Origin of the sequence: Streptococcus sp. HMSC078D09, from assembly GCF_001813675.1 — a bacterium.
In the GTDB taxonomy this organism is placed as follows: Bacteria; Bacillota; Bacilli; order Lactobacillales; family Streptococcaceae; genus Streptococcus.
This window is the reverse complement of the sequence record NZ_KV813657.1, coordinates 48,482-89,375: the sequence shown is the minus strand read 5'-3', so window position 1 is coordinate 89,375 and position 40,894 is coordinate 48,482. Positions and strand designations below refer to the sequence as shown.

Below are 40,894 nucleotides of genomic sequence, written 5' to 3'. Positions count from 1 at the left end.
TAGTATATCATGACCTCACCTTACTGTCAATACTTTTTTCCAAAAAATTTTATTTTTTTGAAAGTTTTTTATTTATATAAAAAATCAGGAGCACAAATGCTCCTGATTCTTCTATAATTTATTTGATGTTTTCAATCTCTTTTTTTGATCTCTATTCTTTTACTTCCAATAGACCGATGTCTCCATCTTCTCTACGGTAGATCACATTTGTTGTATTGTCTTCTGCATCACGATAAATGAAGAAGTCGTGTGCTAATAGATCCATTTGAAGGATTGCTTCATCTAAATCCATTGGTTCTAGATCAATTGTTTTTGAGCGAACAACTTTTTCTGTGGTTGCTGCTTCTTCTACAACTGCATCGGTAAACAATTTACCTGCACCAGATTTAACACGATTTTTCTTTTCGATTTTTGTTTTATTCTTACGAATTTGACGTTCAATTTTATCTACAACTAGATCAATTGAACCGTACATATCTTGAGAGACATCTTCTGCACGCAGTGTAATAGATCCAAGCGGAATGGTTACTTCTACTTTTGCGGTCTTTTCACGGTAAACTTTTAAGTTTACTCGAGCGTCTAGCTCTTGATCTGCCTGAAAATATTTTTCAATCTTTTCGAGTTTAGAAACGACATAGTCGCGAATGGCTTCTGTTACTTCTAGGTTTTCACCACGGATACTATATTTAATCATATTAGTACCTACTTTCTAAACATTATGTTTTTATTTATATGTATATTATAACGCTTTCATAAAGTTTTTGCAAATCTTTTTTTACCTTGCGATTGAAAATGTCTTTATTTCTTTCACACCTTTTTCAATTAGTAGGCGCTTCATTAATTCGATTGTTTTGCCCGTTGTGTAGATATCATCAAAGATAAGATATTTCTGCTTTTTTGAAACCTCTTCTTTTAATTGAAAGTGTTGAGAGGTTTTTAATCTTTCTTCTCTTGTTTTTTTTGATTGGGCTAAGCTGTCTTCTTTTTGGAAGAGACTGCTGTACTTTATTTCTGCAAAATCTAATATAGTCGATACTTGATTGAATCCTCTTTCCTGCTTTTTTTCATGGCTGATTGGAGTCGGTATTATCGTATAGCTTTTATACTTTTTCAAGGCTTTTTTGATGTCACATGCAAATACCATTCCTAATAAACGATCTCCTTCAAATTTATATCGCTTGAAATAGTCCTTCATTGCTGCATTATATCTATATAATGCTTCATGTTCGACCATATTCCCCTTTTGTATCCAGTATTCGCAATCTTTACATACTTTCTCCTCCTTATCTTTATAACATCTAGGACAATGGATTTCGCCAATTTGTTCGAAGTCTTCTTTGCATTCTTTACAAATCCATTCTTCTTGTTGATTCATAATTATAAGATCTATGAAATGTTCACCAGTTTTCAACTCTTTAGTACAAAGCAAACATTCTTTCAAAATCCAGCCTCCTGATTCATTTCCTTTATTTCTTTAATCGCTTTTTTCATTTCTCGTGTTATACCATCTGATAGAAAAAGTAGTTCACCTGTTGGTCTTTCTTTACTTCGACCGACCCTTCCTGAAATTTGTACGAGGGCACTTTTAGTAAATAATTTGTGATTACTTTCTAAAACAAAGACATCTACAAATGGAAAAGTCACTCCTCTTTCTAAAATTGTTGTCGAGACTAGCATGGTTATGGCTCTGTTTCTAAACTCTTCTACCATTCGTAGGCGGTCTGTTGTCTGTGAGGATACAAAACCTACTGTTTCTTTGGGAAAGTATTTTTTTAAGTTCTCAGTGAATTGTTGTCCTAATTCTATTTCAGATACAAAGATTAACAATGGGTAGTGAGTCTGTCTTTGTTTCTTGATCAGTTGCAATAGTTGGTAAGGGATTCTTCCTTTTTCTATTTTTTCTCTCATTTTCGATACCCATTTTATTTCAGGGACCACTAGTGGGTTCCCATGAAATCTTCTTGGAAGACTATAACGAATGATTTCTTTTTTCTTGACCTTTTTATCTAACTCATCTGTAGAGGTTGCTGTTAAATATAGGGTATTCCCCTCTTTTTTTATTGCATTCTGAGCTGCTTTATATAAGATTGGATTGTCTACATAGGGAAAAGCATCTACTTCATCTATAATAAGGAGATCAAAGGCCTGATAAAACTTTAGCAATTGGTGGGTTGTAGCGATCACCAAGGGTGTTCTAAAATAGGGTTCCGATTCTCCATGAAGTAAAGAGATGGGGCAGGAAAAATCTTCCTTCATCCTTCCGTACAGTTCGATACAGACATCGATTCTTGGGGTAGCAATACAGACTGCTTTTCCTGCCTTGATCGCTGTTGCTACAACCTGATACATCATTTCCGTTTTCCCAGCTCCTGTCACAGCATGTACCAAGGCATGTTTCCCTGCTTTAACTGCTTGGATAAGTCCTTCAGATACCTCTTGTTGATAAGAAGTCAAGGCTCCTTTCCATTTTAGCACCTCTTGACCTTCAAAGTCTTGCTGTCCAATAGCATAAAGTTTTTGATCACTCCGGATCCTCCCCAATTGGATACAGGCTCTACAATACAGTACCTCTTCACTCAACTTCCACAGTTTTTGATCAATCAAACTGCCACATCGAAAGCATTGGTACCTTCCATTCTGTTTTTCTATAGCTGGAAGTTCTTGGGCAATTTCTTTTAGATCATTCGTCATTTGACTCTCCGTCAAGAGTCTTCCATAAGAATCTTCTATCTTCATACTTATTAATTCGCAAAAGTTGGAGAAAATCATTCTTTTTTTGTAAAATAAGAATATGGAATATGTTACATTTAAAGAGAACGGCACTGTTCAAGAAGAAATCAAAAAATCAAAATTCATTTGTCATGTCAAGCGAGTCTCCTCTGAAGAGGAAGCTAGAGATTTTATCAATGCCATCAAAAAGGAACACTATAAGGCTACACATAACTGCTCTGCTTTCATCATTGGGGAACAAAGTGACATCAAACGGACCAGTGACGATGGAGAGCCTAGTGGAACCGCTGGGGTACCGATGTTAGGAGTTTTGGAGAATCATCGCATCACTAATAGTTGTGTCGTGGTTACCCGCTATTTTGGAGGTATTAAATTAGGTGCTGGCGGTCTGATTCGTGCTTATGCTGGAAGTGTTGCACAAGCAGTTCGAGAGATTGGACTGGTAGAAATCAAAGAGCAAGTGGTACTTGGGATCACACTTTCTTATTCCCAATACCAAGAATTTGCTAATTTCTTAAAAGACCATCAATTGGCGGAACAAGATCCGATGTTCACAGATCAGGTGATGACAACTATTTTTGTGGATAAAGAAAACACAAGTTCTATCACAGCAGCTTTAGTCGAATTTTATAATGGTAAAGTCATTATTGAGGATCAAGGAATTCGTGAGGTTGAAGTACCCCTATTTTCTGTAGAAAAATAATTAAAATACTATCGGCAACGATAGTTTTTTTTTATCACACCCATAAAATTTCTATATTTTACATTCTTCCCGCAAGGGACTATACTTGTTAGTATCAAGAAAACCTAGAACTGAGGTATATTATGGCTATTTATGAAAATATTACAGAACTGATTGGGAACACTCCGATTGTCAAATTGAACCGTCTTGTTCCTGAAGGAGCTGCAGATGTCTATGTCAAACTCGAAGCTTTCAATCCTGGATCATCTGTTAAAGACCGGATTGCTTTGAGCATGATTGAAAAAGCTGAAGCGGATGGGTTGATCAAACAAGGTGATACCATTGTCGAAGCAACTAGTGGGAACACAGGGATTGGTTTGTCATGGGTTGGCGCAGCTAAAGGCTACAAAGTTGTGATTGTCATGCCTGAAACCATGAGTGTGGAACGTCGTAAAATCATCCAAGCCTATGGAGCTGAACTCGTTTTGACTCCTGGAAGTGAAGGAATGAAAGGCGCTATCGCTAAAGCTGAAGCAATCGCTGCAGAAAGAAATGGCTTCCTTCCTCTTCAATTTGAAAACCCTGCTAACCCAGAGGTACATGAAAGAACAACAGGACAAGAAATTGTTGATGCCTTTGGAAAAGATGGTTTAGATGCTTTTGTCGCAGGTGTTGGTACTGGTGGTACTGTTTCTGGTATTTCTCATACTTTGAAAAAGAATAATCCTGCTGTCAAAGTCTATGCCGTTGAGGCCAATGAATCTGCAGTCCTTTCTGGTGAAAAACCTGGACCACATAAAATCCAAGGGATTTCAGCAGGCTTTATCCCAAATACTTTAGACACTAATGCATATGATGGTGTTCGTCGCGTATCTTCAGAAGAAGCTTTCGAACTTGCACGCGCTATCGGTGGAGCTGAAGGATTCTTAGTCGGTATCTCAAGCGCAGCTGCTATCTATGCTGCTATTGAAGTCGCAAAAGAATTGGGAAGCGGTAAAAAAGTTCTTGCTCTTGCACCAGATAATGGAGAACGTTACCTTTCTACTACCCTTTACGAATTTGAATAATTCTCTATATCAAAAAAACTTCGATAGGTTTCATCAACCTATCGAAGTTTTTATTTTTTTTCTTGTTTGCTAAAGAATACCTTTCCTTCTTTGACCCAGGTCGGCATCTGTTGAGCTAAGGGCGCAAAACCACTCTTGTGGCGGTCATTTGAAAAACGATGGTGTCGAATACTTCGTTGTGGTGTTTCTTCTAGTGTTCTCAAAGAGAGGCTAGCTTTCTTAGAATATTCATCAACATCGATGACTTGGACAAAGACTTTTTCTCCAATTGAAAGAATATCATGAATATTACTTACATAACCACTTCTAATCTCTGAGATATGAATCAAGCCCGTGACACCCGACTCTAGTTCGACAAAGGCACCATAAGGTTGAATGCCTGTAATGGTCCCTTCTAACTTATCTCCAATTTTCATATTAGTCCTCAATCTCGATGGTTTCAATCACGACATCTTCTACTGGCTTATCCATCATCCCGGTCTCAACAGCCGCGATCTCATCCAACACAGCAAAAGAAGCTTCATCCATCAATTGTCCAAATACGGTATGGCGTTGATCTAGGTGAGGAGTTCCCCCTTCTGTCGTATAGATTTCAGCAATTTCTTCAGGCCAGCCACCGCGGACCAATTCCTTTTTCGAATATGGGAGATGTTGATTTTGTACAATAAAGAATTGGCTGCCATTTGTGTTTGGTCCAGCATTTGCCATTGAAAGGGCTCCGCGAATATTGTACAATTCTTTTGAAAATTCGTCTTCGAAGCTCTCCCCATAGATGGATTCACCACCCATACCTGTGCCTGTTGGATCTCCCCCTTGGATCATAAAATCTTTAATAATCCGATGGAAAATGACACCATCATAATAGCCAGACTTAGCAAGAGCTACAAAGTTTGCAACTGTTTTTGGCGCTTGATCCGGGAACAATTGAATGTTCATCTCACCGTGATTGGTTTTGATCACAGCGACAGGACCGTCAACCGTAGCAAGTTCTAACTGTGGTAATGTCAATTCTTTTTCAACCATATTTAACTCCTCTAAGGCATAGAATATGCCATCTTCTTCTAAATTCTTAGTGATATAATCAGCTTTTTCTTGTAACTCTGGGGCAGATTTTCCCATTGCGATACTAATTCCAGCGTAATCAAACAGTTCTAGATCATTTAATCCATCCCCAAATACTAAAACATTCTCTGGCTTCAAGCCCAAATGATTTACAAGATGAGAAACTCCTGAAGCTTTTGAAGCTGCAAAGCGAACAACATCTGATGAATGGGGATGCCACGAAACTAGGCGCAAGTTCTCTTGCAAAGAAGGGGGCAACTCTAGCTCACTATCCTTTTCATCAAAGGTCCACATTTGGAAAATAGGTTCTTTCAAATGCAGATCTGGATCTACTGGTAAGTTGGGATAAATGATGTCAATAGCATCACTGATCAAGGGTGTCCGATTGGACAGAGCAGCTTGATGACTAGCCACTAACCCATAATCAATCTCGGATTCTTTGGCCCAATCCACAAAAGAAGAAACGATTGCTTCATTGATCGGTGATTGGTAGATCACAGTTCCTTTTGTATCTTCTATATAGGCACCGTTTAAGGTTACCAGAAAATCCGGCTTTAAGTCCATGATTTCAGGAACAACCCCAAAAATCCCTCTGCCCGTTGCAATCCCTGTTCGGATTCCTTTTTCTTTCAACTGATGAAAGACATCTTTGACAGATTCTGGAATCAATCCAGTTTCTTTTGCACGTAATGTATCATCAATATCAAAAAAGACGATTTTAACTTTTTTGGCTTTATAACGTAATTTTGCGTCCACTTGTCTCCCCCTTATGATCATGCTCTATTATAGCATGTTTCCTTTTAAAAATCTTCTTGATTCACCAGATGGTGTCGGAAGGCATAGACGACTGCTTGCGTCCGATCACTGACTTCTAATTTTGATAAGATGTTGGAGACATGGGTCTTCACTGTTTTCAGAGAAATAAAGAGTTCATCTGCTATTCGTTGATTTTCATATCCTTTTGTTAATAGAGCTAGAATATCTCGTTCTCTAGCTGTCAAATCATCATGCAATTCAGCATGGTTCTTTCGTGACTCAACTTTTTGACTAACTTCTGTCTCAATCGCAAATTCTCCCTTTGCAACCTTTCGGACAGCCTGTAAGATCTCAGTTGCTGACGAGGTCTTTAAAATATACCCTTTTGCACCGGCATCTAAGACAGGGTAAATCTTTTCGTTATCTAAATAAGACGTCAAAATGACAATTTTAGCTTCCGGCCACTCTTTTAGGATGGCTAGAGTCGCATCGATTCCATTTAGCTCTGGCATCACAATATCCATGATGATGACGTCTGGTCTTTCTTTCAACGCCAAGTCCACCCCTTCTTGCCCATTTTGTGCCTCTAAGACTTGCTCAATATCGGTTTGCATGGACAAAAAGCTTTTCAATCCCAATCGGACCATTTCATGGTCGTCTACTAATAATACTTTCATACAGTTTCCTTTTCATTTTTATCTTTTACAAGAAGGGGAACGCGAATATCCACAGCCACTCCCTTTTGAGGACTCGTTCTTATTTTAATGGTTCCCGCCATGTCTTCTACACGTTCTTGAATATTTTTCAACCCATAACTCAATCGTTCCAATTTTTCCTGCTCAAATCCGATTCCATCATCTACCATCCGTAAATGAAGTTGTTTTCCTTCCTGTTGCAAAAAGACATCCATTTGTTGAGCTCTAGCGTGTTTCAAGGTATTGCTGACAATTTCTTGGACGATCCGAAATAGATGTTCTTCCATTTCTTTTGGAATGCTCACGTCATTATGATGGAAGACAACTGCTAGGTTACTCTTTTCCTTCAATTCTCTAAAAATCATCTCCATACCTTCTACCAAACTTTTTCCTTCCAATTCTGTAGGACGAAGATGTAGGAGCAAGACGCGTAAATCATTTTGGGCTGTACCTAGAATATCTGACACACCATTTAGTTGCTGCTGGATCTGATTTTTCTCTAACTCAAGGGCCTGTGTTGCCACTCCAGATAAAATCATATTGGCTGCAAACAATTCTTGACTAACCGTGTCATGTAGATCACGCGCAATTCTCTTACGCTCGATTTCCACAATTTCTTCCTCATTTCGCATCACACGATTTTCACTTTTTTGTAAATTTTCTTCTAGTCGAAGCAATTTGCTGTCCAATAAATCTAACTGTTGATTCAATTCTTTGGGGGCAATTTCTTTTCGCTGTGAAGCAGTCAGGATAGATTCTACATTTTGTTGTACTGCATGAACCGTTACAAATTGAGTGATTTTAATAATTAAGACAACCAAAGCCGTCAATGCAAGCGTCAGACTAAAAACCAAAAATAGGAATGACTGAAGCAAGGAAAGATCTGAAAGAAGTTTGCCCCACTGAAAACCAACAAAATGGAAAATGGTATGACAAATGACCGCAACCACCATTAGGGAATAGAAATACAATAGGAGATAGTCTAATTTCTTCATGCGCGAATCACCTCAACATCCCCAACAATACCAACTAACACAATTTTTATAGAACGGTGCGATCTCCGATAATGTGCCGTTTCAATGTCTATGGTTTCATTCCTCATTTTACGGACAGGAAGATCCAAAAACTTCAGATCTCCATACAGGGTGTTAATTTGTAAATGCAATTCCAAATCAATCGGTAAGATAATTTTTGTATTTCCAAACCCTTTCCGAATGATCACTACATTGTCCCAATTGCAAATGGCTACCTCCTCTAAATGGAGGGTGTCATTCCCAAAAACTCGGATCACATTCAGATCTCGATACCCTCGACTTTGCTTTGAAAAATGTTGTAAATCACCAATCCATCGAGTTTTTTCCTGACGAATTTTCGTATCCTCTTCAACATCAAACACAACGGCTTCATTTTCCTTATACATATAAGGGTAGGCAATCAATAAACCATAAACCACCGCAAATAAAATGGCTGCAATCACAAAAGGATTCAGCATCACGATAAAAAATAAGAGCACACTCAGCGCGATTAATAGAAAATTCGCTTTTTGTTTGCCAAAATAGTAATACAAAAGGAGCAAAAAGAGAACCATCAAGACAACAAATCTGGAAAAATCGATTGATAAAATGGTGATCGCTGCTAATGTTAACAAAACGGCTTCAACGAAAATAAAAATTTGTATTTTCCACATAGTTTACCTCATCTTTTCCTATTTTATCAAATTTTTCCTCATTTGACTTCCGTCTGTGGTTGGATAATAGCAGACAATCAAAAAGACCCAGAAATCCATCTGAGTCTTAGACTGATTTATTAATCTCCACTAGTTGCACTACTGCTAGAACTTTCTGTATCTGATCGTTCAGCAGAGGACGAACTTGATGTATCTGAACTGGATGAGGCTTTCGTACTTGAAGAAGCTGTCACTTTAGGCTCATATACAGTCAAAACAATTCGTGTTCGGTTAATATCCACCGTACTCGAAACTTCTGGAGTTTGACTGACAATTTGACCGGCAGAAACAACTACCCCATCAGGGAGATGTTCTGTTTTTCTTAATTCGATATTGGCTTCTTTAATACCATAGATCTCAATCAAATTACTTCTAGCAAAATCGTAAGTTGATCCAACATAGTTTGGCATTTCAATTGAAGTCGTTTCTTTCGCTACTTTCAAAACAATCTTGTTTTTTGAATTCAGAGAATATTGCTCTCCTGGAGCTGGGGTTTGTTCAAGAACTGTCCCTGCAGCATAATCGAAGGTATCAACTTCTTCAATCGTGATCATTTTGCTTGATACTTTATAAGTATTTTTCAGATCTACTTCTGCTGCTGCCCGTGTTTCACCCACGTAATTTGGCATTTCAAAGCTGTTTGGTCCTTTTGAAACAATCAAATCAATTCGACTTTGTTCTTTCTTTTGAGCCCCTGCATTTGGATTGGTTCGAATGACATAACCTTCTGCAACCGAATCACTGTACTCTTCCTTCTCTTCACCGACTTGAAGGTCTTGTCCCTCAATAACCGCTCTAGCTTCGGCAATGGTTTTGCCGGAAACATCTGGAACTGTTTTATTGGCTGGGCTCATATACAACAAGAAAGTAAAGGCTGCAAGAACTAGTGCAATGGCAACAAACAAGACCTTGTAGCGCGCCCGCAAGCGTCTTCTTGGCTTTTTACTTGGTGCCATTGTCTGCTGGTCAGATAATGGTCGATTAGGATCTACCGAACTGATTTCACTGCGTACCTCAGAGATTGGAACAGGAGCCGTCTTTGGAGTTGGACTCACTTTTGGAAGAGTCTTTGTATCAGCTTTCGCTTGGTCTTCAAAAACCAGTTTTTTCTCATTTCTTCTCTCATAGGACAAGCAACTTGAAAGATCCACATACATCTCTGCCACTGATTTATAGCGATCCGTCAGTTTTTTAGCTGTCGCTTTGATCACTACATTTTCTAAAGCTTGTGGAACATTCTTATTTTCTTCACGAATAGATGGGAGTGGCTTTTGAAAATGCTGCAAAGCAATTGTGACTGCACTATCTCCATCATAAGGAATGTGTCCTGTCAACATCTCATAGAAAATGATTCCCATAGCGTAGATGTCACTTTGCACCGTAGCTTTTGAACCACGCGCCTGCTCAGGGGACAAATAATGAACCGACCCCAACATCGAGTTGGTCTGGGTCAAACTAGTCTCTGCAAAGGCCACTGCAATCCCAAAGTCTGAAACTTTTGCTGTTCCATCTGGTGTCAAGAGGACATTCTGTGGTTTTAAATCTCTATGGATAATGCCACGCGTATGGGCAAGACGCATAGCTAGAAGGATCTGCCCCATCAAACGAACAGCTTCTTCATTTGATAAAGGAGCATTTTCTTTGATATAGCGTTTCAAGTCTAAACCTGCAACATATTCCATTGCAAGGTATTGTTGTCCTTCTTCTTCGCCAATGTCTGTAATCCGAACGATATTTGGATGGTCCAGCTCTGCCATCGCCTTTGCTTCACGCTGAAAACGCGCAACTGCAATGGGATCCGTCTGGTAATTCGTACGCAGTACCTTGACTGCAACTTCTTCCCCATCTAAAATCAAATCACGCGCAAGATAAACATCTGCCATCCCGCCGCGTCCAATTTGTTGGATGATTTTATATCGCCCGGCAAAAATTTTGCCGATTTGAATCATGCTGCATCCTCCTCAGTAAAGTGGAGCAGTACAACAGTAATATTATCCAAGCCTCCAGCATTATTGGCAAAACGAATCAAGGTTTGAGCTTTTTCTTCCAGTGAAACATCACTCAAGATAATATCTCTGATCTCATCAGGGCCAATCATATTGGTTAAACCATCACTATTGATCAAAATATAATCATCTGCTTCAACCGTCACCAAACCATAATCCGGCTCTAACTCATCTTTTTGGCCAATGGACTGAGTGATGATGTTCCGCTGAGGATGATGGGCTGCTTCTTCCTCTGTAATTTGACCAGCTCGCAAAAGAGCATTTACAAGAGAATGGTCACTGGTCAACTGCTGGTATTCGCCCTGACGAATGAGGCCAATCCGTGAATCCCCAACGTGGGCATAAATCACTTGTCCTTCTACAAAAGCCAAGGCTTCTAATGTCGTTCCCATTCCTTTGTGCTCATCATCTTGCCCAGCCAAATGAATCCGTCGGTTCACAGCTTCTAAATGTTCTGCAAACCATTCCCGTACTTGATTAACCGTCTCGATCTCAGAAGAAACCCAAGCCGCACCTAGGTCTGTGACTGCCATTTCACTAGCAATATTTCCGGCACGGTGTCCTCCCATACCATCAGCAAGAAAAACCATAGATTTTCCAGCCTTGTTTTTATATTGATTTGCATAGTCTTGGTTATTTGTCCGTCTTTGACCTACATCGGTTAAGATCGTAATATCCATACTGTCAGTTTCCTCCTGATATTATGACATTCTCTTAAAACGACTGATAAAGAAGCCGTCACTTCCATATAATTCGGGTGTAATAAGGATACAATCATTTTTAAGAATATCTTTTCTTTCGTGATCCAATGGGACTTGTTCGAAATTTGGATGGTTTTTCAAAAATTGATCTACCACTTCAAAATTTTCTTTCCCCATAATTGTACACGTACTGTACACTATTATACCACCTTTACGCACACTTTGACAAACACTATCCAGAATTGCCAATTGAATAGCTTGTAAAGATACAAAATCTGCACTCTCTTTATTGTACTTGATATCAGGCTTTCTCCGTATCAAACCAATCCCTGAACAAGGCGCATCCACCAAAATTTTATCGAAAGCATCTGGTCCAAATGTTTCAAAGACTTTTGTCGCATCTAACTTCTTTGTCAAAATTTTGTCCGCAACATGGAGCCGATTAGCATTTTCTTGAATCAATTTGAGCTTATGGTCATAGAGATCCAGGGCTGTGACTTTCCCAGTTGTAAGATAAGAAGCCAGGTGAGTCGTCTTTCCACCTGGCGCCGCACAGGCATCTAAAACCCATTCATCTCCTTGCAAATCTAAAGCTGGTGCCACCAATTGACTGGACTCATCTTGAATAGTAATGCGCCCTTCTTTAAACAAGGAATGCGCCGCAAAATGTCCCTGATCTTTCACGAGGGCAGACGGGGCAAGTAGAGAGGAGGTTGCTTCGAGTAGCTGAGCCAACTCTTCTTTTTCGTCCAGATCAATCACACGAATACTGGATTTATTACGCTGATAGAGACTCTTAAAAATAGCACAAGCACGTTCTTCACCGTATTCATCGATCAATGCTTTGATCAACCATACAGGTAGGGAATACTCTACCGAATAACGTTTGTTCTTTCGCTTAATCGTATCAATAGCTGGTAGTCCCTCGCGGAGGAGCTTTCTAAGAATAGCATTGACAAACTTCTCACTGCCTGCTTTACGACGTTTTGCTATCCGGACAGCTTCATTGACGATGGCATGATCAGGAATGCGGTCTAAATAGACAAGTTGATACAAACTCATCATCAAAAGATAATAGAGCCAAGGATCTAATTTCGTCCGGTCTTCAATCACGTGGGCGAGATACCACTCGAGTGTTATCTTTCGTGCTACAGTACCGTAAACAACTTCCGTAACAAAGCTTCTATCTTTATCTGAAAGTTGAGAGTGTTCTAACGCTTGATTTAGGGCAATATTAGAATAAGCTCCCTGCTCAAAAACCTCTTCTAGCACTCGAACAATCTGTTCACGCGCATTCATTTGTTTAACTTCCAAAGTGATCTCCTACTTTCAATTGACGACCCGCGCCATTCAAAAAGTCTGTGGTGGACATTTTTGGTTTTCCTGCCGGCTGCACAACTTTGAGGGACAGCGCGCCTTCTCCTGCAGCGACCACCAACTCTTTTTTGGTCAAAGCAATCACTTCTCCTGGATTTCCATTTCCTTCGCATAGCTCTGCTTCATAAACTTTAAAGCGCTGACCATTTAATAACGTATGAGCAACTGGCCAAGGATTCATCCCTCGGATCTGGTTAAAGACTTGGCGATTGGTTTTGGTCCAGTCCAAAACCTCTTCTTCCGGTAAAATATTCGGTGAAAATGTGACCAAACTTGGATCTTGTGGACTTGGCTTGATCTCCCCTGCCAGGTAAGCTGGCAAAGTATCTAGGAGTAGATCCCGTCCAAGAACAGCCAATTTTTCAAACAAAGTTCCCACATTGTCCTCATCTAAAATTGGGAGAGAACGAGCTGCAATCATGTCTCCGGCATCCATTTCCTTGACCATTTCCATAATTGTAACTCCAGCTTCTTCATCACCATTGATCAGGGCATAGTGAATGGGAGCTCCACCTCTATATTTAGGCAATAAAGACGCGTGGACATTCACCGCAAATTGGAAGTTCTCCAACAATTTTGTCGGTAAAAATTGTCCAAAAGCAGCGGTCACAATTCCATCTGCATCTAGGGATAAGAGAGTTTCCATTTCTGGACTACCCGATAATTTCTCCGGCTGAAGAACTGGTAGTTGATGGTCTAAAGCTACCTGCTTCACCGGGGTCATTCGAATCTCTTTTTTGCGACCTACTTTGCGGTCTGGTTGCGTCACAACTGCCAAAATTTCATAGCGCGAATCTGCTAACAATCCCTTTAAAACCGTCGCTGAAAAATCAGGCGTTCCCATAAAAATTAATTTTGTCATTTCTTTCTTCCTTACATAAAACTTTGAGGTTCATTATCAATACTGACACGTAGATCTTGGTTGCCTCTTTCTTGTGTAAATTCTAAGATTTGATTCAAGACCTGAGTCATGCCTTCTTCGAAACGATATTTCACAATGATTTGATAATGATACAAATTATGTGTGCGTGCAATTGGTTTAGGTGTTGGTCCTAAGATTTGGACCTGATCAGATAAGCCAGATCGGAGAATTTCCATGACCTGATGTGACTTCTCCTTCACCATTTCCTCACTCTTATGAGATAGGGTTAGCCCAACTGTGAAGTAATAAGGCGTATAGCCTAACTGCCGGCGAATCTGCATTTCATAGGCAAAAAAACCTTCATAATCTTGGTCTTTGGCAAATCGAATCGCATAATGATTGGGGTTGTAGCTTTGAATGATAACCTCTCCTTCTTTCTCTGCTCGTCCGGCCCTTCCTGCCACCTGAGTCAAGAGTTGAAAGGTTCTCTCAGAGGATCGATAATCCGGTAAATTTAAAGAAGTATCCGCATTCAAGACACCCACTAACGTCACATTTGGAAAATCCAATCCCTTCGCAATCATTTGCGTCCCTAACAAAATATCCGCTTCTCCATTCCCAAAAGCATCTAATATCGCTGCGTGGCTCCCCTTTTTTCGAGTGGTATCCACATCCATTCGCAGAATTTTAGCTTCAGGAAAGATCTCTTGTAATTCATCATAAGCTTTTTGTGTTCCTGTCCCGTAATAACGAATGGAAGGACTTTGGCAATTTGGACAGTGTCGAGGAATCGCTTTGCTATAGCCACAATAATGACAGTTCATGGTTTTAGTATCCATGTGGAGGGTCAGTGAGATATCACAATTGGGACAAGTATCTACAGTTCCACACTCGCGACACATGACAAAACTGGAATAACCACGGCGGTTCAACATCAAGACAACCTGCTCTTTTTTATGCAAGCGATCAGCAATAGCTTCCACTAGAACCGGAGTAAAGTTACCAGCTTCATTTTGGCCAATATAATCACGAAAATCAACGACTTTAACTTCTGGAATTTTGGCTGCCGGATTGGCCCGCTGGGTCAGACGAATTAATTCATAAACCCCTTTTGTTGCACGAGCCCGTGATTCTAAACTTGGTGTAGCAGATCCAAGAAGCAAGACTGCTTGATTGTACTGAGCCCTTAGGACTGCAACATCCCTTGCGTGGTAGCGTGGATTACTATCTTGTTTGTAGGAAGCCTCGTGCTCCTCATCAATAATGATCGCTCCGATGTTTTTTAAAGGAGCAAAGATGGCTGAGCGTGCTCCAACGACTACCTTGGCCTCCCCACGTTCAACTTTTCGCCATTGATCATACTTCTCACCATTTGATAAGCCCGAGTGTAGAATGGCTACTTCCTGACCAAAACGAGAGATAAAACGATCCGTCATCTGTGGTGTCAGGGAAATCTCAGGGACCAACATAATAGCCGTTTTCCCCTTATTGAGAACTTCCTGAATAATCTGCAGATAAACTTCTGTTTTCCCACTTCCAGTCACACCTTCTAATAAAAAAGGCTTTGATGTTTTCCCAATTTGAGAAACTACTGTTTCGACAGCTTTTGATTGCTCTGAATTTAAAAGCAGAGCCTGGGTCTGTTCTTTGCCTTCATAATATGCAGCCGCCCGATTCACTTCTCGTTCTGTTATTTCTAAAACACCCTGATCAATAAAATAAGCCACTACTTCTCGTGAAAAATCCTGATACAATCCTGCTAAGGGTTGCTCCCCTTGTTCTAGTAACAGGCACTCTTTCAATGCTAGCCTTTTTTTAGCTCTCGCTGATGGTTGAAGTTCTTTTAATCCTTCCTGGTTAACGCGATACCATTTTTCTGTTTTAATTTGTTTCTTATCCTTGGCCTTGTATTCGAGTACCAAATCTCCTTTTCTGACCAACCGCATCACTTGGGCTTGATCGGCCGCATCTAGAGAAGAAAAAGAAACTTCATTTTTTTCACCAAAAAGTTTCACTTTGAGGGTTGGATCTAAAGAAGGTTGAGGATACAAAATCTTATCATAACTCGAATTGAGGAGAGAAGGAAGCATGGTTTTTAAAATCGTGATCTTATAAGAAAAAACACTTTTTCGTAATTGATCTGCCAACCAGAACTGCTCTTGATTTAAGACCGGAGTGTAGTCCAAGACCTCAACAATCGCTTTTAATTCCTCGCTTGTTTCTGCCTCTTCTAAAACATCTACCACAATCCCTTGAATAAGGCGATTCCCTTTACCAAAGGGGACATGAACTCGCATACCTGCCTCCACCATATCCTCAAATTCTGATGGGATCTGATAAGAATAGGGTTTATCTGTCTGCATCAATGGGACATCTACGATGACTTTTGCTATCACTTTTTCACCTCCAGCCTCTATCATATGAGCTTTACTTTATCACGGAACCCTTTAAATAGCAAAAAATAAGATTGAGAAGCCCCAACCTTAAATTTTTTCACCATCTTCTTTTTCTTTGGCAATTTGTTCCTTAATTTTGCGCTCTTCTTCTTCTTTGCGAATCCGCTCTGCTTCAATCCGACGACGAAGCGCTTCACGTTTTGCTTCTGGATCCGGGTGAACAACTACGTTTCCAGACTCGATTTCTTCAAGCGCTTGTAATGTTGATTTAACTGATTGGAATTCTTGAGTTGGTACTGCACCACTTTCCAATTCGTGGGCCCGTTTTGCCTCAAGAATGACCAATGAATATTTTGATGGTACTTTGTCAAGCAATGTATCAATAGAAGGTTTTAACATCATATTCCTATACCTAATTTCTAATTATTTATCTCTTCACAATAGTTTGTGTTTTTGGTAACATATCCAGATAATGGCCAATGACACGGTCTACACGGAAATGCTCTGCTTCGATCACACGTTTGACACGCTCAGCAGCAAGAGGAACCTCGTCGTTCACAATGGCGTAGTCATATTCACGCATCATGGCGATTTCTTCTTTTGCTTTTTCAATCCGTTGCGCAATAACTTCTGCACTATCTGTCCCGCGCCCCACTAATCGATCTTGCAATTCATCCAAATCAGGCGGAGTTAAGAAAATAAAAACTGCATCTGGAACTTTCTTCTTTACTTGAAGGGCACCCTGAACTTCAATTTCAAGAAATACATCGATTCCCTTGTCCAAGGTTTCGTTCACATAGGTTAAAGGAGTCCCATAGTAATTTCCAACGTACTCAGCGTACTCCAACATTTGCCCTTGACGGATCAAATCTTCAAATTCTTCACGTGTACGGAAAAAATAGTCGACACCATCCACTTCACCTGGACGTTGTGCACGCGTCGTCATCGATACAGAATACTGAAACTGATTGTCCGAGTTTTCAAAAATTTCTCGTCTGACCGTTCCTTTTCCAACCCCTGAAGGGCCAGAAAATACGATTAATAAGCCACGATCCGCCATGATTTCTCCTTCAATGTCTTTCTATCTAGTGTAACAAAAATCAGCCTAATTTTCAACTGATTTTTTCATTCAAAAAGCTTGAGATGCTAGATCTCAAGCTTTTCGTTTATTTTGCGTAATCGACTGCACGCAATTCTCGAATAACGGTAACCTTAATGTTTCCAGGATATTCAAGATTGGACTCGATCTTCTCACGAATATCATGAGCCAAGATCGTCACTTTATCATCCTTGATTGCCTCAGGGCTAACCATAATACGGATTTCACGACCCGCTTGAAGGGCGAAACTTGTCTTAACTCCTTCAAAACTATTTGCAATTTCTTCAAGATCTTGCAAGCGTTTGATGTAGCTTTCAAGTGACTCACTTCGTGCTCCAGGTCGAGCTGCACTCAAGGCATCCGCTGCAGCGACAATGACTGCGATGACACTTTCTGGTTCCACGTCACCATGGTGACTGGCAATGGTATTGACCACCACTGGGTGTTCCTTGTACTTCCGTGCCAATTCAGTCCCAATCTCAACGTGACTTCCTTCCACTTCACGGTCAATCGCTTTACCGATATCATGTAAGAATCCTGCACGTCGTGCCAAGGTAGCATTTTCACCCAACTCGCTAGCAATAATACCAGAAAGTTTGGCAACTTCAATGGAGTGACGCAAAACGTTTTGACCATATGAAGTACGGAATTGCAACCGTCCCATGATTTTCATCAAATCTGGATGGAGGTTTGGCGCACCAATTTCATAGGCAGCCGCCTCACCGTATTCACGAATACGATTGTCAATTTCCTGACGGTTCTTCTCAACCAGCTCTTCGATACGAGCTGGATGGATCCGACCATCTTTGAGAAGGCTCTCCATTGTCATGCGGGCGATTTCACGACGAATCGGATCAAACCCTGACAAGGTCACCACCTCAGGCGTATCATCAATAATCACATCGACACCTGTCAAACTCTCAAAGGTACGAATATTGCGACCTTCACGACCGATAATTCGACCTTTCATACTATCGTCTGGCAAATGAACGGTTGAGTTTGTTTGCTCAGCAACAAAATCACCCGCCATTCGCTGCATAGCTTGCACGAGAATGTCTTTTGCGATTTTATCAGAACGTTCTTTCACTTCCAATTCAGCATCACGAATCCGTGAGGCAATTTCTTTTGAAAGTTTCTCTTCCGTCTGACTCAAAATAATGTCACGCGCTTCTCCTTGACTTAGAGCAGCGACACGTTCCAGTTCTTCTACTTTCTTGTGTTCAAGCTCTTCCAGCTGTTGTTCACGCGCATCAATGTGTTTAGTTCTATCTGTAAGACTTTGCTCTTTGTGTTCAAGAGACTGTTCTTTGCTTGTTAAAATGTCGTCTTTGCGATCAAGATTGCTAGCACGTTCTGCCAAACGGCTTTCTAATTGCTTCAATTCTTGTCGTTCTGACTTAAACTCAGCATCGACCTCTTCACGATATTTTCTGGCTTCTTCCTTTGCCTCCAAAAGTGCTTCTTTTTTAAGTGAACTTGACTCATGCTTCGCCTCTTTTAAAATCAAATCGGCTTCACGTTCTGCCTGTCCACGTAAATTCGTTGCTTCTTGTTCAGCATTCAAAAGGGTGAGTTCCGCAGCTTCTTTTGAAGCTTTCATTTTAAGAGCAGTTCCCACATATCCAATGACTAAACCAATGACCGCGGCAAAAACACCTGTAATAACAAAATTCATGCTTTTACCCCAAATCTATTTAATTAGTTGAATTAAAAATTCTTTTACATTTTACCATAAATTACTAAAATTAACAATCTAAAAAAACAGGAAAAACCTTTTATATTTTTGCTTAATGCTTGTTCTTTTGTCGACTTTTCTTTCATGGAACATCTGTGAGGAATTCATTAATTTCCACTTTGTTGAATCTGCTTTTTTATGCTATAATCAAGAAAAACAAAGAAGGATTTAAGTATGACAAAAGAAGTAATTGTTGAAAGTTTTGAATTGGACCACACAGCTGTGAAGGCTCCCTATGTACGCTTGATTGGTGAGGAAACTGGACCGAAAGGAGACATCATCTCCAATTTTGATATTCGTTTGGTGCAGCCCAATGAAAATGCGATTCCAACTGCTGGTCTCCACACGATCGAGCATCTTCTTGCGATGCTCATTCGCAAACGCATCGATGGTATGATTGATTGTTCCCCATTTGGATGTCGCACCGGTTTTCATATGATCATGTGGGGACAACATTCGAGTACGGAAATTGCTAAAGTAATCAAAGATTCTTTAGAAGAAATTGCATCTGTCAGTACTTGGGAGGATGTCCCAGGCACAACCATTGAGTCTTGTGGAAATTACAAGGACCACAGCCTCTTCTCAGCCAAAGAATGGTGTCGCCTGATTCTAGATCAAGGAATTTCTGACGATCCGTTTGAACGTCATCTTGTTTAAGACTAAAAAAAGGATGAACCTCTGGTTCATCCTTTTTTATTGTCATTTTTTCCCAGAAATGGTATGTCTGATCAAGCATTAATAATCCAGAGCATCTGAATGACCTTTTCCGTTTCCTACGAAATAACCCGTTTTGGCATTGATACTAAAGAGATAGGTTCCATCTGGTTTGAAGAGGTTGTAATAGCCATTACCGTTAATGATATTGACACGCTCTAAAATGTATTGATTGCCAGTGATATGTCCACGTTTACGAGCAATATTCAATACTTTTTCAAGGATCCCATCACCAAATACCCAAGCTGGGTTATTGACATCATTGATAGCTGCTTGGTTATATGGCACACGACTCAAGTTCCGCTGAAGTGGGACACCATCGCTTGGAAGACCGTACCCTGAATAGCCTGGGTTTGCCGTTCCTACACTACCTGTAGCAGCATTGACAGCTGGGGCCGTAGGCGTTGCTGCTTGAGCTGGGGCTGGAGTTGCATTAGAAGTATCTGTACCTCCTGTTCCAGTCACTGGTGCCGGTGTCGCAACTTGTTGTGAACGTCCTTGCGCAACCGCTTCATTCAATAAGCTATCTAATTTTTCATTGCCTGTCTTTGTTTCTGCAAAGGTCGCATCACTTTTCGCTTTGGCAGTTGCATCAAGAACTCCATCTTTGATGACTGGAGAACTAAATTGAGAATTCACTTTTTGAATAGCAGAAACTTGCTTCACAAGGTCTTCATATTTTGTTTTAGCCGCATTATAATCACTGCTTCCTTCTAATTTGTCCAGCAGTTTCTTCAGATTTTCCAAGTCTCCGAATTTATCATTTTTAAGAGCACTTTTTGATTCATCTACAAAAAAGGCATCGTAGGCTTTGGTAAACTCTTCCAATTTTTGAGCCTGTGTTTCACTGCTACCTGATTTAGAAGTAGAAGATGACTTGCTAGATGAAGACGATACAACAGTTGTACCACCAGATTTTCCACGACTGTGCATCCAGTTATAGGTCACAAAAATGGCCGACCCGACAATCGCTAGACCTAATGCAGAGTATAGAACTGCTTTGATTCGTTTACCCGCATTGCTTGGTGTTTCCTCAGGAAGCTCCTCTGCTTCTACAATTGGTTCAGTTGGTGTAGGTCCAAATTTAATCTTAGCAGGTAATTCTGTTGAGATAGCATCCATTTCAGGCCTTTGTTCCAAGACTGTTTCCGTTACTTCCGGTGCCTCCACTGCTTCAGCTACTTCGGCAACTGTTTCTGAAGCTGCCAACTCTTCAGCTTTAGCCAACTCTTCCTTAGCTAAGATCTTTGTATCGTATTTTTCCGCTTCAATTTCTGCTCGGTGTTGTTTGATGTATTTGTCTAAGACATTATCACCTTCCGTTACACCTGCTTCGATTTCTTCTGCCTTTCGATTGGCCTGCCCAATCGTCATCTCTTTAGCATCTTCAAACTCTAAAATTGATTCTGTTTCTTGCTCTAATGGCTTTTTATCCTTCTCTGTCATAAAAATCCTTTCTATGCCTTAATCTGCCGTTTTACTCGTTCCCCAAAATATTGGTAGAGATCAACTTTTAGGGTTCCGTTATAAAGTTTTCGTTTTTTATCTGCTTTACTACCGAATTTAGATTCAAAACCTTCATCACTGGTTAAGATAAATTTACTCCAGGTTTTGAGAGGTGCAAATACGTGCCCCATTTCAGTATACAATTTCGTCACACCTTCATCATCAGATAATCGTTCTCCATATGGAGGATTGGAGATAATCACCCCGTTGATCTTATCTGAGTGAAGATCTTGGACTCGCATTTGTTTAAAAGTAATGTCACTGCTAACGCCCGCTTTCTGGGCATTTTCTTTGGCAATCTCAACCATCCGCGCATCGATATCAGTTCCCATAATATCCAATTCGATCTCGCGATTGATTTTTCTGCTTGCTTCTTGACGGACTTCATGAATCAAGCGATCATCCATCCAGTTCCATTCTTCAAAAGAAAAGGTCCGACGTAAACCAGGTGCCATATTTCTCGCAATCATCGCTGCCTCAATACAAAACGTTCCAGAACCACATGTGGGGTCAATCAAGGGCTTATCTGGATACCAGTTTGACAGCATAAGAATTGCCGCTGCCATATTTTCCTTAATAGGGGCTCCCCCTTTTTCAGTCCGATAACCACGTTTGAAGAGGCTACTACCAGTGGTGTCAATCAAGACAGTGGCTTGATCTTTAAGGATCGATACTTCGATCTTGAACTCTGCCCCATTTTCCATGAGAGGAACACCTTCTGGGCGGGCATAATGTTTTTGTAACTTTTTAACCACTGCTTTTTTCGAAATGGCCTGAACGCTAGGTTCATTATGAAGTTTTGATTTGACACATTTAGCCTTAGAAATGGGAAAACGTGCTCCTAAAGGCAAATAATTTTCCCAATCCAAAGCAAAGACACCTTGAAAGAGTTCTTCGAAGGTTTTGGCTGGAAAAGTCCCAACCACAATTTTTACTCGATCAGCCGCTCGCAACCAGAGATTGGTCTCTATGATTGCTCGACGGTCTCCTTGAAATCGAACCCGTCCATTTTCAACCTGGCAATCGTAGCCGAGATCGCGTAGTTCTCGACCAACAACAGCCTCTAAGCCAGCAGCGACCGTTGCAATCAATTCAAATTGTTTTTTCATCTTATTCCTATCACTTTAAAAAAGGAGGTTGAGATCTCTCTCCACCTCATCAACCTATATGCAATTTTCTATAAGCCATGTTTTGTTCCAGAAATGACTAGGTACCATTTCCTTCGATAATCATCTGTCTACTGTTTCCAGTCAGAATGCTATGTTCGTTTCCACGCATTCCATGCCCCGACCAAAGTTTGGGTTGCTAGCTTGAGGGGTTTACCGCGTTCCACTTTTTAGGTTTCCCTAAAAACTACGTCACTGTGGCACTTTCAGAGTTACTAGAGCTTATCCTTAGACTTAGCTCCTTCACTCGCCGTAACTTGAATACCGAGTCCCTAGGCTTATGGATTCACCTAGCACAAACACTACAGGCATCACAGCCTGTGCTAGCATGGACTTTCCTCATGAGAGGATTCTCTCACGCGATTATCCAAAAATTGCACAATCTATGGGATTACTAATCGCGATCTACGATCTGCTTCCCAAAAACTTCTTTTTCCAAACGATTGAGACGTTTGAGTATATCAAAGTTCGTCGCTGTTGTCACTTGCGGGAATTCTTGCGTAGCGGTGCTAGCAATCGGAGATGTTTGTGGTGTTTCCTGTGCTTTTTGGGCAAGTTCTTCACGAAGGCGGGCGTTTTCTTCACGCAATTCCTTCACTAAAGCAGCATAGGTTTCATAGTCTTTTATAACATCATCCAAAAATTCATTTACTTCATCTTTATTATAACCACGAACTTCTCGTTTGAAATCTTGATCAAAAATATCTTTCGCAGTAAAAATAATACTCGCCATTACTCTCTCCAATCTAGTTCATCATCTCAATTATATAAAAAAATGGTAAGAAAAATCAAGGTATAACACTTAGTTTTCGTAAAAATTTTCAGCAAGTTCATTTAAGTCATCAAAACTTAATTGTTTGACATAAAATGGTTCTTTTTCTACCATCATTTTGTAAAGATATTTTAAATTGGTTTCATTTTCTGGATTATAAAAAACATAAGCTCCATCCGCATTATCTATCAAAAACTGATTGTATTCTTTTAGTTGACCCGGATTGCTATAGTGGGGATAGGCATATTTCACGAAATCCACCTGTTTGAAGCGTGCTAATAATTCCTGATTGCTTTCATTCCAATTTTCGCCAACATTCTCAAATAGGAAGATCGTCGCCATTTGAAAATCGTAATCATTTTTTAATGCAAAGGCGACCTCTAGTACCCAAGCCTCAAATCCCAAATTACCAGAAAAGACCAGCCATTTCACTCCTTCTTCAAATAAACGACGAAGATCTCTTTCAATGGCTTTTTTGATAATGGTCAGTCGAGGGTCTTTATTGGAAAAGACTCCCACATCAAAACTCTTATAACCTGCAACAAGTATGGTATTCATTTTTTCCTCATTATTCTAATTTATGATATAATAGAGTGATGTAATTGTACCAATAAGGAGAACTATGGTCAACTATCCACATAAAGTAGCCAAAAAAACCTTGGTCTCTACACAAAGGAAACATCCAGTCGACTTTGCGAATCGTGGGATGACATTTGAAAAAATGATCAATGAAAGCAATCAATACTATCTTTCTCGAGGTCTAGCAGTCATCCATAAAAAACCAACACCGATTCAAATCGTGAAAGTGGATTATCCACGTCGCAGTCGGGCAAAGATTGTTGAAGCCTATTTCAGGCAAGCATCAACGACGGACTATTCTGGAGTATACAAGGGACGCTATATCGATTTTGAAGCGAAGGAAACACAGCAAAAGCAATCCATGCCGATGAAAAATTTTCATCAACATCAAATCGATCATATGGAGGCAGTTGTCCAGCAAGGCGGTATCTGTTTCGTTCTCTTGCATTTTGCAAAGTTGAGTGAAACCTACTTACTTCCTGCTCCTGCATTAATTCACTATTACAACATCGATCATGGTAGTAAATCCATGCCCCTCTCCTATATTCAGGAGCACGGCTTTCTAGTAGATAAGAATCGTCTTCCAAGCGTTCCTTATCTTGATATTATCGAACAGAAACTTCTAGGCGGTATTTAAATGAATAAACAAACAGTCATTCAATGGTTGAAATATGTTGCGATCGCAGCCATTTCATTTTTCTTACTTTTATTTGTCCTCGGTGGACTGATATTTAGTTACTATGCTATGAAAGCACCAACCTTGTCTGAAAAAGATTTGGTTGCAACAACATCTAGTAAGATCTATGACAACCAAAATAACTTGATCGCGGATTTGGGAGCTGAGAAACGAATCAATGTCACAGCCAATGAAATCCCTACTGATTTGGTCAATGCTATCGTTGCGATTGAAGACCACCGTTTCTTCAATCACCGTGGGGTCGACATCATTCGGATCGGCGGTTCCTTCCTTCACAACTTACGAGGAGGAAGTCAAGGTGGGTCAACCTTGACGCAACAATTGATCAAGTTAACCTATTTCTCCACTTCAGCCTCTGACCGTACCCTCTCTCGTAAGATCCAAGAAGCTTGGTTAGCAACCCAACTAGAAAAGAAAGCAACCAAACAAGAAATCTTGACCTATTACGTCAATAAAGTATTTATGGCGAATGGGAACTACGGAATGCAGACAGCTGCGAAAAGTTATTACGGAAAAGATCTAAAAGATCTTTCGCTCCCTCAATTGGCACTCCTTGCGGGGATGCCCCAAGCACCAAACCAATACGATCCATACTCCCATCCTGAAGCAGCGCAACAGCGCCGAAACTTAGTATTAAAAGAAATGCTCGATATGAAGACCATTTCTAACAAACAATACGAAGCAGCGGTCAATACACCTGTTACAGATGGTCTGCAAAGTCTCAGTTCTTCAAGCAGTTACCCAGCCTATATGGATAATTACCTAAAAGAAGTGATCGAGCAAGTCGAAGAAGAAACGGGCTACAATTTGTTGACAACCGGAATGGATGTCTATACAAACGTGGATACAGAAGCTCAAAAGAAACTATGGGATATCTACAATACAGATGAATATGTCAATTACCCGGATGATGAAATGCAAGTAGCTTCTACCGTTATTGATGTCAATACTGGTAAAGTCATTGCTCAGCTGGGTTCTCGTCACCAATCCAGCAATGTTTCCTTTGGTACAAACCAAGCGGTTGAAACGAACCGTGACTGGGGTTCAACAATGAAACCAATCACAGATTACGCACCAGCTCTTGAACATGAGGAATATACCTCTACAGCAGCTACTACAACAGATGCGCCATACAACTTCCCTCATTCATCAACGCCTGTCTACAACTGGGACCGTTCATACTATGGTAGCATGTCCATTACCTACGCAATTCAACAATCTCGTAACGTGCCTGCGGTGAAGGCCCTGGAAAAAGTTGGTCTTAAACAAGCTAAGAAATTCCTCAATGGATTAGGGATCGATTACCCAGAAATGGTTTACGCCAACGCTATCTCGAGTAACACTAGCGATTCTAGCAACAAATACGGAGCCAGCAGTGAGAAAATGGCAGCTGCCTATGCTGCTTTTGCCAATGGCGGTACCTATTACAAACCATCCTATGTTAGTCGGGTTGTCTTTAGTGATGGCACAACCAAGGAATTTGAGTCCGAAGGAACTCGTGCAATGAAAGCAACAACTGCCTACATGATGACAGATATGATGAAGACAGTTCTCTTGTCTGGTACCGGTACAAATGCTGCCATTTCGGGAATCTACCAAGCTGGTAAGACAGGTACATCAAACTATGCTGATAACGAAATCGGTAAATTGACAAAAAATGCTTATTCAAATATTGTAACACCGGATGAATTGTTTGTAGGCTACACTCCTGAATATGCCATGGCAGTATGGACAGGTTATTCCAATCGCTTTACACCAGTATTGGATAATGGAATACAGGTCGCAACGGATGTCTACCGTCAAATGATGCTCTATCTTGCTAATAATAATAACTCTGGTCATACGGATTGGACGCAACCAAGTGGACTGTATCGAAGTGGTTCTTATCTCTACTTAAACAATGGTAAGAACAACTACAATAACTACTACTATGAGCCAAGTTATTCCACTGATCAGTATTCGTATGAAGAACCATCGTCTAGCTCTTCGAACGAAGAAAATCAATCTAAACCATCTGAGCCTTCTTCGCAAGACTCTAACAATCATAACGAATAATAGAATGGAGAAGTCGGGCTTTTGCCCGGCTTTTTTTAAAACAATGGTTAAAAAACCAGAACGAATAAAATCTGATTTATTTAGTTAGACTTCCCAGCTTTTTTATTTTTGAGTATATAAAAAAAAGAGCCTTTCGGCTCTTATTAGAATGTAGACAAACTATTTTAAAGCAAAATAAGTTAAGTGATTCTGCAAAAAACAAAATTGAGTTCCAATATTTAAATCGATTTAAGAAAATACTGAAACTTTCCGCTGTGAGAAAAGTGCTTGAAACGTTATCGTTTCAGGCACTCGGAATTATTGAGACCTTAGGCTCAATAATTAGTCATGGAACTTCAAAGAAGTTCGCTGACGTCCGTACTCACCTAAGGAAAGTTTTTAAGATATTTTGTCTTCAATCTGAAAAGAGCCTTTCGGCTCTTTTCTATATCATTATTTTGCTAAAGCTCCCATTGGATCCCACGGTGCTAGGACAATTGGTTCTGCTTCATAGGCTGCTAATTCGTCTGCTGTTAGGAATTCTTTACGAACCACGATTTGATAGGTATATTCATCCATCCAAGCATCAGAAGCCACAAAGTAACCATCTGTACCGACCTTGTCTCCCCATGAATTTTCAACCTTCCATTTACGAGGCTGACCTGCTTCGTCTAAATCAACCCCTGTCAAGACCATAGCGTGTGTCATGAGACTTTCTGCATAGTCCAAGCGACCCGCCTTGTCTTGTGTCAAATGAATGTCCATGCCTGCTTCAAAATCGTAGACATCTGTTGCCAGGATTCCGGCTTTACGGTTGCTGACTTGGCCTACATCTGAACCAAACCAGACAGTTTCTCCTGCTTTCATTTGAGCAATAGCTAATTCTTTCAATCGATCCATTGGAACATTTAGGTAGCGGACTGGACGGCTACCAACCACATTGCCCAGCATATCTACGGTGTAAGATTTTCCATATGGCTTATCTGTAGTTGGGGCATTGATAATGGAGACGTAATCGTCTAATTGAAGGTCTACATATTTTTTGTAGAAGCTTTGTGGAGTTAAGCCACTTTCGGTATGGAATTGGTTGTCCTTATCACGGTATGAAAAGTCAAATTCACGCGGAGGCAATCCTAAAGACATAGCCAAGAAGTTAAAGATTTCTTGCAACAACGCTTGTTTCTTGCTCGCAACTGCCTCACTATCTGCGCCTGAGTGAATCAAGTCACGCAAGATTTGCGCATCTTGACGCAAGAGTTTATTGAGGTAGGTGTTCAATTCCCGGCTATTACTTGAAGAAATCGATTCCGGATAAACTGATTTTGGAACCACTCCGTATTTCTCAAAGAGGGATACCACCATATCCCATTGACCACCATCTTGTTGTGGGGTTTGTAGGAGAAAAGCCACCTTACGGCTGGTCAATTCTTGATCTGCTGTAGCAATCACTTGCTCCAAAAACCAGTTTGATTTTTCATACTTATCCCAAAAGAAAGTATGTGCTTGAGACAATTCAAAATCCTCCAATTGGAAGCTTGAAATCATCTTGTGACGGAAGGTATTTAAAGCCGCAAACATCCAACAACGTCCAGATGCTTTTTGGTTTGTCACCTTATCCTTGGTCAAATCAAATGAAAAAACTGGTGTATTTTCTACTGCACTCTTGCGCGTTTCAAGCGATGCATGGATCCCATTGTGGGTAACAGCATTTTCAAGAGCCGCATATTTCACATTTGCTTCATAATTAGCATAGAGCTGGTCTGTAAATTCTTTCGTTAATTCTGACATAGCAATCTCCTTTTTTCATTATTTACTATTATAATCCTTTGAGCAGAATCTTCAAGTAAAAATCACCCTATAGAGAGGGATTCTGTTTAGAATAGATGATTTTATCCCCGCAATATCCTTTGCGTTGAATGGCATGAGGGATGGTTTCTACATACTGCATTCCTGCCTTTTCCATGACTTTCCCTGAAGCAGGATTTAAACTGACATAAGTGGCTTTGATTTCTTTAAATCCGACTTTGTTCAATAAGAAATCCAAAACAGCTATGACGGCTTCTGTCATGAATCCCCGCCCCCAGAATTTCTTGCCAAGGATATAACCTAGCTCGCATGATTGACTTTCCTGGTCTTGAGAAACCACACTAATATCTCCAATTACCTGATCCAGTGATGTTTTCAAACAAAGCGCCCATTTATAAGTATCTGGTTTACGATACTGTTCGATCCATCTTTTGATCGATTCTCTGGTTCTCTCAGTAGATGCATGGGCATCCCAAGTGACATATTTCAGGGTTTCAGGATCCGAAGCCCAATTTTCAAACATCGCTGGTGCATCTTCCAAAACGAAAGGCCTCATGTATAAACGCTCCGTCTTTATGACAAGACTTCCAAGATGCTTCATAGATTGTCTCCCTTCATTTTTTCATGCAACTTGAACTTTGCAAGTTGGTTACTTTAATCTAGAAGAAAAGGACGGATGAAACCGCCCTTCTTTTTAATGCTTTTCACAATATTGTATGGTGAGACTACGAAATAGAACTCTACGAGTTACCGATTTCTACCTCGTTCTCCTATTTTAAGACTCGGGCTAAAAAGGTCCACTGGACCTTTTTACTCCCAAAAATGATCAAATACTGTGATTGGCAAGTGGCGTTTGTGTTGGCCTTTGTACCACCATTTTTCAATAGTGGCTTGAGCTTCTGGACTCACTTGTTTGCCTTCTAGGTAATCATCGATTTCATTATAGGTGACACCCAGTGCTACTTCATCTGCTATTCCTGGTTTTTCTTCTTCCAAATCTGCTGTTGGGATTTTCTCATAAAGAGCAGGATCGGCTCCTAAGGCCTTAAGCAATTGTTTTCCTTGGCGTTTATTCAAACGGAAAAGGGGTAAAATATCTGCACCACCATCTCCAAATTTTGTGAAGAAACCAGTAATATTTTCTGCAGCATGATCCGTTCCAATCACCGCTCCGCTGCGTGCTCCAGCTAGAGCATACTGAGCAATCATGCGACTGCGAGCCTTAATATTGCCTTTGTTAAAATCAGAAACCTCTGTTCCAGTCGCTTCTACTGCTCGTACCATTTCGTCAGCAGACTCCTTGATATTCACAACCAGGCTAACATCCGGCTGGATAAAGGCCAATGCTTTTTGTGCATCTGCTTCATCTGCTTGTAGCCCATAAGGAAGACGAACGGCAATAAATTGATAGGAGGCATCTCCTGTTTCTGCACGCATTTCTTCCATGGCTAATTGAGCTAATCGTCCAGCAAGAGTTGAATCTTGTCCTCCTGAGATCCCTAATACAAATGTTTTCAAGAAGGGATGTTTTTTTAGATATCTTTTTAAGAAATCAACCGAGCGGCGAATCTCTTCCTGAGGATCAATGCTAGGCTTGACACCCAATTGTTGGATAATCTCTTCTTGCAAACTCATTTTGCTTCTCCTTCTCCATTGGCCTTGTTACGCATTTCCTCGATCAGATCCATCTTATCCTGCCAAATATCTTTGGCCAAGTCAACTGGGTAATGCTGTGGATTGAGAACGCGCTTGTATTCATCCCATAATTGATCGTAATTTTTACGAGCATATTCTTGAATTTCTGATAATGTTGGCAGTTGATAAACCAATTGACCCTCTTTAAAAATATCCACTAAAAGAGGAACCGCCTCAAAGTTTCGGACTGTTTTATTAATGTAGGTATAAGTTGGATGGAACATTTTAAGTTCTGTCAGTTGTGAAACATCTACTCCATCGTAAGTGATGTAGTCCCCTTCTGACTTACCTTTTTCACGGCTGGTAATCCGCCAGACTTGCTTTTTACCTGGTGTAGAAACTTTCTCTGCATTATTGGAAAGCTTGATGGTATTGATCATCTCTCCTGCTTCGTTTTCAACAGAGACAATTTTGTATACCGCTCCAAGCGCTGGTTGATCGTAAGCTGTAATTAACTTGGTTCCTACACCCCAAACATCAATTTTTGCTTTTTGCATTTTTAAGTTGAGGATGGTATTTTCATCCAAGTCATTAGAAGCGTAGATTTTAGCATTTGTAAACCCAGCCTCATCTAATTGCTGGCGAACCTTTTTAGAAATATAAGCAATATCTCCTGAGTCAATCCGGACGCCTAGGAAATTGATCTTATCTCCCATTTCACGCGCTACCTGAATAGCAGCAGGGACCCCAATACGAAGCGTATCATAGGTATCGACGAGGAAGACACAATCTTTATGGGTTTCCGCATAAGCTTTAAAGGCTTGATAGTCATTCCCATATACTTGTACAAGAGAATGGGCATGGGTTCCTAAAACTGGGATTCCAAAGAGTTTTCCTGCACGAACATTACTAGTTCCATTGGCCCCTCCGATGACTGCTGCACGAGTTCCCCAAATGGCAGCATCCATTTCTTGCGCACGACGTGTTCCAAATTCCATCAAAGGCTCATCTTCAATGACTGAACGAATACGAGCAGCTTTTGTTGCTATCAAGGTTTGAAAGTTGACGATATTCAAAAGGGCTGTTTCCACCAATTGACACTGAGCCAGAGGACCCTCTACCTGAACAATTGGTTCATTGGCAAAGACTAAATCTCCTTCTTGAGCAGAACGTACCGTCAATTCCAACTTGAGATCACGAAGATATTCCAAGAAGGCCCCATGATAACCAAGTGACTCTAAATAGGCAATATCGCTCTCAGAAAAACTCAAGTTTTCCAAGTATTTCACAATTCTTTCTAAGCCAGCAAATACTGCGTAGCCGTTTTTAAAAGGCTGTTGACGAAAATAGACTTCAAATACGGCATGTTTATTGTGGATACCTTGATCAAAATAGACTTGCATCATGTTGATTTGGTATAAATCAGTATGCAAGGTTAAACTGTCATCCGGATACATATGAATACCTCTTTTTTATAGATTTGTTCTATGAATTCCTACCATAAAATTAGTACCATTATAGCACATTTCAGCTCTATTGAATACTGAAAGGAAAGCATGAAAAAAATCTGAGACAGGAAGCTCAGATTTTTTTGGATTAAAAGTTTTCTGTGATATATTTATAAACTTCTTGGCCAGCAATCGCACCGTCTCCGACGGCTGTCGTCACTTGACGTAGATCTTTTTGACGAACATCGCCAACTGCAAAAACACCTGGGACTGTGGTTCTCATATGATCATCCGTGATCACCCAGCCATTTTCATCTAAAATACCAAGTTCTGTCGCAAAATCACTGACAGGATCTAAACCAACATAGATAAAGACACCACCGAAGGCTTGCTCTCTAACCTCTCCTGTCTTCACATCTTTTAAAAGGACAGACGTTACTTTTTGTTCACCCTTAATTTCTTCAACAACCGTATTCCAAGCAAAGTGAATTTTATCATTGGCAAAGGCACGATCTTGAAGAACTTTTTGGGCACGCAATTGATCACGACGATGGGCAATGGTCACTGTTTTTGCAAACTGAGTCAAAAAGACAGCTTCTTCTACCGCAGAATCGCCACCACCAACGACTAGAAGATCCTCATCTCTAAAGAAAGCTCCATCACAAACAGCACAGTAGGAAACCCCTCTACTATTCAGCTCTTCTTCACCAGGGACATTCAATGGACGGTGGTTAGACCCTGTTGCAATCACCACGGTTTTAGCTTCAAATTCCCCATCATCTGTGACAATCTTTTTGGTTGCTCCGAGGTCTTCGATGCGCTCTACCTGACCAAACAAATGTTCCACACCAAGATTTTCTAAAGGCTCAAACATTTTTTCAGCCAAGTCTGGGCCACTAATATTCGCATAGCCAGGATAGTTTTCAATGTCAGACGTATTGTTCATTTGACCGCCTGGAATTCCTCTCTCAATCAATGCGACCTTTAAATTGCTTCGTGCTGCATAAAGGGCAGCAGTCATCCCTGCAGGACCTGCTCCAATAATCACTGTATCAAACATACTCAACCTCTTTCTGTTTTGTTGTAACCATTATAATTCTAACACGGTCTTTTTGCAATTATCGTGCTTGAAAGATAAACAAAATCCCTATGACCGCAAAGGTTAAAATAGGAATCGTCATGATATCAATTAAGAGGATATCATACAAATGGGCTTGTCGTTGCTTGGCTGTTTTATCTTTCTTCTTAAGGGCACGGTAGCCAATCCAAATACAAGAAGCGATCCCAACTAAAATCGTTGTCGTCACTAAACTTTGTAAATATAAGGACAATAATTTATTTAACATCACGACTCCAAATATTTTTACATTTTCAGAAAACAAACCCAGCTAGCATCGCCAGCTGAGTCTTACCTCTCCTCTATTATATCAAACATAGGTCCGTTTGTAACTAGCAAAGAATTCTTTTGTCCGTTCTTCTTTTGGATGTTGCATGATTTCCTCTGGTGTTCCAGATTCAATAATCCGTCCTTTATCCAAAAATAGGACCTTATCTGCTACTTGCGCTACAAAAGACATATCATGGCTGACCAGTACCATGGTTTGTCCTGATTTTGCTGCATTGGCAATGGATTTTTCAACTTCTCCAACCAATTCTGGATCCAAGGCCGAAGTCGGTTCATCCAGCAAAAGAACCTCTGGTTTCATGGCCAAGGCACGGGCCAAAGCCACCCGTTGTTTTTGTCCACCTGAGAGGTGACGAGGATAGTGATTTTCACGATCCGATAAGCCGACTTTTGCCAGTTCTTCTCGAGCAATTTTCGTTGCTTCTTGGTCGGATAAGCCCTTCACAACAATGAGCCCTTCTTTCACATTTTCAAGAGCTGTTTTTCTACCAAACAAATTAAACTGTTGGAACACCATGGCCAATTTTCTTCTTAAGGTCAAGATTTGATCTTGGGTAATGTGCTCAAAATCAACCTCGAAATCATCAATCTTAATTCTACCACTGTCTGGAGCTTCCAAATAGTTTAAACTGCGTAAGAAGGTTGATTTACCAGCTCCCGAAGACCCGATTAAGGCCACGACTTCCCCTTTTTGAATTTCCAAACTTAGATTATTTAAAACCTTTTGACCTGAAAATGTCTTTGATAATTCTGAAATATAAATCATTAGATCCGGACCTCCTGATCTGGTAAATCAATTGCTACGGGAGTCTCAATATCCAGTCGACGTTCAATGTGACGGCCTAGTATTTCAATGAGAATGTTCACAATCCAGTAAACAATCGATACCGTGATAAAGCGTTCAAAGTACTTCAAATCGCTCCCCCCAATAATCCGTGCTTGGGCAAAAATTTCAACTACACTGGCACTAAAGGCTAGCGAGGTCCCCTTGGTCAAGCCAATGAGAGAGTTGATTAAAGTAGGAGTTGCAACGACTGCTGCATTGGGAATAATAATCCGGCGATAAACTTGACGGTTGGTCATTCCAAGACTACGCGCTGCCTCAATTTCACCAGGATCCACTGATAAAATGGCTGCCCGGATGGTCTCACTCGCATAAGCCGCCTCATTAAAGGCAAGAGCCACAATTGCAAATAACTCAGCTGGAATGGCATTAATATTAAAAGCTGTTCCATAAGACTGATTGATCGCTTTTAAAATAAGAGGAATCCCATAATAGGTCAACATCAACTGAACCAACAAAGGAGTCCCCCGCAAAAAACTGACAAAAACAGCTTGAATCGGGTAAAGAATTCGTACACGATTAATTTTGACCAGAGCAAAAATCATGGCAAAAATAATCCCAAAAAATGCGCCTCCTAGGGCTAATAAAATCGTCACAGGCAATTTCCCAATGACTGCCGGAAATGCATCCAATACGGCTCTCAAACTAAACAGCTTGCTATCTGGAACGTGTTTTAAAAAGTCAGCATACCAGTTGGCAGCTAAAAGATTAGTTGTAAACATTTTTGTTACTTCCTTTCTCAAACATAAACATTCTATCACATTCACTATCGGAATTCCAAAAATTGCTACAGAAATAGAAAAATGATAGACTACTCAAATTTAGTCTATCATAATTTTAGACAAGTTCCTAATAGATTTTCTTTATGGAGTTCATAAAGAAAATCTATGTTTTCTTCTGAACATTTGAAACAAGGGATTAGAAAGTTTGGCGTTTGGCCTTTCGTTCCGCCCGACCACGCGCACGGTTTTCAGCTCGCTTAGCTTTTCTCCTCTTTTCATCAACTGCCCATTTGATTTTTTTCTTGTAGCCTGGTTTGATTTTTTTCTTTTTCTTCTTCACCAGACCAATCATTTCGATATCGAGTTTCTCTTGCTTTTTCTCACGATTGGCCCGTCTATCCCGATCATAAGTATCTTCAATAACCCCATTTTTCAACACTTTCGGTACGAAACGAATTCCCATTTTTTCTAGTTCACGGATATCTGAATCATCACTCGGTTGATAAAGAGTAATAGCGACACCTGGTAGACCATTGCGCCCTGTCCGACCGACACGGTGGACAAAGAAAGAAAGATCTTGTGGAATAGCATCGTTGATGACATGACTCACCCCTTCGATATCAATTCCACGAGCCGCTAAATCTGTGGCCACAATATACTCAAAATCAAGATTTTTAACCTGATTCATGATCCGTTTCCGTTCACGTGGTGGGATATCTCCGTGAATCTTTGCCACTTTCAATCCCTGAGCCACCAAATAGGCATGGAGATCATCTGCTCTCGTTTTTGTATTGACGAAAATCATGGCCAAATAAGGTTGCAAGGTCTTGGTCAATTGGTAAATTTGCTCATTTTTATCTCGACCCTTGGTCGAAACCAGCCAATTATCGATGGTATCTGAAATCACCGTCTTAGTCTTAATTTGCTCCATGACTGGGTTTGAGAGATATTTTTTCAAGAAAGGCTGCAATTTTTGCGGAATGGTGGCTGAAAAAACTAAAAATTGCAGTTGTTGCGGAAGACTTGAAGCAATCTTATCCACAGTAGACAAGAATCCCATGTCCAGTGTCATATCTGCCTCATCCACCACAAAAGTATGGGCCTTATGAATAGCCAGATCACCCGATGCAACCAGATCATAAATCCGGCCTGGAGTTCCAATCACGATATGTGGTTGTTTGACCTGCAGTTTTTCAATCTGACGGCTTTTATCCGTTCCTCCAACATAATTTACAATCCGAATCTCTTTTTCAGAATGACTAGCGATTTGACGAGCAGCTTGGTAAATTTGCGTCGCCAACTCCCGACTAGGAGCCGTGATGACCGCTTCAACTTGCTCACTGTCTTCATTTAAGGTTTGAAAAATCGGCAAGAGGAAAGTATGGGTTTTCCCAGAACCTGTCTTTGACTCTCCTACCAAATCATTTCCAGCTAGGACAATCGGAATTAGTTTTTCCTGTACTTCGGTTGCTTCTCTAAAATTGATTTCTTTCAGTGCCTCTTGAATATAGGGCTTAAAATTAAACTCTGTAAATTTCATTTTCTCAGTTCCTTTCATGATCTCTATTATTATATCAGAAAAGCTGTCTTCTTGCCTCTCTTATGGGTCATTTTTCCTAACCAGCGAAGTCTCTCTGAGTCAGCAAAAAAACGATGGGCAAGCCCACCGTCGTTTTATAGGTAGAGAAGGACTAGAGTCACGACACTTGTCACCAAGGCAATGCTCCACATAAAGGCATCCACTTTCCATTCTGACCAGTTTTGCCCATTGCCAGAAAGGCCACCCAGTTCTAAATGATGGTGGAAAGGAGTCATTCGGAAAATCCGACGTCCTTCCCCGTAACGTTTCTTGGTCCATTTGAAATAGGTCACTTGTAGCATCACTGAACCTGTTTCAATGACATAGACCAGACCAATCAAGAGCAGCGTCCACTCGACATGCAAAGCCATTGACAAGGCTGCAAGCATCCCTCCAAGAGCTAGACTACCGACATCGCCCATAAAGATTTTAGCCGGCTTGTGGTTGAAGACAAAGAATCCAAGCAAGGCCCCAATCATACTCAAAGTCACAAAGAGAATGTCCCATTTTCCTTGCATATAGGCAATAAAGGAATAGGCACTCAGGCTAATAGCAACGGAGATGCTGGCTAATCCATCAATCCCATCTGTCAAATTGACCGCGTTTGAAAATCCAACCAACCAAAACAAAGCAAAGAGAATGTAGAAATGACCCAAGTAAAGATCGTAACCAAAGACATTCAAAAGGCTTCCTGCACCGTGGCGTTCAGAAAAAATATAGAAGATGATTCCACCAACAAGTTGAAGGGCTAATTTTTGTTTTGGGTTGAGACCTTCATTAATCTTACGAAAGACTTTTAAAAAGTCATCCAAAAATCCAACAATTCCATATAGAATCAAGATAAATAGAATCAGTTGAACAGGGCGCGTGAAATTTCCAGTCAATACGGTAACGACAAAACTAACTAGAACGGCTGTAATGAGAAATACAACTCCACCCATTGTCGGAGTGCCAGCTTTCGCTTTGTGTTGTTTCACATCTTCGTGCATTTGTTGCCCGGAAATATGAGCACGATGGTAAAATCGAATAAAGGCTGGAATAGCAGCCACTGTTAATAGAAACGATACAAGGATCGTAGCAATATACATCTTAGTCTCCTAATGTTAACGTAATCTTTTTAGTTTTATTGAGTGAGGTGTTCATTTTGACACTTTGTTTGGTTACTTTCTTTCCACTACCTTTATAGGTAATCTCAATTCCAGTCCATTCTCCAAAGATGTCCGCATTTTTCTTAGTCCAACCATACATATCTGGAACCGCATCAAAGTCTTCTGTCAATAACAATACTTGCTGATTGGCTTTGACTTTAGAGCCTATATCCACAGACATTTTGCGGATATTTTTCCCGGTTCCTAGGACAATTGGTTGCACCAAATTGCGACGCAATTCCTCTGAATAAGCACCTGGGCTCAAATTTTGTTTCAGATTCAACTCCTTAGAGAGAGTTTCTACTGAAGGGATTTTGTAGGTCGTTTCTTTGGTCACACCATCCAACGTTGGTGCCTCTGATGTCAAATGCAATTCGTCTTTTAAAGCAACTGCATCTTCCAAAATAGGATTGACCAGCTCTTCCCAGCTGGTCGCTGAGAATTTCACTTCTGGTTGTTGGACCGTCACATACATGATGAATTCAGGATCTTCTGCAGGTGTCATGGCTACAACCGAGTTGATATAATCATTTTCTCCTTGTAAGTATCCTTGATCTGTCGCAATTTGGGCAGTCCCTGATTTCACTGCAACGTTTTGACCGGGTACCTGAATGATGGGTCCATCACTGTACAAGGTTCCATACTCTGGATCTGTTCCGACGGTGATCATATAGTTCCGTGTCTGTTGTGCAGCTGATCCTGAAACTGGTTTTCCAACAACTTCTTTTTTTGATTTGCGGGCTGTGTCTGATTTTTTATCGTAAATAGCACTAATAAACTTCGGCTCCAACATTTGCCCATCATTAGCGATGGCACTAAAGGCCCGCAACATCTGCGTTTGGGTGACAGATATCCCTTGTCCAAAGGCAGACATAGCTTGAGTAACATAGTTATCACCCGGAAGGCTTCCAAAACTCTCATCGCCCATGCCAAAACGGGTAGAGAGACCAAATTTGAAGCGGTGGAGGTAATTCATCCAGACGTTATTTCCCATCTTCTGCTCTAGCTTGGTCATCCCAATATTACTAGAATAGGCAAAGCCCTGAGCAATGTTCATATAGCGTCCATCCATCAAGCCCATATTGACATCCCAGTCACGAATCGTCGCATCTTTTACTTGTAGTTCGTTACTGTAGTATACTTCATTATAGGCTGGGAAGGTTCCATGATCAATCGCCGAAGCTAATAACATGACCTTCATCGTTGAACCCGGTTCATATTGACCTTGATAAAGGATGGTATTCCAGGTTTTCAAGTTTTTCAGATCCAACCCTTGTTTGGTATCCGCATTATAGGATGGACGTTGCGTTGTAGCCAGGATTTCTCCAGTTTTTGCACTCACAAGAGTCGCACTAACATACTTTCCTTTTACTTTTTCTTGGAAAACATCCATTCGGGTTTCGAGATAGGTTTGAAGTTCCGCAGAAAGGGTTGTGTATACATCCTTCCCATCTTCTGTCTTCACGGCAACCTTATCTGATCCTGGCACAATATTTCCGTTGCGATCCTTTTCATAGGTCACAACGCCATCCTGACCACCCAGGATGCGATCCAAGGATTTTTCGATTCCCGTTGTTCCCTGCAGGGTTTTATTGCCTTCTTTATCTTCTATCAATTGAGCTTGACCGATAAATTGAGAGGCAAAGTTCCCATTTTTATAACTCCGGTTTGGACTCGTCGTAAAAGCGATCCCCTCGATCTTTGCTGCTTCCATGGCGTCACGAATGGCTGTCATATTACTATAAGTGATGCCGTTTCCGTTCGAGCCAAAAGAAACCTGTTTCAATTTCTTTTGCGACAACTGTTGAATGACGTAATCCTCATCCATCCCTAAGTACTGCTTAAAGATTTCTGCTACTTTTTTAAACTGATTCTCTTCTACATATAAGATCTTTCCTGTAGCAGACTTGTACTTTTTATCGATAACCGCATAAACATTATAGGTTGTTGCATCTTCTGCAATCACAGCACCATTTCGATCGTAAATCGTGCCTCGTTTTGCAGGAACAATGACGGTTTCTTCATGCACCTTTTTGGCCTGGTCCGATAAGGTGACACCAAATTTCTTATCGGTGCCTATAATCAGAGCAAAATTTAACAGGAAGAGAAAAAAGAGGAAAATCGCCAGTACACTGAGGTTTTTCCCAACTTGTTTTCGATTTTGAGCCGGTAAACGGCGTTTTTTCACCGAATACCGAATCAAAAACTTTTTAAATTTATTCATCACTACTTGCACTCACTGTTTTTCGATTTTCTTTTTGTAACTTCATTCCTTGCGAACTGGCAAGTTTCGACAACCGATCATAGCGCGTCAATTCATTGACCTCTTGACGAACATCTGCCAATTCCGTCTTTTTGGCTTCTAGTTCCGTATTCAAATCAGTCAATTCACTTTGAACTTGTAAAATCCGTGTCTGCATAAAGACGATACTAATGGCTAAAATAACAGCTGTTAGGACAATCGACCCATAAAAAGCCTTTTCTACTCTAGAGAAACGGCGAAAGCGGTCTTGTAGTACCTGTGTTCTTGTTCTCTCATTTCTTGCTGCCATATCAATTCCTCTTACTTGTGTATTTTTCGAGCAACCCGTAATTTTGCTGAATGGGATCGATTATTTCCCTCAAGCTCTTCATCACTTGGCAAAATAGGTTTCCGGTTGACCAACTCCATCTTTGGTTTCAAATCATCTGGAATAAAGGGAAGTCCCTTTGGAACCTCAACCGTCGAAGCTTCTTTAAACAATTGTTTGGTCAATCGATCCTCTAACGAATGAAAGGTAATCACAGAAATACGACCATCGAGGGCCAACAAATCCATAGCTTGCTGAATCGATTCATCTGCAGCTCCCAGTTCATCATTGACTTCGATACGAATGGCTTGGAAAATCTGTTTAGCAGGATGGCCCTTTTTCTTGAGCTCCTTAGCTGGTTTAGCAGATTTAATAATCTCTGCTAATTCAGTCGTTGTTTCAATCGGTTTAATTGCTCGTGCTTGCTCAATTTTCCGCGCAATTTGCTTGGAAAATTTGTCCTCTCCATATTTGAAAAAAATACGGACTAGATCATGGTAATCGTAGCTATTTACAACCTCATAGGCTGTCAAGGAAGCTTCTTGATTCATCCGCATGTCCAGTGGCGCATCTTTCTTGTAAGAAAATCCGCGTTCCCGTTCATCTAACTGAGGACTAGAGACACCTAGGTCATAACAGATTCCATCAATTTCAGTCACACCCAATTCGTTTAGACGTTCCTTCAAATGACGAAAGTTATCCTTAATGAAGGTCACCATGCCTTTCTCGATGAATGGAGCTAAACGAATCTTAGCATTCTCAATTGCATGCTGATCTTGGTCAAAGGCATAAAGATGGCCCGATTCATTTAATTTTGTTAACAAATATTCGCTGTGGCCTGCCCCACCCAATGTGGCGTCTACATAGATCCCATCTGGCTTAACATCCAGCATATCGATCGTTTCATGAAGCAAAACCGTTACATGATGAAATTCTTTACTCATATCTTTACTATTTTACCACAAATGGGACCAAGATGCACTCCTGAAAGAAAATTCACTAACTAACCCTATCGGACCTTTTCAGATCCTACAAAATACTTAGAAAGGCTTGATTTCATTTGTTTCCTCTAGAATTTATGATACAATATTCTTATGAAAATAAGAAAACAGATTCTCATCCCACTTTTATTGGTCGATGCTATCGCTCTCTACTTTTTTCTAACCACTATTGAGGCTTGGATTTTTTGGCTTGCTGCCCTGATCCTAGTCGGTTCACTTTGGTGGTTCAAAAAAGCCATTCAAGGACAAAAAACAGAGATGGAAGAAAAATAATTTCTTCCATCTCTGTTTTTCTTTTAATCACTCCAAGAAATTTCTTAAAAAAAGCAAACTAGCTCTGAAATAATAAAGAGGCTGGGACAAAAGTCCTAGCC

At 40.5% G+C, this 40,894-nt stretch carries 39 protein-coding genes and 1 other RNA gene; 6 read left to right on the top strand and 34 right to left on the bottom strand.

All coding sequences use genetic code 11. The annotated features are described in order from the left end of the window. Window positions 1–151: 151 nt before the first annotated feature. From hpf to HMPREF2926_RS02255, 3 genes are all read right to left on the bottom strand, one after another. Window positions 152–694: a ribosome hibernation-promoting factor, HPF/YfiA family gene (hpf, locus tag HMPREF2926_RS02265; protein ID WP_021154569.1), complete on the bottom strand. Its 543-nt coding sequence runs from the start codon at window positions 692–694 to the stop codon at window positions 152–154. Between the two features lie 81 nt (window positions 695–775). After that, window positions 776–1,441, bottom strand: coding sequence for a ComF family protein (locus HMPREF2926_RS02260; protein WP_070586306.1), 666 nt, complete (start codon window positions 1,439–1,441; stop codon window positions 776–778). After that, on the bottom strand, window positions 1,438–2,736 hold the full coding sequence (locus tag HMPREF2926_RS02255; RefSeq protein ID WP_070586305.1) for an ATP-dependent helicase ComFA: 1,299 nt from the start codon (window positions 2,734–2,736) through the stop codon (window positions 1,438–1,440). Before HMPREF2926_RS02255 ends, HMPREF2926_RS02260 begins: the two co-directional genes overlap by 4 nt. A gap of 55 nt (window positions 2,737–2,791) precedes the next feature. Here HMPREF2926_RS02255 and HMPREF2926_RS02250 point away from each other — a divergent pair, with 55 nt between their 5' ends. Together HMPREF2926_RS02250 and cysK are read left to right on the top strand one after the other, a co-directional pair. Next, window positions 2,792–3,433 (top strand): YigZ family protein, encoded by a 642-nt coding sequence (locus HMPREF2926_RS02250; protein WP_049486060.1) that lies wholly within the window; start codon window positions 2,792–2,794, stop codon window positions 3,431–3,433. Between the two features lie 122 nt (window positions 3,434–3,555). After that, the gene (cysK, locus tag HMPREF2926_RS02245; protein WP_070586304.1) at window positions 3,556–4,479 is read left to right on the top strand and encodes a cysteine synthase A; all 924 of its coding nucleotides are present in this window, start codon (window positions 3,556–3,558) and stop codon (window positions 4,477–4,479) included. A 50-nt stretch (window positions 4,480–4,529) separates the two neighbouring features. Here cysK and HMPREF2926_RS02240 read toward each other — a convergent pair whose 3' ends face one another. From HMPREF2926_RS02240 to HMPREF2926_RS02180, 13 genes are all read right to left on the bottom strand, one after another. Then, window positions 4,530–4,895, bottom strand: coding sequence for a S1 RNA-binding domain-containing protein (locus tag HMPREF2926_RS02240; RefSeq protein ID WP_023920312.1), 366 nt, complete (start codon window positions 4,893–4,895; stop codon window positions 4,530–4,532). A 1-nt stretch (window position 4,896) separates the two neighbouring features. Further along, window positions 4,897–6,297 carry a bifunctional Cof-type HAD-IIB family hydrolase/peptidylprolyl isomerase gene (locus HMPREF2926_RS02235; RefSeq protein ID WP_070586303.1) on the bottom strand — a complete coding sequence of 467 codons (1,401 nt, stop codon included), beginning with the start codon at window positions 6,295–6,297 and terminating at the stop codon, window positions 4,897–4,899. Between the two features lie 44 nt (window positions 6,298–6,341). Next, window positions 6,342–6,974, bottom strand: coding sequence for a response regulator transcription factor (locus HMPREF2926_RS02230; protein WP_049473347.1), 633 nt, complete (start codon window positions 6,972–6,974; stop codon window positions 6,342–6,344). Next, entirely contained in the window at window positions 6,971–7,987 is a 1,017-nt protein-coding gene (locus tag HMPREF2926_RS02225) for an envelope stress sensor histidine kinase LiaS (protein ID WP_070586302.1), read from the bottom strand. Before HMPREF2926_RS02225 ends, HMPREF2926_RS02230 begins: the two co-directional genes overlap by 4 nt. After that, a complete protein-coding gene (gene liaF / locus HMPREF2926_RS02220; protein ID WP_003003865.1) occupies window positions 7,984–8,679 on the bottom strand; it encodes a cell wall-active antibiotics response protein LiaF in 696 nt (231 codons plus the stop codon). Before liaF ends, HMPREF2926_RS02225 begins: the two co-directional genes overlap by 4 nt. 119 nt (window positions 8,680–8,798) lie before the next feature. Next, the gene (pknB, locus tag HMPREF2926_RS02215; protein WP_070586301.1) at window positions 8,799–10,667 is read right to left on the bottom strand and encodes a Stk1 family PASTA domain-containing Ser/Thr kinase; all 1,869 of its coding nucleotides are present in this window, start codon (window positions 10,665–10,667) and stop codon (window positions 8,799–8,801) included. Then, window positions 10,664–11,404: a Stp1/IreP family PP2C-type Ser/Thr phosphatase gene (locus tag HMPREF2926_RS02210; RefSeq protein ID WP_070586300.1), complete on the bottom strand. Its 741-nt coding sequence runs from the start codon at window positions 11,402–11,404 to the stop codon at window positions 10,664–10,666. Before HMPREF2926_RS02210 ends, pknB begins: the two co-directional genes overlap by 4 nt. A 21-nt stretch (window positions 11,405–11,425) precedes the next feature. Next, window positions 11,426–12,739 (bottom strand): 16S rRNA (cytosine(967)-C(5))-methyltransferase RsmB, encoded by a 1,314-nt coding sequence (gene rsmB / locus HMPREF2926_RS02205; RefSeq protein ID WP_070586299.1) that lies wholly within the window; start codon window positions 12,737–12,739, stop codon window positions 11,426–11,428. Continuing rightward, a complete protein-coding gene (gene fmt, locus HMPREF2926_RS02200) occupies window positions 12,729–13,664 on the bottom strand; it encodes a methionyl-tRNA formyltransferase (protein ID WP_070586298.1) in 936 nt (311 codons plus the stop codon). The genes rsmB and fmt overlap by 11 nt, the downstream gene beginning before the upstream one ends. Before the next feature lie 11 nt (window positions 13,665–13,675). Then, window positions 13,676–16,084: a primosomal protein N' gene (locus HMPREF2926_RS02195; RefSeq protein WP_070586297.1), complete on the bottom strand. Its 2,409-nt coding sequence runs from the start codon at window positions 16,082–16,084 to the stop codon at window positions 13,676–13,678. A 63-nt stretch (window positions 16,085–16,147) separates the two neighbouring features. Beyond that, a complete protein-coding gene (rpoZ, locus tag HMPREF2926_RS02190; protein WP_003010339.1) occupies window positions 16,148–16,462 on the bottom strand; it encodes a DNA-directed RNA polymerase subunit omega in 315 nt (104 codons plus the stop codon). 25 nt (window positions 16,463–16,487) lie between these two features. After that, entirely contained in the window at window positions 16,488–17,120 is a 633-nt protein-coding gene (gene gmk / locus HMPREF2926_RS02185) for a guanylate kinase (protein ID WP_003003905.1), read from the bottom strand. 106 nt (window positions 17,121–17,226) lie between these two features. Next, window positions 17,227–18,834: a ribonuclease Y gene (locus HMPREF2926_RS02180; protein ID WP_070586296.1), complete on the bottom strand. Its 1,608-nt coding sequence runs from the start codon at window positions 18,832–18,834 to the stop codon at window positions 17,227–17,229. Between the two features lie 234 nt (window positions 18,835–19,068). On the opposite strand from HMPREF2926_RS02180, the gene HMPREF2926_RS02175 reads away from it, so the two are divergent. Beyond that, the gene (locus HMPREF2926_RS02175) at window positions 19,069–19,551 is read left to right on the top strand and encodes an S-ribosylhomocysteine lyase (RefSeq protein WP_049474465.1); all 483 of its coding nucleotides are present in this window, start codon (window positions 19,069–19,071) and stop codon (window positions 19,549–19,551) included. Window positions 19,552–19,629: 78 nt separating this feature from the next. On the opposite strand, the gene HMPREF2926_RS02170 is transcribed toward HMPREF2926_RS02175, so the two are convergent. From HMPREF2926_RS02170 to HMPREF2926_RS02150, 5 genes are all read right to left on the bottom strand, one after another. Beyond that, the gene (locus tag HMPREF2926_RS02170) at window positions 19,630–21,054 is read right to left on the bottom strand and encodes a cell division site-positioning protein MapZ family protein (RefSeq protein ID WP_070586295.1); all 1,425 of its coding nucleotides are present in this window, start codon (window positions 21,052–21,054) and stop codon (window positions 19,630–19,632) included. A gap of 11 nt (window positions 21,055–21,065) precedes the next feature. After that, window positions 21,066–22,223, bottom strand: a complete 1,158-nt coding sequence (locus HMPREF2926_RS02165; protein WP_070586294.1) for a THUMP domain-containing class I SAM-dependent RNA methyltransferase — start codon at window positions 22,221–22,223, stop codon at window positions 21,066–21,068. A 66-nt stretch (window positions 22,224–22,289) separates the two neighbouring features. Further along, window positions 22,290–22,655: RNase P RNA component class B (rnpB, locus tag HMPREF2926_RS02160), an RNA gene on the bottom strand. A 19-nt stretch (window positions 22,656–22,674) separates the two neighbouring features. Further along, window positions 22,675–23,013, bottom strand: a complete 339-nt coding sequence (gpsB, locus tag HMPREF2926_RS02155; protein ID WP_049490965.1) for a cell division regulator GpsB — start codon at window positions 23,011–23,013, stop codon at window positions 22,675–22,677. A 69-nt stretch (window positions 23,014–23,082) separates the two neighbouring features. Further along, entirely contained in the window at window positions 23,083–23,610 is a 528-nt protein-coding gene (locus tag HMPREF2926_RS02150) for an SLOG family protein (protein ID WP_070586293.1), read from the bottom strand. A 64-nt stretch (window positions 23,611–23,674) separates the two neighbouring features. On the opposite strand from HMPREF2926_RS02150, the gene recU reads away from it, so the two are divergent. Together recU and pbp1a are read left to right on the top strand one after the other, a co-directional pair. Further along, on the top strand, window positions 23,675–24,268 hold the full coding sequence (gene recU / locus HMPREF2926_RS02145; protein WP_003010355.1) for a Holliday junction resolvase RecU: 594 nt from the start codon (window positions 23,675–23,677) through the stop codon (window positions 24,266–24,268). Next, window positions 24,269–26,383 (top strand): penicillin-binding protein PBP1A, encoded by a 2,115-nt coding sequence (gene pbp1a / locus HMPREF2926_RS02140; RefSeq protein WP_021154545.1) that lies wholly within the window; start codon window positions 24,269–24,271, stop codon window positions 26,381–26,383. Between the two features lie 432 nt (window positions 26,384–26,815). Here pbp1a and pepC read toward each other — a convergent pair whose 3' ends face one another. From pepC to rsmH, 13 genes are all read right to left on the bottom strand, one after another. After that, window positions 26,816–28,150 (bottom strand): aminopeptidase C, encoded by a 1,335-nt coding sequence (pepC, locus tag HMPREF2926_RS02135; protein ID WP_070586292.1) that lies wholly within the window; start codon window positions 28,148–28,150, stop codon window positions 26,816–26,818. A gap of 67 nt (window positions 28,151–28,217) precedes the next feature. Next, window positions 28,218–28,769 (bottom strand): GNAT family N-acetyltransferase, encoded by a 552-nt coding sequence (locus HMPREF2926_RS02130; RefSeq protein WP_070586291.1) that lies wholly within the window; start codon window positions 28,767–28,769, stop codon window positions 28,218–28,220. Between the two features lie 209 nt (window positions 28,770–28,978). Further along, the gene (gene nadE, locus HMPREF2926_RS02125; protein WP_070586290.1) at window positions 28,979–29,803 is read right to left on the bottom strand and encodes an ammonia-dependent NAD(+) synthetase; all 825 of its coding nucleotides are present in this window, start codon (window positions 29,801–29,803) and stop codon (window positions 28,979–28,981) included. Then, window positions 29,800–31,260, bottom strand: a complete 1,461-nt coding sequence (locus tag HMPREF2926_RS02120; RefSeq protein WP_049490970.1) for a nicotinate phosphoribosyltransferase — start codon at window positions 31,258–31,260, stop codon at window positions 29,800–29,802. Before HMPREF2926_RS02120 ends, nadE begins: the two co-directional genes overlap by 4 nt. Window positions 31,261–31,399: 139 nt before the next feature. Beyond that, complete coding sequence (gene trxB, locus HMPREF2926_RS02115) at window positions 31,400–32,311, bottom strand: thioredoxin-disulfide reductase (RefSeq protein WP_070586289.1); 912 nt, start codon at window positions 32,309–32,311, stop codon at window positions 31,400–31,402. A 58-nt stretch (window positions 32,312–32,369) separates the two neighbouring features. Continuing rightward, a complete protein-coding gene (locus HMPREF2926_RS02110; protein WP_003003995.1) occupies window positions 32,370–32,597 on the bottom strand; it encodes a DUF4059 family protein in 228 nt (75 codons plus the stop codon). Between the two features lie 81 nt (window positions 32,598–32,678). Next, on the bottom strand, window positions 32,679–33,422 hold the full coding sequence (locus tag HMPREF2926_RS02105; RefSeq protein WP_003003991.1) for an amino acid ABC transporter ATP-binding protein: 744 nt from the start codon (window positions 33,420–33,422) through the stop codon (window positions 32,679–32,681). Then, the gene (locus HMPREF2926_RS02100; RefSeq protein ID WP_024054761.1) at window positions 33,422–34,222 is read right to left on the bottom strand and encodes an amino acid ABC transporter permease; all 801 of its coding nucleotides are present in this window, start codon (window positions 34,220–34,222) and stop codon (window positions 33,422–33,424) included. Before HMPREF2926_RS02100 ends, HMPREF2926_RS02105 begins: the two co-directional genes overlap by 1 nt. 196 nt (window positions 34,223–34,418) lie before the next feature. After that, window positions 34,419–35,762: a DEAD/DEAH box helicase gene (locus HMPREF2926_RS02095; protein WP_070586307.1), complete on the bottom strand. Its 1,344-nt coding sequence runs from the start codon at window positions 35,760–35,762 to the stop codon at window positions 34,419–34,421. A 134-nt stretch (window positions 35,763–35,896) separates the two neighbouring features. Further along, window positions 35,897–36,889, bottom strand: coding sequence for a phospho-N-acetylmuramoyl-pentapeptide-transferase (gene mraY / locus HMPREF2926_RS02090; protein ID WP_003014926.1), 993 nt, complete (start codon window positions 36,887–36,889; stop codon window positions 35,897–35,899). 1 nt (window position 36,890) lies between these two features. Next, complete coding sequence (pbp2X, locus tag HMPREF2926_RS02085; RefSeq protein WP_070586288.1) at window positions 36,891–39,173, bottom strand: penicillin-binding protein PBP2X; 2,283 nt, start codon at window positions 39,171–39,173, stop codon at window positions 36,891–36,893. Further along, a complete protein-coding gene (gene ftsL, locus HMPREF2926_RS02080; RefSeq protein WP_070586287.1) occupies window positions 39,166–39,501 on the bottom strand; it encodes a cell division protein FtsL in 336 nt (111 codons plus the stop codon). The genes pbp2X and ftsL overlap by 8 nt, the downstream gene beginning before the upstream one ends. Window positions 39,502–39,512: 11 nt before the next feature. Next, entirely contained in the window at window positions 39,513–40,463 is a 951-nt protein-coding gene (gene rsmH / locus HMPREF2926_RS02075; protein ID WP_070586286.1) for a 16S rRNA (cytosine(1402)-N(4))-methyltransferase RsmH, read from the bottom strand. Between the two features lie 150 nt (window positions 40,464–40,613). Between rsmH and HMPREF2926_RS02070 the strand changes: the two genes are divergently transcribed. Then, window positions 40,614–40,793, top strand: coding sequence for a hypothetical protein (locus tag HMPREF2926_RS02070; protein WP_042759811.1), 180 nt, complete (start codon window positions 40,614–40,616; stop codon window positions 40,791–40,793). Window positions 40,794–40,894 lie beyond the last annotated feature (101 nt).

Excerpts from the sequence above, each read along its gene's own strand:
- HMPREF2926_RS02230 (WP_049473347.1), bottom strand. The coding sequence starts at position 6,974 with ATGAAAGTATTATTAGTAGACGACCATGAAATGGTCCGATTGGGATTG.
- gpsB (WP_049490965.1), bottom strand. The coding sequence starts at position 23,013 with ATGGCGAGTATTATTTTTACTGCGAAAGATATTTTTGATCAAGATTTC.
- ftsL (WP_070586287.1), bottom strand. The coding sequence starts at position 39,501 with ATGGCAGCAAGAAATGAGAGAACAAGAACACAGGTACTACAAGACCGC.
- pknB (WP_070586301.1), bottom strand. The coding sequence starts at position 10,667 with ATGATTCAAATCGGCAAAATTTTTGCCGGGCGATATAAAATCATCCAA.
- HMPREF2926_RS02210 (WP_070586300.1), bottom strand. The coding sequence starts at position 11,404 with ATGGATATTACGATCTTAACCGATGTAGGTCAAAGACGGACAAATAAC.
- HMPREF2926_RS02225 (WP_070586302.1), bottom strand. The coding sequence starts at position 7,987 with ATGAAGAAATTAGACTATCTCCTATTGTATTTCTATTCCCTAATGGTG.
- HMPREF2926_RS02120 (WP_049490970.1), bottom strand. The coding sequence starts at position 31,260 with ATGTATCCGGATGACAGTTTAACCTTGCATACTGATTTATACCAAATC.
- HMPREF2926_RS02255 (WP_070586305.1), bottom strand. The coding sequence starts at position 2,736 with ATGAAGATAGAAGATTCTTATGGAAGACTCTTGACGGAGAGTCAAATG.
- HMPREF2926_RS02165 (WP_070586294.1), bottom strand. The coding sequence starts at position 22,223 with ATGAAAAAACAATTTGAATTGATTGCAACGGTCGCTGCTGGCTTAGAG.
- HMPREF2926_RS02195 (WP_070586297.1), bottom strand. The coding sequence starts at position 16,084 with ATGATAGAGGCTGGAGGTGAAAAAGTGATAGCAAAAGTCATCGTAGAT.
- HMPREF2926_RS02175 (WP_049474465.1), top strand. The coding sequence starts at position 19,069 with ATGACAAAAGAAGTAATTGTTGAAAGTTTTGAATTGGACCACACAGCT.
- recU (WP_003010355.1), top strand. The coding sequence starts at position 23,675 with ATGGTCAACTATCCACATAAAGTAGCCAAAAAAACCTTGGTCTCTACA.
- pbp1a (WP_021154545.1), top strand. The coding sequence starts at position 24,269 with ATGAATAAACAAACAGTCATTCAATGGTTGAAATATGTTGCGATCGCA.
- gmk (WP_003003905.1), bottom strand. The coding sequence starts at position 17,120 with ATGGCGGATCGTGGCTTATTAATCGTATTTTCTGGCCCTTCAGGGGTT.
- trxB (WP_070586289.1), bottom strand. The coding sequence starts at position 32,311 with ATGTTTGATACAGTGATTATTGGAGCAGGTCCTGCAGGGATGACTGCT.
- HMPREF2926_RS02250 (WP_049486060.1), top strand. The coding sequence starts at position 2,792 with ATGGAATATGTTACATTTAAAGAGAACGGCACTGTTCAAGAAGAAATC.
- pbp2X (WP_070586288.1), bottom strand. The coding sequence starts at position 39,173 with ATGAATAAATTTAAAAAGTTTTTGATTCGGTATTCGGTGAAAAAACGC.
- rsmH (WP_070586286.1), bottom strand. The coding sequence starts at position 40,463 with ATGAGTAAAGAATTTCATCATGTAACGGTTTTGCTTCATGAAACGATC.
- HMPREF2926_RS02180 (WP_070586296.1), bottom strand. The coding sequence starts at position 18,834 with ATGAATTTTGTTATTACAGGTGTTTTTGCCGCGGTCATTGGTTTAGTC.
- cysK (WP_070586304.1), top strand. The coding sequence starts at position 3,556 with ATGGCTATTTATGAAAATATTACAGAACTGATTGGGAACACTCCGATT.
- liaF (WP_003003865.1), bottom strand. The coding sequence starts at position 8,679 with ATGTGGAAAATACAAATTTTTATTTTCGTTGAAGCCGTTTTGTTAACA.
- HMPREF2926_RS02130 (WP_070586291.1), bottom strand. The coding sequence starts at position 28,769 with ATGAAGCATCTTGGAAGTCTTGTCATAAAGACGGAGCGTTTATACATG.
- rpoZ (WP_003010339.1), bottom strand. The coding sequence starts at position 16,462 with ATGATGTTAAAACCTTCTATTGATACATTGCTTGACAAAGTACCATCA.
- HMPREF2926_RS02150 (WP_070586293.1), bottom strand. The coding sequence starts at position 23,610 with ATGAATACCATACTTGTTGCAGGTTATAAGAGTTTTGATGTGGGAGTC.
- HMPREF2926_RS02100 (WP_024054761.1), bottom strand. The coding sequence starts at position 34,222 with ATGTTTACAACTAATCTTTTAGCTGCCAACTGGTATGCTGACTTTTTA.
- hpf (WP_021154569.1), bottom strand. The coding sequence starts at position 694 with ATGATTAAATATAGTATCCGTGGTGAAAACCTAGAAGTAACAGAAGCC.
- mraY (WP_003014926.1), bottom strand. The coding sequence starts at position 36,889 with ATGTATATTGCTACGATCCTTGTATCGTTTCTATTAACAGTGGCTGCT.
- pepC (WP_070586292.1), bottom strand. The coding sequence starts at position 28,150 with ATGTCAGAATTAACGAAAGAATTTACAGACCAGCTCTATGCTAATTAT.
- HMPREF2926_RS02170 (WP_070586295.1), bottom strand. The coding sequence starts at position 21,054 with ATGACAGAGAAGGATAAAAAGCCATTAGAGCAAGAAACAGAATCAATT.
- fmt (WP_070586298.1), bottom strand. The coding sequence starts at position 13,664 with ATGACAAAATTAATTTTTATGGGAACGCCTGATTTTTCAGCGACGGTT.
- HMPREF2926_RS02240 (WP_023920312.1), bottom strand. The coding sequence starts at position 4,895 with ATGAAAATTGGAGATAAGTTAGAAGGGACCATTACAGGCATTCAACCT.
- HMPREF2926_RS02070 (WP_042759811.1), top strand. The coding sequence starts at position 40,614 with ATGAAAATAAGAAAACAGATTCTCATCCCACTTTTATTGGTCGATGCT.
- HMPREF2926_RS02095 (WP_070586307.1), bottom strand. The coding sequence starts at position 35,762 with ATGAAATTTACAGAGTTTAATTTTAAGCCCTATATTCAAGAGGCACTG.
- nadE (WP_070586290.1), bottom strand. The coding sequence starts at position 29,803 with ATGAGTTTGCAAGAAGAGATTATCCAACAATTGGGTGTCAAGCCTAGC.
- HMPREF2926_RS02105 (WP_003003991.1), bottom strand. The coding sequence starts at position 33,422 with ATGATTTATATTTCAGAATTATCAAAGACATTTTCAGGTCAAAAGGTT.
- HMPREF2926_RS02110 (WP_003003995.1), bottom strand. The coding sequence starts at position 32,597 with ATGTTAAATAAATTATTGTCCTTATATTTACAAAGTTTAGTGACGACA.